The sequence below is a fragment of the Pseudoalteromonas fenneropenaei genome (genome assembly GCF_042643375.1).
In the GTDB taxonomy this organism is placed as follows: domain Bacteria; phylum Pseudomonadota; class Gammaproteobacteria; order Enterobacterales; family Alteromonadaceae; genus Pseudoalteromonas; species Pseudoalteromonas fenneropenaei.
The window spans coordinates 1-41,333 of the sequence record NZ_JBHRSD010000007.1; the positions used below are offsets into that span (position 1 = coordinate 1).

General features: G+C 46.2%; 37 protein-coding genes and 9 tRNA genes. 25 read left to right on the forward strand and 21 right to left on the reverse strand.

What is annotated here, in order from left to right:
- Window positions 1-295: 295 nt before the first annotated feature.
- Window positions 296-535 (forward strand): YdcH family protein, encoded by a 240-nt coding sequence (locus tag ACFOEE_RS03745; RefSeq protein WP_377121076.1) that lies wholly within the window; start codon window positions 296-298, stop codon window positions 533-535.
- 112 nt (window positions 536-647) lie between these two features.
- Window positions 648-2,246 carry a putative bifunctional diguanylate cyclase/phosphodiesterase gene (locus ACFOEE_RS03750; protein ID WP_377121078.1) on the forward strand — a complete coding sequence of 533 codons (1,599 nt, stop codon included), beginning with the start codon at window positions 648-650 and terminating at the stop codon, window positions 2,244-2,246.
- A gap of 23 nt (window positions 2,247-2,269) precedes the next feature.
- Here the strand turns inward: ACFOEE_RS03750 and ACFOEE_RS03755 are convergent, their stop codons facing one another.
- The 3 genes from ACFOEE_RS03755 to ACFOEE_RS03765 form a co-directional block, all read right to left on the reverse strand.
- Window positions 2,270-2,692, reverse strand: a complete 423-nt coding sequence (locus ACFOEE_RS03755) for a hypothetical protein (RefSeq protein WP_377121080.1) — start codon at window positions 2,690-2,692, stop codon at window positions 2,270-2,272.
- A gap of 107 nt (window positions 2,693-2,799) precedes the next feature.
- Window positions 2,800-3,414 carry a hypothetical protein gene (locus ACFOEE_RS03760; RefSeq protein ID WP_377121082.1) on the reverse strand — a complete coding sequence of 205 codons (615 nt, stop codon included), beginning with the start codon at window positions 3,412-3,414 and terminating at the stop codon, window positions 2,800-2,802.
- A gap of 164 nt (window positions 3,415-3,578) precedes the next feature.
- Window positions 3,579-5,393: a M2 family metallopeptidase gene (locus tag ACFOEE_RS03765; RefSeq protein WP_377121084.1), complete on the reverse strand. Its 1,815-nt coding sequence runs from the start codon at window positions 5,391-5,393 to the stop codon at window positions 3,579-3,581.
- 188 nt (window positions 5,394-5,581) lie between these two features.
- Between ACFOEE_RS03765 and ACFOEE_RS03770 the strand changes: the two genes are divergently transcribed.
- Window positions 5,582-7,849, forward strand: coding sequence for an acyl-CoA dehydrogenase (locus ACFOEE_RS03770; RefSeq protein WP_377121086.1), 2,268 nt, complete (start codon window positions 5,582-5,584; stop codon window positions 7,847-7,849).
- Between the two features lie 265 nt (window positions 7,850-8,114).
- Here ACFOEE_RS03770 and ACFOEE_RS03775 read toward each other — a convergent pair whose 3' ends face one another.
- From ACFOEE_RS03775 to ACFOEE_RS03785, 3 genes are all read right to left on the reverse strand, one after another.
- Complete coding sequence (locus tag ACFOEE_RS03775; RefSeq protein ID WP_377121088.1) at window positions 8,115-8,549, reverse strand: hypothetical protein; 435 nt, start codon at window positions 8,547-8,549, stop codon at window positions 8,115-8,117.
- Window positions 8,550-8,674: 125 nt separating this feature from the next.
- On the reverse strand, window positions 8,675-9,643 hold the full coding sequence (gene cysK, locus ACFOEE_RS03780) for a cysteine synthase A (protein WP_377121090.1): 969 nt from the start codon (window positions 9,641-9,643) through the stop codon (window positions 8,675-8,677).
- Window positions 9,644-9,783: 140 nt separating this feature from the next.
- Window positions 9,784-12,117 (reverse strand): carbohydrate binding family 9 domain-containing protein, encoded by a 2,334-nt coding sequence (locus ACFOEE_RS03785; protein ID WP_377121092.1) that lies wholly within the window; start codon window positions 12,115-12,117, stop codon window positions 9,784-9,786.
- Window positions 12,118-12,337: 220 nt separating this feature from the next.
- Here ACFOEE_RS03785 and ACFOEE_RS03790 point away from each other — a divergent pair, with 220 nt between their 5' ends.
- The 12 genes from ACFOEE_RS03790 (at window position 12,338) to ACFOEE_RS03845 (ending at window position 20,061) form a co-directional block, all read left to right on the forward strand.
- Window positions 12,338-13,492, forward strand: coding sequence for a dicarboxylate/amino acid:cation symporter (locus tag ACFOEE_RS03790; RefSeq protein WP_377121094.1), 1,155 nt, complete (start codon window positions 12,338-12,340; stop codon window positions 13,490-13,492).
- Window positions 13,493-13,705: 213 nt separating this feature from the next.
- Entirely contained in the window at window positions 13,706-14,356 is a 651-nt protein-coding gene (gene uvrY, locus ACFOEE_RS03795; RefSeq protein WP_377121096.1) for a UvrY/SirA/GacA family response regulator transcription factor, read from the forward strand.
- Between the two features lie 8 nt (window positions 14,357-14,364).
- Window positions 14,365-16,188: an excinuclease ABC subunit UvrC gene (gene uvrC / locus ACFOEE_RS03800; RefSeq protein ID WP_377121098.1), complete on the forward strand. Its 1,824-nt coding sequence runs from the start codon at window positions 14,365-14,367 to the stop codon at window positions 16,186-16,188.
- A gap of 43 nt (window positions 16,189-16,231) precedes the next feature.
- Entirely contained in the window at window positions 16,232-16,777 is a 546-nt protein-coding gene (pgsA, locus tag ACFOEE_RS03805; protein WP_377121100.1) for a CDP-diacylglycerol--glycerol-3-phosphate 3-phosphatidyltransferase, read from the forward strand.
- A 158-nt stretch (window positions 16,778-16,935) separates the two neighbouring features.
- Window positions 16,936-17,011, forward strand: a tRNA-Gly gene (locus ACFOEE_RS03810).
- 12 nt (window positions 17,012-17,023) lie between these two features.
- A tRNA-Cys gene (locus tag ACFOEE_RS03815) sits at window positions 17,024-17,097 on the forward strand.
- 34 nt (window positions 17,098-17,131) lie between these two features.
- A tRNA-Leu gene (locus ACFOEE_RS03820) sits at window positions 17,132-17,218 on the forward strand.
- 68 nt (window positions 17,219-17,286) lie between these two features.
- A tRNA-Gly gene (locus ACFOEE_RS03825) sits at window positions 17,287-17,362 on the forward strand.
- A 20-nt stretch (window positions 17,363-17,382) separates the two neighbouring features.
- Window positions 17,383-17,469 (forward strand) — tRNA-Leu (locus ACFOEE_RS03830).
- A gap of 52 nt (window positions 17,470-17,521) precedes the next feature.
- Window positions 17,522-17,597, forward strand: a tRNA-Gly gene (locus ACFOEE_RS03835).
- 17 nt (window positions 17,598-17,614) lie between these two features.
- Window positions 17,615-17,688: transfer RNA gene (locus ACFOEE_RS03840), tRNA-Cys, on the forward strand.
- 225 nt (window positions 17,689-17,913) lie between these two features.
- Entirely contained in the window at window positions 17,914-20,061 is a 2,148-nt protein-coding gene (locus ACFOEE_RS03845; RefSeq protein WP_377121102.1) for a prolyl oligopeptidase family serine peptidase, read from the forward strand.
- Between the two features lie 69 nt (window positions 20,062-20,130).
- Here ACFOEE_RS03845 and ACFOEE_RS03850 read toward each other — a convergent pair whose 3' ends face one another.
- The 7 genes from ACFOEE_RS03850 to ACFOEE_RS03880 all read right to left on the reverse strand — a co-directional run bounded on the left by ACFOEE_RS03850 (window position 20,131) and on the right by ACFOEE_RS03880 (window position 27,691).
- Complete coding sequence (locus tag ACFOEE_RS03850) at window positions 20,131-20,988, reverse strand: sugar phosphate isomerase/epimerase family protein (RefSeq protein WP_377121104.1); 858 nt, start codon at window positions 20,986-20,988, stop codon at window positions 20,131-20,133.
- Window positions 20,989-21,035: 47 nt separating this feature from the next.
- Window positions 21,036-21,782, reverse strand: coding sequence for a gluconate 2-dehydrogenase subunit 3 family protein (locus ACFOEE_RS03855; protein ID WP_377121106.1), 747 nt, complete (start codon window positions 21,780-21,782; stop codon window positions 21,036-21,038).
- Window positions 21,783-21,784: 2 nt separating this feature from the next.
- Window positions 21,785-23,464: a GMC family oxidoreductase gene (locus ACFOEE_RS03860; protein WP_377121108.1), complete on the reverse strand. Its 1,680-nt coding sequence runs from the start codon at window positions 23,462-23,464 to the stop codon at window positions 21,785-21,787.
- A gap of 2 nt (window positions 23,465-23,466) precedes the next feature.
- On the reverse strand, window positions 23,467-24,162 hold the full coding sequence (locus ACFOEE_RS03865) for a 3-keto-disaccharide hydrolase (RefSeq protein WP_377121110.1): 696 nt from the start codon (window positions 24,160-24,162) through the stop codon (window positions 23,467-23,469).
- Window positions 24,163-24,230: 68 nt separating this feature from the next.
- The gene (locus tag ACFOEE_RS03870) at window positions 24,231-25,457 is read right to left on the reverse strand and encodes an MFS transporter (protein ID WP_377121112.1); all 1,227 of its coding nucleotides are present in this window, start codon (window positions 25,455-25,457) and stop codon (window positions 24,231-24,233) included.
- Between the two features lie 12 nt (window positions 25,458-25,469).
- On the reverse strand, window positions 25,470-26,525 hold the full coding sequence (locus ACFOEE_RS03875; protein ID WP_377121114.1) for a sugar phosphate isomerase/epimerase family protein: 1,056 nt from the start codon (window positions 26,523-26,525) through the stop codon (window positions 25,470-25,472).
- The gene (locus ACFOEE_RS03880) at window positions 26,522-27,691 is read right to left on the reverse strand and encodes a Gfo/Idh/MocA family protein (protein WP_377121116.1); all 1,170 of its coding nucleotides are present in this window, start codon (window positions 27,689-27,691) and stop codon (window positions 26,522-26,524) included. The genes ACFOEE_RS03875 and ACFOEE_RS03880 overlap by 4 nt, the downstream gene beginning before the upstream one ends.
- A gap of 190 nt (window positions 27,692-27,881) precedes the next feature.
- Here ACFOEE_RS03880 and ACFOEE_RS03885 point away from each other — a divergent pair, with 190 nt between their 5' ends.
- The gene (locus ACFOEE_RS03885; protein ID WP_377121118.1) at window positions 27,882-28,625 is read left to right on the forward strand and encodes an AraC family transcriptional regulator; all 744 of its coding nucleotides are present in this window, start codon (window positions 27,882-27,884) and stop codon (window positions 28,623-28,625) included.
- On the opposite strand, the gene ACFOEE_RS03890 is transcribed toward ACFOEE_RS03885, so the two are convergent.
- The 3 genes from ACFOEE_RS03890 to ACFOEE_RS03900 are packed head-to-tail and all read right to left on the reverse strand — an operon-like array spanning window position 28,600 to window position 29,930.
- On the reverse strand, window positions 28,600-29,373 hold the full coding sequence (locus ACFOEE_RS03890; protein WP_377121120.1) for a Zn-ribbon-containing protein: 774 nt from the start codon (window positions 29,371-29,373) through the stop codon (window positions 28,600-28,602). The two genes, ACFOEE_RS03885 and ACFOEE_RS03890, sit on opposite strands and share 26 nt — an antisense overlap.
- 1 nt (window position 29,374) lies before the next feature.
- The gene (locus ACFOEE_RS03895) at window positions 29,375-29,644 is read right to left on the reverse strand and encodes a hypothetical protein (RefSeq protein WP_377121122.1); all 270 of its coding nucleotides are present in this window, start codon (window positions 29,642-29,644) and stop codon (window positions 29,375-29,377) included.
- Between the two features lie 58 nt (window positions 29,645-29,702).
- Window positions 29,703-29,930, reverse strand: coding sequence for a DUF2789 domain-containing protein (locus tag ACFOEE_RS03900; RefSeq protein ID WP_377121124.1), 228 nt, complete (start codon window positions 29,928-29,930; stop codon window positions 29,703-29,705).
- 204 nt (window positions 29,931-30,134) lie between these two features.
- Here ACFOEE_RS03900 and ACFOEE_RS03905 point away from each other — a divergent pair, with 204 nt between their 5' ends.
- A complete protein-coding gene (locus tag ACFOEE_RS03905; protein WP_377121126.1) occupies window positions 30,135-30,785 on the forward strand; it encodes a GNAT family N-acetyltransferase in 651 nt (216 codons plus the stop codon).
- Between the two features lie 924 nt (window positions 30,786-31,709).
- Here the strand turns inward: ACFOEE_RS03905 and ACFOEE_RS03910 are convergent.
- Window positions 31,710-32,012, reverse strand: a complete 303-nt coding sequence (locus tag ACFOEE_RS03910; RefSeq protein WP_377121128.1) for a DUF3301 domain-containing protein — start codon at window positions 32,010-32,012, stop codon at window positions 31,710-31,712.
- Entirely contained in the window at window positions 32,009-33,034 is a 1,026-nt protein-coding gene (locus tag ACFOEE_RS03915) for a DUF3549 family protein (protein WP_377121130.1), read from the reverse strand. The genes ACFOEE_RS03910 and ACFOEE_RS03915 overlap by 4 nt, the downstream gene beginning before the upstream one ends.
- 182 nt (window positions 33,035-33,216) lie before the next feature.
- On the opposite strand from ACFOEE_RS03915, the gene ACFOEE_RS03920 reads away from it, so the two are divergent.
- Genes ACFOEE_RS03920 through ACFOEE_RS03930 form a run of 3 tightly spaced genes read left to right on the forward strand, consistent with a single transcriptional unit; the run spans window position 33,217 to window position 34,758 of the window.
- Window positions 33,217-33,543 carry a YqcC family protein gene (locus ACFOEE_RS03920; RefSeq protein WP_377121132.1) on the forward strand — a complete coding sequence of 109 codons (327 nt, stop codon included), beginning with the start codon at window positions 33,217-33,219 and terminating at the stop codon, window positions 33,541-33,543.
- Between the two features lie 4 nt (window positions 33,544-33,547).
- On the forward strand, window positions 33,548-34,312 hold the full coding sequence (gene truC / locus ACFOEE_RS03925) for a tRNA pseudouridine(65) synthase TruC (protein ID WP_377121134.1): 765 nt from the start codon (window positions 33,548-33,550) through the stop codon (window positions 34,310-34,312).
- Between the two features lie 2 nt (window positions 34,313-34,314).
- Window positions 34,315-34,758, forward strand: coding sequence for a flavodoxin (locus tag ACFOEE_RS03930; RefSeq protein WP_377121136.1), 444 nt, complete (start codon window positions 34,315-34,317; stop codon window positions 34,756-34,758).
- 98 nt (window positions 34,759-34,856) lie between these two features.
- On the opposite strand, the gene ACFOEE_RS03935 is transcribed toward ACFOEE_RS03930, so the two are convergent.
- Together ACFOEE_RS03935 and gloB are read right to left on the reverse strand one after the other, a co-directional pair.
- Window positions 34,857-36,443, reverse strand: a complete 1,587-nt coding sequence (locus ACFOEE_RS03935; RefSeq protein WP_377121138.1) for a lytic transglycosylase — start codon at window positions 36,441-36,443, stop codon at window positions 34,857-34,859.
- 154 nt (window positions 36,444-36,597) lie between these two features.
- Complete coding sequence (gene gloB / locus ACFOEE_RS03940) at window positions 36,598-37,380, reverse strand: hydroxyacylglutathione hydrolase (RefSeq protein WP_377121149.1); 783 nt, start codon at window positions 37,378-37,380, stop codon at window positions 36,598-36,600.
- A 119-nt stretch (window positions 37,381-37,499) separates the two neighbouring features.
- On the opposite strand from gloB, the gene ACFOEE_RS03945 reads away from it, so the two are divergent.
- The gene (locus ACFOEE_RS03945; RefSeq protein ID WP_377121141.1) at window positions 37,500-38,264 is read left to right on the forward strand and encodes a class I SAM-dependent methyltransferase; all 765 of its coding nucleotides are present in this window, start codon (window positions 37,500-37,502) and stop codon (window positions 38,262-38,264) included.
- Between the two features lie 10 nt (window positions 38,265-38,274).
- Here ACFOEE_RS03945 and rnhA read toward each other — a convergent pair whose 3' ends face one another.
- Complete coding sequence (rnhA, locus tag ACFOEE_RS03950; RefSeq protein ID WP_377121143.1) at window positions 38,275-38,742, reverse strand: ribonuclease HI; 468 nt, start codon at window positions 38,740-38,742, stop codon at window positions 38,275-38,277.
- Window positions 38,743-38,811: 69 nt separating this feature from the next.
- Here rnhA and dnaQ point away from each other — a divergent pair, with 69 nt between their 5' ends.
- The 4 genes from dnaQ to ACFOEE_RS03970 all read left to right on the forward strand — a co-directional run bounded on the left by dnaQ (window position 38,812) and on the right by ACFOEE_RS03970 (window position 41,236).
- Complete coding sequence (gene dnaQ, locus ACFOEE_RS03955; RefSeq protein ID WP_377121145.1) at window positions 38,812-39,525, forward strand: DNA polymerase III subunit epsilon; 714 nt, start codon at window positions 38,812-38,814, stop codon at window positions 39,523-39,525.
- A 10-nt stretch (window positions 39,526-39,535) separates the two neighbouring features.
- Window positions 39,536-40,927 (forward strand): TIGR03503 family protein, encoded by a 1,392-nt coding sequence (locus ACFOEE_RS03960; protein WP_377121147.1) that lies wholly within the window; start codon window positions 39,536-39,538, stop codon window positions 40,925-40,927.
- A gap of 99 nt (window positions 40,928-41,026) precedes the next feature.
- A tRNA-Asp gene (locus tag ACFOEE_RS03965) sits at window positions 41,027-41,103 on the forward strand.
- Between the two features lie 56 nt (window positions 41,104-41,159).
- Window positions 41,160-41,236 (forward strand) — tRNA-Asp (locus ACFOEE_RS03970).
- The last annotated feature ends 97 nt before the right edge of the window (window positions 41,237-41,333 follow it).

Here is a 41,333-nt window from a genome sequence, read left to right on the forward strand (position 1 = left end):
AGAAAAAACGACCTAACTATCGAAAAAATAAACCCCGCTTAAAAAAGCAGGGTTTATCATCAATCTGAAACCAGCTTTGCTGGCTTTTTTCGTTTTTGGCCCATTGTAAAAGAGATCTTTATCCCTTTTGCCCTGCTTAGAACACTAATTTTACTCGCTTTAGCAGGTCTTTAAATTGCTGTGACAGATGGATTTAGCTTGCGCTAGATCAAAACTTTGGATTAGTGAAAGCGTACTATGAGTTTATCGGAACAAGTTAGCCCACGCTTTAAAAGTCCACAAAAGGAGAGTGCTGATGATTATTGAACGTCATAGCCTAGTAAAAGAACTACCTGAATTTAAAGAAAAAATCCACGAGCTCAAGATGTCTGATAAACATTTCGCGCGCTTATTTGAAGACTATCATGACATCGACAACGCGGTTATCCGTATTGAAGAAGGGATAGAGAACACGTCAGACGACTATCTTGAGTCGCTCAAAAAGCAACGTTTACAGTTAAAAGATCAGCTCTACAGTATCTTGAAAAACGCTTAAGGCTCCAACCAGCCTGCACTTGGCGAACCTGAGGTGTGCTTTGTGTGGGCTTTTACCCGCTAATTAAAAAACTCACCTATACTTCAAGAAACAACATCCAGAGGCGGCGTAGGTGACAGTTGTAGCAATCTTATTCGTTGTAGTTGGGTTAGCCATTTTGCTCACCTCAGTGCGGCCTTGTAAGACCATTTGTAGTTTAAGTGGCGAGCTCGGTTGGCGGTTACTCTTCCTATTGATTGCATTTTTCTGCACTAGTTATGCGCTATATGCCGTTTATTTAATTCATTTGATGCACACCACTATGGTGGAGCTTGGCCTTGCACTTATCCTGTTTTTAGGCAGCATCTTTGTGTTATTAGTGATAAACCTGAGTCTGCGTTCTATAAAACGCGAGATTCAACAAACTGATATAGAAAAGTATCAAGCAAATCATGATAGTTTAACCCAGTTAAAAAACCGTAGTGCCTGTTTACGAGAGATAGAAACTCGGGTCAAAGCCGCGCAGCCGTTTGCACTGCTGCTGATCGATTTAAACAATTTTAAAGAGATCAATGATGCACTCGGTCATGCCATGGGCGATAAATTATTGCGTGAACTGGCGCAACGTTTAGAGCAAGCACTATTGCCAGAAAACCTGCTGTATCGTATTGGTGGTGATGAGTTTGTGCTGATCACCACACAAAGTGATGTAAGCGGGATTTATTCGCAAAACAACGCTTTGGTGAGTGCTTTACATCATGCGATTAATATTGATGGCTACGAGCTTTACGTTCAATACAGTGCGGGTGCCAGCCAATTTATTGGCGCGCGTCACAACACAGCTGATTTGCTAAAAGAGGCGGACATTGCGATGTATCAAGCCAAACAAACTCGGCAAAGTTTGGTGATTTTCAGTGAAGAGCTCGGCGGCGATTCAAAGCGTGAATTACAAACTATTCAAGCACTGCAAAATGGTTTGGCTAAGGGCGAATTGCAATTGTATTACCAGCCTGTTTATGAGTGTGTGAAGGGCGATATTGTTGCGCTGGAAGCGTTATTACGCTGGCCCCAGCGTGACGGTACTATGTTGGCTGCGGAACAATTTATTAATTTGGCAATGCGCGCGGGGATTTTGCGCCAAATTACGCCTTGGGTCTTGGCACGGGTACATCAAGATTTGCCGAAACTGCTTGAAATTCAGCCTGAGATTAAAGTTCATGTTAATTTGAGCAGTTATGACTTACAGTCCAATAAAATTGTCCATCACCTTGCCGAACATCAGTCTCAAGAAGGCACTTTTGCCAGACATGTGGTGTTAGAAATTGCCGACAACCTACTGAGCGCGAGCCAACAATGCGAAGAATTGCTCGCTACTCTATGCGAGCTTGGATATAGCGTGAGTATTGATAACTTTGCTGCCGGTAGCGGCGGTTTGCGACATTTGCTGGGCCGTAATCTTAATGCCATTAAAATAGACCCAAGCACTTTTGCGCGAATAAGCGAGGCGCAGAAAGAACAGTTGTTGTCGTTGTGCACTATATTAGCTTCCCAAGTAGGCGTTGAACTGGTGGCAAAAGGTATTGAAAAGCAAGAACAGATCACTCAGTTGCAAAAGCTCGGCATACACCAAATGCAGGGTTTTCATATTTGCGAACCTATGCCATTAACTAGCTGCTTAAAGTGGCTCTCGTCACAACATGTGGTGAAGTCTGCGCTTAAACAATCTAAATGAGTTTATGTAGTAAGTGTATGTAGTTAGAGAGCAGCAGTTTTAGAACCTTTGTTGCGGCGCAAGACATAATACAGGCACCAACCAAGTAACAGATATCGAGGCAATGTAGGGATTAAGCCCATTTTTGAAAGGGAAGGCATTTGCAGCATAAAATAAATGTGTAGAACGAATAAGGGAATGAGCTGCAATATATAAAATAAACTATTGGGCCGCTTATTAACTAGTGAGCTAATAAACACACAAAGTAAAAATGTAGCTGCCAAAGGTAGCGCAATCGTCACTAAGTCAATTAACGTAGAGGAGAGTAGGGCCGAGTATTGGGCTAACGGTTTTACTATGTCGGCAGGGATTGCCACTGCAGCCCCAAATCCGACAATAAATATAGATGCGTAAGCTAAACCTAAGCCAAAACTAATCGCTAATAAATAATGTTTATATTGACCCATGATTGTCTCCGTGTACTTCAAATCGGACGCCGCCGAAATACTTTGCACCAAGCGACTGCTTTAATATAGCAGCGATAAAAATGCAAATTGCGTAGTACTTCGCTCCATTAATGTGCTGAGTTTGGCATATTTGGTGCTTGCGCTTCCCAACTCATCACACCAATAAAATCAGTACAATTTGCGACTGAATTAGCTGCATCTGCAAGATACACTTGCTGAGTTGCAGAGACTGGGTAAGTTAAGTAATCCGAACATTTGGCGCTTTGCCCATTTCCTACCACCACTTTACTGCCAGCTTTGAGTTCGCAACTTAACATTTTATCAAGCGGTGACCACTGATAGCAGATCTCATATTGGCTGCGGTAGTCTGCAATGGAACCCGCAGGGCGGGTAAATGCCCACCACTGGCCAAGGCGGCTCTTGGGGTTGGTGCTATTCCAAGCGCGAAATAGCGTTACATTTTGCTGAGCAAGGTAAACTTGACCTTGGCAGAGTTTACCTTGCTCACTTTGGCCAAGTGCTGAATTCAAGAGTTCGGGGTCGTCAATTGCAACAAACTGGCTTGCAAGCTCCGGTGGCAACAGCACACTTCCAATGCATTCATTCGCCGTTACAGAAGCCGCATTGGTGGCAGTGGAGGTATCGGACGGCATCACTTGACTGGCACAACCGCTAAGAGCTAATGCGGCGATAATGAGGTTCAAAGGCATAAAGCGAGACATAACAAATTCCTTGTAATGAGCGTAAGTACGGTTGTTAATTTTAGGTTAAGTGATGATAGCAGCTCTACTATGAAATAGGAATCGTGCAGGGGCAGCTTGCAGCTTAGTACTGTTCATAAAAAACGGCCCACATGGGGCCGCTCAATCGTTAACTAAAACAAACCTTACCAGCCGCAGCTACGACCTTTATTTTGCTCGTCTAAATAAGCTTGTAATGGCGCGAAGTAATCTAGCACCGCAGTCGCATCCATATCGCGTTTACCAGTGAGCTTTTCATGCGCTTCTTGCCAAGGACGGCTTGAACCCATTTCCAACACTTCGTTCAAACGTTGACCCGCTTCTTTTGAACCGTATACAGAGCAGCGGTGGATAGATTCTTTGCTGCCTGCAACTTCACATAAAGCCTTGTGGAATTCAAACTGTAAAATATGTGCAAGGAAATAACGCGTATATGGCACATTGCCCGGCACATGGTATTTTGCGCCCGGATCAAAGTCTGTTTCGTTACGTGCGATAGGCGCGTCAATACCTTGATACTTCTTACGTAATTCCCACCAAGCTTGGTTGTACTGTTCAGGTTTAATTTCGCCAGAGAACACTTTCCAGCGCCACTGATCAACTAATAGGCCAAATGGGATAAAGGCGATTTTATCCATCGCCATGCGCATCAATAGACCAATGTCTTTTGATTCGTCAGGGACCTCATCAAGCAAACCAATTTCTTTTAAATAGCCCGGGGTAACAGAGAGCGCTATGGTGTCGCCAATGGCTTCGTGGAAACCATCGTTGGCGCTCTCTTGGTAGTACATAGATTGTTTATTGTAAGCGCGTTGGTAGAAGTTGTGTCCAAGTTCGTGGTGGATCACCGCAAACTCTTCACCGGTACGTTGAATACACATTTTAATGCGTAAGTCGTCTTTATTGTCTAAGTTCCAAGCAGAGGCATGGCATTGCACATCGCGATCACGTGGTTTGATAAATAGCGAACGCTCGTAGAAAGACTGTGGCAATGGCTCAAAACCCATAGAGGTAAAGAACTTCTCAGCGCCTTGTACCATTTTAAGCTCATCGTAATTGTGCTTAGCGAGTAATTCGGTAACATCATAACCGGGATCTGCATCTACTGGCGCTACTAAGTCGTAAATATTGCCCCAAGTTTGTGCCCACATGTTACCTAACAAATGCGCTGGAATAGGTTTATCTTGCGGTACTTTATCGGTGCCGTACTTTTCGCCGAGTTTAGCGCGTACGTGGCAGTGTAGTGAATCGTACAATGGCTTGATTTGACCCCAGATACGGTCAAGCTCTTTGGCGAAATCGTCGGCTGGCATATCATATTTGCTGCGCCACATCGCACCTGTGTCCGCATAGCCCAACTCTTTTGCGCCTTCATTGGTGAGTGTGACTTGTTCTTGGTATAACTCTCGCATTGGCTTAGAAACTTGACGCCAACCTTGCCACACGTCTAATAGTTCGTTGTAATCTCGGCTGTTTGCCATAGTCGCTGACATATCGCCAAGGCTTAAGCAGCTGCCGTCGTCTTTACAGTATTTACCTTTGCCATACATACCATCAAGCTCAGCGGCAAGTGCAGATAGGCGGGCCGTTTTTGTTGCGTCTTGCGGGGCTGGTAATGTAAGAGCAAGCTTTAATATATCGAGTTTACGACGATTGTCATAACTAAGCTCAAGGCCATCATATTTAGCGGCTTCATTGGCTAAACGCACCACGGCCTCAGTAAATTTTTGACTGGTTTGAGCGGCGAGATTGGCGGTATCGTAAGTAATGAAGTTGGCATATATCCACTGCGACTGATTACCTTCTAAATTCAGTGCCGTCAGTTCTTTTTCTGCTTTGGCGATAAATAATTCAGCATCTTTTTCGGTTACTTTGGTTGATGTAGCGCCATCGCTTTTACACCCTGCTAGCGCCAGCGCGCTGGCAACCATTAAAGCACTGAGAGTCAGTTTTGTTTTCATCTTGCTCTTAATCACTTGTTGTTATTCGAACCACAATCATAACAGTCAGGCCAACAAGGAACAATTGTTCGCGTTCACTGACGTCGAACCAAAGATTTCGCTTTTCCGGTCAATCTGTTAAGAATAATCCGTTGAATTTATGGTCAATTAGACCATACTGTAGAGATTACGGAACAAGGGAAAAGAGCATGAGCTGGTTGATTTTAATTGTTGCCGCGGTGGTTATTATATTCGCCGTTAAGGATATTCGTTACAGTTTAGTGTCTAAACCCATAATGCGCTTTTTTAAACGCGCCTTGCCACCCTTATCGCAAACCGAGCAAGAAGCGATGGAAGCGGGCGATGTATGGTGGGATGCCGCATTATTTTCCGGTCGACCGGATTGGGGTAAGTTACATCGCTATCCTAAGCCTGCACTAAGCGACGAGGAACGAGCCTTTATCGACAACGAACTTGAAACCTTACTTGCCATGATTGATGAAGAGCAAGTTGCGCGCGACAAAGATTTGTCTCCTGAGGTATGGCAGTATTTAAAATCTCAGGGGTTTTTTGCCTTTATTATTCCGAAACGCTTTGGTGGTCGGCAGTTCTCGGCGCAGGCGAATTCTCATATCGTGGCGCGTATCGCTTCGAAGAGTTTATCTGCGGCGGTCACTGTGATGGTGCCGAATAGTTTAGGGCCAGCTGAGCTGTTACTTCATTACGGTACACCTGAGCAACAAGAATACTGGTTGCCTAAGCTTGCAATCGGCGAGGCTTTGCCATGTTTTGCCTTAACAGGGCCAGAAGCTGGCTCAGACGCAGGTAGTATTCCAGATACTGGGATTATTTGTCAGGCAGAGATTGATGGCAAAATGCAATTGGCGCTGAAGCTCACGTGGAGTAAGCGCTACATTACCTTAGCGCCCGTTGCAACCGTATTAGGATTAGCCTTTAAAGCCTTTGATCCAGAGCGATTGTTAGGTGGTGAAGAAGCACTTGGCATCACCTGCGCTTTGATCCCAACCGATCATCCAGGGGTCAAAATCGGCGCCCGCCATAACCCACTCAATCTTGGTTTTCTAAATGGTACCACGGAAGGGGAAGAGGTACTTATTCCGCTTGATTGGGTGATTGGTGGCCAGCAAGGAATTGGCCGTGGTTGGCGAATGTTAGTGGCGTGTTTGAGTGCCGGCAGGGGCATTTCGCTGCCAGCTCTGAGTGCTGGCACCGCTCACTTATGTACTCGCATGACAACGGCATACGGCCAAGTGCGCAAGCAGTTCAGCCAACCGATTGCGGCGTTTGAAGGGGTGCAAGCAGCGCTCGCAGAGATGATAGCAGACACTTATACCATAGAAGCGGCAAGAGCCATGACGGCCATAGCCATTGATATGAAGCTAAGCCCAGCTGTGACCACAGCGATTGCCAAATACCATATGACTGAAATGGCTAGGCGCTGCATGAATCATGCTTTAGATATTCATGCTGGTAAGGGCATACAAATGGGGTCTGAAAACTACTTGGCGCGCAACTATATGGGAATACCCATTTCAATTACGGTTGAGGGTGCCAATATTTTAACCCGCAATTTGATGATTTTTGGCCAAGGTGCAACACGCTGCCATCCATATATTCTTAAAGAAATGCAAATTGTGATGCAAAGCGACGAAGAGCTGGCGCTGAAGGAGTTTGACCATACTTTAATGGAGCATTTGCAGTTCAGCGCGCTCAATGCTTTTGCGGCTCTCGGTCATGCCCTAACTGGTTCTCGTAGCGTCAAAGTACCAGTGTCTGGAGAAACTCGGCGCTATTATCAACATTTAACGCGACTCAGTAAAATGCTGGCAATGTGTAGCGATTTAGCCATGCTAACTCTAGGTGGCGAGCTCAAACGCAAAGAAATGCTGTCAGCGCGACTGGGTGATGTACTTAGCCAGCTTTATCTGGCTTCTACAGTATTGAAGAAATTCGTCGATGATGGTCACCAGCACAGTGATTTACCTATGGTGCGTTATGCACTTGAAAATAGTTTACATCTAGGTGCAAAAGCCATCAGCGAGTTTTGTGATAACTTCCCAAGTCGAGTATTAGGTTGTGCGCTGAAGTTTTGGTTAATGCCACTTGGAAATCAATTCCGTAAGCCGAGTGATGAGTTAGCTCAGCAGGTGTGCACTGCGATGGCAAGCCCGAATGTTGCCCGTGACCGCATTACCTACTTATGTTATCTCACCGCTGATGCAGGAACTGGAGTGATGGAGCAGGCATTTCGCCGAGCACATCAATTACGTAGCGTGATTAAGCAGCTCAATAAATATCGCCGCCAACACCCTGAACTAAAAGGATTGAGTTGGCCGAAATTACTCGGTAAAGCCAAAACGCAACAAGTGATAGGTGAGCATGAATATCTGCAGCTACAGGAGTTAGAAGTGTTAAGACAGCGCGCAATCGCTGTGAATGCTTATGAGACGCTATAATACCAATGCTCAATAATACTTGATCATTTTGAGGGACCAAAGCTGTCGCTAACGGCGTTAAAAATCTCTCATTTAGAACAACTAAATAGCAAAATTTTCGCCTCGCCTACATGGATGTAGGTGCCTTGGCGCTAGCAGGACGCGAGAGCGGTGTAATCGACAAGCTTTGCTTGCCTCAAAATAGATCACTTAATTAAGAGGATTGGTATAACTCATGCGCTGTTAAAAGCAACAAGCGGACAAAGTGTCCGCTTGTTTGTCTTGCTTAACGCGAGTAAGGATCAGCGACAATTTTATCAACGTACCAAGCGCCTTTTTTTCGTGTCATACGGACGCTACGCATATCGTCGATTTTTTTACCTTGCCATTGCCCCGTGAAAATAAGATTCACGGTGGCATTATCACCATACTGTTCACGTAAACTGGCGTTGGTCATGTCTACTTCAATCGTTACTTCATCATACTGCAAATTGAGCATGTTGCGGGTAAACTGCGAGCTGGTGCCATAGGAGCGCATGATCCTTGCCATGGTTGGTGTGGCGTATTCCATAGCCGCATTCAAGTCATGTTTGTTGTAGAGTGCGTCGAAATACAGTACTGCATTATAGTTTGGTGAGTTTTTGTCGCCAGTTGCGGCATCGTCGCCACCACACCCCAGCAAAGTAAACACGGTTATCAGCAATAATAGTAGGCTTCTCATAGCAAGTACTTCAAATTTCTCAAGTAAGATTAGTGTGTAACGTTAAATTACTTATGTAAAGTGCAAGCAATGAAAAAGGGGCAAATATGCCCCTTTCGACTGAGAAAATGTACTGAATGACTAGATCACTGTACGAGTTCCTGCTCACCAAATGCATCAGCAAACAATGGGCTAGATAAGTAACGCTCTGTTGCACTTGGTAAAATAACCACGATATTTTTACCCGCGTTCTCAGGACGCTCAGCGATACGCTTGGCAGCAACAACTGCAGCACCAGAAGAAATGCCGACTAGTATGCCTTCGTCCTTCATCAGCGCATGTGCCATTGCGATAGCATCTTCATTGCTGACTTTTTCAGTACCGTCTAACAAACTTAAATCTAGGTTACCCGGAATAAAGCCCGCACCAATGCCTTGGATTTTGTGTGGACCTGGTTTGACTTCTTCACCTGCTAAAGTTTGAGAAATTACTGGAGAATCAACTGGCTCAACTGCAATTGACTTCACTGCCAGACCTTTTTCGTTTTTCAGGTAACGAGTTACGCCTGTGATAGTACCACCCGTACCAACACCTGCGACGAAGTAGTCAATTTGGCCGTCCATCGCATCAAAAATCTCAGGGCCAGTGGTTTCAAAGTGGATTTTCGGGTTAGCTGGGTTTTCGAATTGTTGCAGAATAATATACTTGTCAGGATCTGCTGCTTGAATTTCTTTCGCTTTCTCAATCGCGCCTTTCATGCCTTTGGCGCCTTCAGTTAACACTAAATTTGCACCAAGCGCTTTTAGTAACTTGCGACGCTCAAGACTCATGGTGTTTGGCATAGTTAATGTCAGTTTGTAACCTCGTGAGGCCGCTACAAATGCCAGTGCAATACCTGTGTTGCCAGAGGTTGGCTCAATAATTTCTTTGTCAGCGGTCAATAAACCTGACTTTTCAGCTTCCCAAATCATTGAAGCGCCAATTCGGCACTTAACGCTAAAGCTAGGGTTACGAGATTCAACTTTGGCAAATACGTTGCCGCTCGTCACACGATTCAATTTGACGATCGGTGTATTACCAATGGTAAGGCTGTTGTCTTGGAAAATTTTCGTCATAACGATCCCTTAGATGCGCTAAAAAGCTATTTAATACGGACACTTTACTTAGCTTAGACGAAAAAAGAAGGAAGGAATGGCTATAAGATATATCAATAAAGCTTATAGCCACTTTGTATAAAGAACTGCCTGCTTATTACTTAAAGTAACCACGCATAGCTAAACTTTGCAAATGCCGTGCGTGAGTCTTTGGTAATACGTGACAAGTTGTCATCCTCAAAACCATTGTCGCCAAAACCAGCAAAAAACACCGTCTGCGGGTTAAGCTTATAGCTGTAGAGTAATTGTGTCGTAAGCGCTTTATATTTTGCATCTACCGATTTGATGTAATTCGCTTGATTCCGTTCTATATCTGTATAAATCACAGCTAAACGCACGTAACTGTGGATATCAAACTGATAGGTAAAGCGCACGTCGGTAAGGTTGGCGGTATAAACATCAGCCCCCGCAGCTTTTAGACTTTGATACATATGGCGGAGTTTAACTTCAAAATGTTTGCCCACATTGAAGTTAATGATAGGTTTGATAAAAAGATGGTCGCCGATGCGGTTATTGGCCAAGTCGACTTTATTGCCAACACTCATATCAATAGCTGCAAATACCCCAGCGATGGGTTTAAACTCTAAATATGCCCAGACATCATTTTCGGTAAAACGGTTGGTATTGCCATCCAGTGCCAAAATCGCTTCATTCTCACGTAGTCCTGTGCGTTTTCGGCTGTCTATACCGAATTCAAGCGCGCTTTGCAGTGGGCCTTCAATCATAAAGCTGGTTTCTACTTCTTTTTCCAGTAGTTCACCCGCTTGGTTATGACTGATATCCCAATCGGCATACCATTTGGCACGATTCCACCACGTTGTCTCATCACCGTACCAACGGTATTCACCGCCAAATACAAACTTGTTAAAGTCGATTTGTTCAATAAAGCCAAGATCTGTGCGAAGCCCGCGTTCAAACGCTTTATAGTTAGTGAAGGCGCTCCAATGTTTTTCATAATGTTCATAAGAGGCAAGATAGCCAAGGCCAGAATGGTTGTCGCTATCCAGCACGCGTAACACACTTTCATTGTAATCACAGCCTTCAAAGCGCTGACAGCCTGTTGTAGGCGGCATAGCGCAATCGCCATCATCACCGCCACAAAGTTCAGTTAAAAATGCGTCGCTATATTCGCTATCCGAATGAATCAACTGAGCGGTGAAGGTGTCATTTTCCGTCGGTTTATATTTACCGTCGATACTGAACACTTGGTTATGATATTGAGCACTTTGTCGCAAAGTCGCTGTGCTACCTAGCGATAGGGTATCGTCAAAGTCATAACGATATCTCAGCGCCATATTGTCACTGTCTTCCTCTAAGCTCACCACGTCAGAGCCTAGGTTACCCGGCATTAGCACATTTAAATGACTGTCATTGGCTATAAAGCCTGCAAAAGTATGACCTTGCTTACTGCCTGTGACTTTAACACCGTAGTCAGGCGCGGCAATATTGCGAGTGTGGATGAGATTTAACTGCGATGAAAAATAGTCTTCATTCTCTAAAAAGAAACTGCGGCGCTCATCAAAAAACAAGCTAAAGCTGTTGTTCACGTTAAGCTGGCCGTTGTCAGCCTCAACTTGAGAAAAGTCAGGATTTAATGTCGCATTTAAAGTGACATCTGGGGTTATAGCCCATTTTAGGTCTAAGCCAGGCTCAGTAAATTGGTCGTCTTGCCAATCAGCAACCTGACTGCCATCAATATCACGAGTTTGTGTTTTACCTACCACTAAGCTTGGAATAAGCGCGATATTATTGCCTTGTTTAGCGCGCTCAAACCCCGTGTAAGCGGGCATTTGGCAGATCCAGCAGGTATTGGCGTGCTCAAGCTGCATACTTGATAGTCGTAGCCGCTCGTTGCGCGGGTAAAAACGCACAAATTCCATCGCCATGGTCTTTAATGCTGCACTGTCATCGAAGTTCAGCACCCGAAATGGCAGTTCAACTTCAACTGTGTAACCTTTTTCATGAATACGGCCAACGCTATCCCAAATCCCGTTCCATGCGCCACTTTCGGACTTACTCAACTCGTTTTCAATCGAATCTTGCTGCACACCGAGGGGGTTGATAAAAAATTGGTAAGCAATGCGGCCACTATTATATGTATCAATTTTAAAGCCGACTAAGTCATCGTTCCAACCTTGGTCGCGGTCGCGGTAAAAGGCGCGGATCGCGTCGGGATTAGGGTCAGCTGCTTCAAAACCAATAAACAGCGACTCACCATTTTCATAAATATATGCATACGTGCTGACTGGGCTTGGTTGGTTTTCATAGGGCCAAGAAATGTTGTTGATTTCAATACGTTTTGCCTGTTTCCAAATGGCTTCGTCAAGTTTACCGTCAATCTCGACTTTGTCTGGAAAATAGGGAATGGCATTGGTGTTGTTGGCAAACACCGGAAGCGCAACTAAGCACAGCGCGGGGAGGAGCGATTTAAACATAATGATGAAACTTGTAACTGAATTCAGGCGCTAATGTAAATGGAAATCCGTGAATGCACAATTTTGCAGCGGCTAATCGCCAAATATTGCCGTTGAGCGTCGAACAACTGTGCAGCTTTGCTGAAAAATCAGGCAAAAAATAGCGACCTGACCGTAAACGCGAGAAATTGATCAAAAAACATGATACAAGTTCGCTTTCGTTCAACGTTAGAGATAAACCATGTCGTTAGTATTGAAGTTACTCGCGGGGATTTTTGGTGGCATACTCATTGGTCTGTACTTACCTGTCTCTGTGGTAGAGATCCTGATCACGATTAAAGTGATTGTTGGTCAATTAATCTCATTTACCATTCCGCTCATCATTCTGTTTTTTATCGCCTCAGGTATAGCAGGGCTGCCACAAGGTTCTGGACATTTGCTGGGTAAAACAGTGGGATTTGCTTATGGTTCAACGATTGTCGCTGGCACATTGGCGTTTCTGCTGGTTTCGGCTGTGATCCCATTTTTGGACTTAACCTCGGCCTATCATGGCGCTGAAGCTTCTGAACTAAAAGGCTATATTAACCTTGAGATCCCACCTTTAATGGGGGTGATGACGGCGCTGGCGACGGCCTTTATCTTTGGTATTGGAATTAGTTATCAGAATTTAGGTGCACTGAAAAATGTCGTTGACCAAGGCCGCGATGTCATTGATGGCTTGCTGGCAAAAGTGATCATTCCGTTGTTACCTTTGTATATTTCGGGTGTGTTTGCTGATATGACAGTGGCAGGCACTGTGGTGGATACTTTGAGCACTTTTGGTGTGGTTTTAGTGGCTGCGGTAGTAATGCACTGGTTATGGTTAACTGTGCTTTATGTCACTACGGGTTTATTGTTAAAACGTAGCCCATTAGAGCTGGTCAAAAACATGCTGCCAGCCTACGTAACTGCGCTGGGTACTATGTCCAGTGCTGCCACGATCCCAGTTTCACTGCGCGCCAGCAAAGCGAACCAAGTTAATGAAGAAGTGGCTAATTTTACCGTGCCACTGTGCGCTACCATTCATTTGTCAGGTTCAACCATCACTATCGTAACATGCGCTATGGCGGTAATGTTGTTGTCACCTGAGCTGGCTACGCCGTCTTTTGCAGCCATGCTGCCATTTATTTTGATGTTGGGTGTGGTGATGATTGCAGCTCCAGGTGCGCCGGGCGGCGCTGTGATGTCAGCGCTTGGTTTGTTAACCACTATGCTTGGCTTTAATGAAGGTGCAGTGGCGTTAATGATCGCACTTTATTTAGCACAAGATAGTTTTGGTACAGCTTGTAACGTGACCGGCGATGGTGTCATTGCTTTGTGGGTAGATAAGTTCTCAAAACAAGCATCTGCGACTTAAATCTCATTTTTATAGTCGCTTTATAATTTAAGTACTTAGCATACAAAGACGCTTTTCTTTGTATGCTTTTTAGGCGTTTTCTCCGTCAATTTTCACCTTGTCCTAAATTAGGCCCATAACCGCACTGATTCCAGTTAGCGTTTATGAATTTCTGTGATACTCTCCGCTTAGAATAATTACAATTTCGTTATATTTTTCTATGAGGGTGTGCCTTTGATTAACGTACTCTTGGTTGACGATCATGAGTTGGTCAGAACAGGGATAAAACGCATTCTGGATGATGTACGTGGCTTTAAAGTGATTGGAGAAGCCAAAACCGGTGAAGAAGCGGTGCAATTTTGTCGCCAAAATTCGCCAGATATCGTGCTGATGGACATGAATATGCCCGGCATTGGCGGCTTGGAGGCAACCAAGAAAATCTGTCGTTATTGCCCAGATGTCAAAGTAATTGTATTGACCGTACATTGCGAAGATCCATTTCCAAGCAAAGTCATGCAAATTGGCGCGCACGGTTATCTCACCAAAGGCACTGGACCAGATGAAATGATTAACGCTATCCGTGCGGTGAACGCAGGTCAGCGTTATATTGCGCCAGACATTGCGCAGCAAATTGCGCTAGCTCAGTTCAGTGGTCGTAATGATGAAAACCCGTTTCACAGTTTGTCGGAACGTGAGCTGCAGATCATGCTGATGATCACCAAAGGGGAAAAGGCTCAAGATATTGCGGATCGTCTAAACCTTAGCTCAAAAACCGTGAACAGTTATCGTTACCGGATGTTTGAAAAACTCAACGTCAGTGGTGATGTGGAGCTGACTCACTTGGCAATTCGTCATAAAATGATAGATATCGACAGCTCGCATTAAATCTCAGCATGGCGGTATTTGACTCTAAACTCTTTTTAAAAACGCTTTCCTCAGAACCTGGTGTCTATCGCATGTATGACAATGAAGAGCAAGTCATCTATGTGGGGAAAGCGAAAAACCTCAAAAAACGCGTGAGCAGCTATTTTCGCAGTAATATTCCCGATGGCAAAACGCGCGCTTTAGTCAGCAATATTCATCACATTGAAGTGATGTTGACTAATACCGAAACTGAAGCTCTGATCTTAGAAAGTAATCTCATTAAAAAGTATCAGCCGCGTTACAACATTTTGCTGCGCGATGATAAGTCTTACCCTTACATTTATTTGAGTGCGCATCAGCACCCTAGATTGGCTTTTCATCGTGGCAGCCGTAAAGCTAAGGGTGAGTATTTTGGCCCATTTCCAAGTAGTGCCGCAGTAGCCGATAGTTTGCGCTTAATGCAAAAGATTTTCCCTGTACGGCAATGTGAAGATGCTTATTACCGCGCTCGCAGTCGCCCTTGCTTGCAATATCAGCTTAAACGCTGCAGTGCGCCTTGTGTTGGCAAAGTGTCGGATATGGACTACCAAGAACAAGTTGGCATGGTACGGCAGTTCTTAACCGGCCGTTCGCATGAAGTTATTGCTACTTTAATTAGCAAAATGGAAGCGGCCAGTATGGCGCTGCAATTTGAGCAAGCAGCAAAATATCGTGATCAAATTGCGCTACTTAGACAAATGCAGGAGCAGCAAGCTGTCAGTGGTAATTTTGCGGAGCTGGATGTAATCGGATATGCCGAACACAATGGGCTATGTGCGATTCACATGCTGACTATTCGCGACCATAAAATCCTCGGTACCAAAACCTTCTTTCCTAAAGTGCCAAAAGATTCACTTGCCGATGAAGTTATCGCTAGCTTTATTGGCCAATATTATTTATCTACTCAAGGGCAGGGACGTATCGCCAAAGATATTGTGCTGCCATTTGCGCTTGAAGAGCAAACCGCACTGGCTGAAGCGCTGTCGGCTGTGGCAACCCGTAAAGTATTGCTGCGTCATGCTGAGCGCGGAGAACGCGCACAGTATCTACAGCTTGCCAATAAAAACGCCATGAACAGTATTTTAGTTAAGCAAAGTGCGCAAGATTCGGTGAGCAAACGATACGAGGCGCTCAAAGATGCGCTTAATCTTGAAACTATCACCCGCATGGAATGTTTTGATATCAGCCATACTATGGGTGAAAACACCGTGGCTTCTTGCGTGGTGTTTGATGGTAATGGTCCGAACAATAAAGAGTATCGCCGCTTTAACGTGACAGGCATTACCGGTGGTGATGACTATGCCGCGATGAGCTTTGCCCTCAATAAACGTTACGGCAAGCTTGAAGACGTGGACAAAGTACCAGATGTAATTTTTATCGATGGCGGCAAAGGGCAGCTCGCGCGGGCGGAAGAGTTTTTTGCCACTTGGACGGTAGATAAAATGCCGTTATTAGTTGGTGTTGCCAAAGGAACTAGCCGTAAACCCGGTTTAGAAACCTTATTGATTGACGGCGGTAGACGTACCATCAATTTGGCCAGTGACTCACCTGCATTACATTTAATCCAGCATATTCGCGACGAATCGCATCGTTTTGCTATCGCAGGCCATCGCAGTAAACGGCAAAAGCAGCGGACTCAATCGTTATTGGAAGAAATCGCAGGCGTTGGGCAAAAACGTCGTCAGGCGTTATTGAAGTTTTTGGGCGGGATACAAGGCGTTAAGGCGGCGAATCTGCAGCAGTTGCAGCAAGTTCCCGGAATTAGCCCAGATCTTGCGCAGAAGATATTTAACCATTTGCATGACAAAGCTTAAGCATTCATGCGAACATAGTAAAAAAGAAATTAGCATCAGTATTATGTGGAATATCCCAAATATATTAACGACTTTCCGACTCGCGCTTATCCCGGTTTTTATCGTTGCTTTCTACCTTCCTTACTCATGGGCATTTTTTGCGGCCGCATTCACTTTTTGGTTAGCATCAGTGACGGATATTCTCGATGGTTACTTAGCACGTAAACTTAAACAGTCCACACCGTTTGGTGCATTTTTGGACCCGGTAGCTGATAAGGTTATGGTTTGTGCCGCGTTAGTAGTGGTTGCCACTTACTATCAGAATATTCTTATCACGATGGCGGCGGTGGTGATTATTAGCCGTGAAATTGTAATTTCAGCATTACGTGAATGGATGGCAGAACAAGGCAAACGCGGCAATGTTGCAGTGTCGAATATGGGCAAATGGAAAACCGCTGCGCAAATGCTGGCAATTATTGGCCTAATTTGGCAATTTGATACTTGGATGATCTACCTCAGCTACTTACTCCTTGCCATTGCGACTGTGTTAACACTCAGCTCTATGTTGCAATATCTGCTCGCAGCAAAGACAGAATTGCTTAAATCCTAACTGCTTGGCTATGGGATTTGATCATTAAACCAACCAACTAGATAAAAATTAAGCAAACAGTTCAAATCATTCATTTTTTATGTTGACGCATGAAACAGAATCTGTAGAATGCGTCCGTGTTGAGAGGGCAGTAGCCCACGACAAGAGAACAACAGAGTGCGGGTATAGCTCAGCTGGTAGAGCGCAACCTTGCCAAGGTTGAGGTCACGAGTTCGAGCCTCGTTACCCGCTCCAAGTTTTCTAGATGGCGGAATGGCAGAGTGGCCATGCAGCGGATTGCAAATCCGTCCACCTCGGTTCGACTCCGGGTTCCGCCTCCATATCTCAACAAACCACATGCGAAAGCAACCCGAAGCCCGGGTGGTGGAATAGGTAGACACAAGGGATTTAAAATCCCTCGCTGGTAACAGCGTGCCGGTTCAAGTCCGGCCCCGGGCACCATTTAGTTGAATGCAATTGCTTTGACTCAATGTTGAAATGAAGGGTAAGCCATTAGGCTTGACTGGAGTGCGAGTATAGCTCAGCTGGTAGAGCGCGACCTTGCCAAGGTCGAGGTCACGAGTTCGAACCTCGTTACTCGCTCCAAATTCGCTTTCACACCCGATGCCCGGGTGGTGGAATAGGTAGACACAAGGGATTTAAAATCCCTCGCTGGTAACAGCGTGCCGGTTCAAGTCCGGCCCCGGGCACCATTTACAAGATAGACCAGATTTTTGTGCGACATTCTGTTGTGCAAATAAAGATGCGGGTATAGCTCAGCTGGTAGAGCGCAACCTTGCCAAGGTTGAGGTCACGAGTTCGAGCCTCGTTACCCGCTCCAATCCCAAGTAAGTCTGCGGCGGAATGGCAGAGTGGCCATGCAGCGGATTGCAAATCCGTCCACCTCGGTTCGACTCCGGGTTCCGCCTCCATACCTAATGTTTCCTAAATAAACCATCCTTTTGTTACAGTTTTCCATTTCTTCATTTCTTCATTTCTATTTGCTGTTTCAATCTAAATTTTATTCATCTACTCATCCTACAGCGTGGTAGCTATTGGTCTCGGGACTTATCATTTCTGCCGCAGCCGAATTGTGTTTATAAAGCAGAATGTTACACTCGCACAATGTCAGTTTGGATTTGTATTAGGAACTTAAAATGATAAAAAGAACGCTCACATTAGCTGTTGTACTAGCGCTTGCTGGTTGTAACACCTTGCCTGAAGTGGATAAAAACATGCTTACTACAACAGACCACAACACATTGACTTATCCAAAAACTCACCAGGGCGATGTGGTAGACAGCTATTTTGGTCAACAAGTAGCGGACCCGTATCGTTGGTTGGAGGATGATAAGAGCGCCGCAACGGCAGCTTGGGTTAGTGCACAAAATCAGACGACTTTTAACTACTTAGCGCAAATTCCTTATCGTGAACAGATAAAGCAAACAGTGACTAAGCTCATCAACTACGAAAAAATTGGCACCCCGTTTAAAAAGGGCAAATACACCTATTTTTATAAAAATGACGGCTTGCAGAATCAGTATGTTTTATATCGCAAGCTAGACAATGGCGAAGCTGAGGTCTTTCTTGACCCAAACACTTTTAGTGCAGATGGGACAACTTCGCTTGCACAAGTACGCTTTAGTAAAGATGGCTCTTTGGTAGCTTATCAAATCTCCGAAGGTGGCAGCGACTGGACTAAAATCATTGTCTTAAATACTGAAACTAAGCAACAGATCGGCGATACCTTAGTCGATGTGAAATTTAGTGATGTCTCTTGGTTAGGCAACACAGGTTTTTATTATTCAAGTTACGATAAACCAACGGGTAGTGAGCTTTCGGCAAAAACTGACCAACATAAACTCTATTTTCACACTCTAAATACACCACAAAGCAGTGACAAAGTTGTTTTTGGTGCAACAGCTGAACAAAAACATCGTTATGTGTATGGCACGGTGACAGAAGATGGTAAATATCTGCTGATCACCGCAAAAGTATCGACCTCTGGCAATAAGCTCTTTATTCAAGATCTCAGTCAAGCGAATAGCCCAATCAAAACGATTTTGGATCACACAGATTCTGACACGAGTTTGCTAGAGTCGGATGGCGATACATTATATTTTGAAACCAATCTCAATGCGCCAAATAAGCGCGTGGTTAAAGTCAATGCTAAGTCGCCAGCGGTTGCGCAGTGGCAAGACTTAATTCCTGAAACACAACATGTGCTAGAAGCCAGCACTGCCGGTGGCTATCTCTTTGCAAGTTATATGGTCGATGCGGTTTCTAAAGTTCAGCAGTACGATATGCAAGGAAAATGGCTGCGTGATATCCACCTACCAGGTGTTGGCAGCGCCTACGGTTTTTCTGGCGAGGACGATGCTACAGAGACTTACTTTGCCTTTAGTAACTATAAAACCCCAACCACTTCTTATCGTTTTGATTTAAAAACTGGACTAAGCGAAGTGTATCAAAAGCCAAAGATTGCTTTTGACCCAGACAACTTTGAATCTAAGCAAGTGTTTTACAGCTCAAAAGATGGCACGAAAGTGCCGATGATCATCACCTACAAAAAAGGCCTTAAACTAGACGGCAGTAACCCAACCTTGTTATACGGGTACGGTGGTTTCAACGTCAGTTTAACGCCTAGTTTCAGCTCTACGCGCGCGGCATGGTTAGAGCTTGGTGGCGTGTATGCGGTCGCCAATATTCGCGGTGGTGGCGAGTACGGCAAAAACTGGCATAAAGCTGGGACTCAACTTCAAAAGCAAAACGTCTTTGATGATTTTATTGCGGCAGCGGAATATCTCATTGCTGAAAACTACACTTCATCACCAAAACTGGCGGTCAATGGCGGCTCAAATGGTGGTTTGCTAGTTGGTGCGGTGATGACCCAGCGCCCTGAGTTATTTAAAGTCGCTTTACCTGCGGTGGGCGTACTAGACATGCTACGTTATCATACTTTTACGGCCGGCGCAGGTTGGGCGTATGACTATGGAACGGCTGAGCAAAGCAAAGAAATGTTCGAATATTTAAAGGGTTATTCACCTGTGCATAACGTTAAAGCTGGTGTGTCTTACCCAGCCACATTAGTAACCACAGGCGATCACGATGACCGCGTAGTCCCTGCACATTCTTATAAGTTCGCAGCAGAGCTACAAGCGAAGCAAGCGGGCACGAATCCAACGCTTATTCGTATTGAAACTAATGCTGGTCACGGTGCGGGTACGCCAACTAGTAAAATTATCGAGCAAACAGCAGATGTATTTGGTTTTACATTATTCAATATGGGTATCACGAAACTTTAATCTGACGCATAGACTTTATGCACATTTGCAATCTGATAAGTGCGGCAAGTGAATAACTTGCCGCGTTTTTTATGGTTTGGCTAAGCCGCTCAAAATGGTGTCGAGGTTTTGCTTAGAGCGGGCAACGCTCTGTAACTGCGTTAAACCCGTTGGGTATTCTTCTTGCTCTAGCACTAACCATTGTGCGCCCCCCTGATTTACCACAGCTTGAATATAATGATGCCAAGGGAGATGGTTTTCACCTAAGATAGGGCTTGCTATTACGCCTTCTACCGTACGAATTTTTAAATGGGTGGTTGGTGTACGGTGTGGGTAGCGATTGATATAAGTGAGGGGATCTTGACTTGCAAAGAGCACCCAGCCCATATCCAGTTGTAGTAACACAGCACTTGGGGTGTTGCTGGCAATGTAATCCCAGTAAGTGGCATTTTGAAATGGCGCAAATTCTTTATCATGATTGTGAAAACCAAGCTGCATACCATATTTTTGCAACTGTGGCGCAAGTTCGCTGAGTTGTTTGGTTAACGCCATGACGCCGGTTGGATGCCAAGCGCGCTCATCCCAAGGCACTATCACAAATTGAATGCCTAAGGTTTTGTAAAACAACAAGGTTGCGGCAAGTTTGTCCGGCGCAAGGGTGTCAAAGCCTACGTGCGCGCCACTGGCTTTTAAACCGAGTTTATCTAGTAAGGATTTTAACCCATGTGGATTATCTTTATATGGACCAAATTCACCCGCAAATTCAACGCCCTGAAACCCCATTTTAGCCAAAGCATTAAGGGTGCCCGCAAAATCAGCTTTTAAATCATCTTTGACTGACCATAACTGAATACTCACTTCTGGCGAAGTGGGTTGACTTTGCACTGAGAAACACCAAAACAGCAGCGCAACGATGAAACTCGGTAATAACCGTAATTGCTTAAACATGTTAACCTCTTAAATTAAAAGCAGGTTTCCCTGCTTTTATGGTAACTTTAATTGCCCGGATAGGCGTATTGGCTAAGGCCAAGCTCGGCCAATACGGCATCGAGATGTGCTTGTGCCTCCGCACTGGGGCCAGGGTAGTCGCCAACAATCGGCACATTGCCCAAATAGCCTATGTCTTTACAGCCTTCAGGCGAGCAGAAGAAAGCTGACAGCACCAGTTGTTTTAAGCGATCAAATGCTTTAGCTGGGCGATGAAATGCTTCAGGCGTTTCTTTGCGGACATAGGCAATATCTTGAATAATTGCCAATCGCTCACTGGCGGTCAATGCGACAAAGGTCTTTTTAAAGCGCAGTAAGGCCTCGTCGTCTATCCAAGCTAAAATGCTCAAGATGGTGACGCGATCGCGCTGTTGGTCAGAGTAGGGCGCACTCACCCATTCATCAATCACCTCTGGCACTTTCACTTCACTTGCTGAGGGGATCTGCCCTTCGCGTGGTACTATGATGTCACTTAAGAGTGCCACCATAGTTAACTGCGCGGTAGTCATGGTCAGCGGCCAAGGTGATTCGGGCGGAATAACCATATTAGGATCGGTGCCATAGCCTTTGGCGTTAATGGGTTTTAGATCTAATTCTGGCCAATGGGCACTGCTGTCGCTAAGCACTTCAACTGCGCTGCCACACCCGGTGGTGAGTGATACTGCTGAGCCTGCGGCCAATAATCCGAGCCATTTCAGCGACTCACGACGAGTCATGCCCGAGCGATACTGATACTTATGAGTAGCTTGATGCATAGTTAAAGTACTCCTTTGGCAATTTGCTCAGCCAGCCAAGTTGAGTTGCGCATCGCCAGCGTCATAATTGTTAAAGTGCAGTTTTTATGCGGATTTGAGGCAAATACGCCGGCATCCATCACGAACAAGTTTGGGCAATCCCAAGTTTGCCCCCACTGATTGGTCACTGACTCTTTGGCATCGCTGCCCATGCGCGTGGTGCCTACTTCGTGGATGATCTCACCACCTTTCGAAATGGCTTTTTCAGCGGGTGGTAAATCGCCCACTTTTGCCCCCATGGTTTCCAAGATTTGCTTCGCCGTCTTTAAGCCATGTTCAATTTGTTTGAGTTCATGTTCGGACCATTTAAAGTGGAACTTGGCGACCGGAATGCCCCATTTGTCTTTAACTGACTCGTCAATTTCCATATAGGTATCTTTATTGGGGAGCATCTCTCCACGTAGTGCAAAGCCAACGTAAGAGCCATAGGCATCGCGAATTTGTTGTTTCAGCTCAACGCCAAGCCCTTGCGTGCTGCCAGATACACCAGAACCGGGTTGGCCAAAGCCGCTACCAATTTCAAAGTGATAACCGCGAGGGAAGTCGAGCAGACCTTTGGCTTGAGCGGCATGTCCCCACCATGGAATAAACAAATGGTTGCCAGTATGGCCATCTTCGTTATAACGCGGGCGGCCTTTTAAGGCGGGTATTTGTGCGCCAAGCCAAGCACCGGTTGAATCCATGAGGTTGCGGCCGACTTGGCCACTGGAGTTTGCTAACCCCTTTGGGTGTTTGGCATGTTTAGAATTAAGCAAAATACGCGCTGACTCACAGGCACTGGCGGCGAGGATCACCACGTCAGCAGCTATGCTGTGCTCGGAGGCTGTTTGTTTATCAATATAAGTGACACCCGTAACTTGACCGTCACCATCTACCCGGACGGTTTTTACCATCGCATTGGTAATGATTTCTAAATTGCCCGTCGCTTTGGCCATTGGTAGCAGTGAAGTGGTGGTTTGAAATGCCGCGCCAATAGAGCAACCATGACCACAAGGGGTGGCATAAAAACAGGCCATCCGGTCGTCTTTAGGACGGGTAAGTACCGCACGGTGCATTGGCACGGCAGGAATACCGAGTTTTTTCGCTGCCGCGGCCACTAATAATTCAGGTACGCGCGGTACAGGCGGGGGCTGCAATACGCCGTCTTTCGAAGGTGGCATATCGTCAAGGCCAGTATTGGTACCGCAGATCCCAACCAGCTCTTCGGTTTTATCGTACCAAGGCGCGATATCTTCATATTCAAATGGCCAGTCTGCCCCTAAACCATCACGGCTCTTGCCTTTAAAATCATGCTCACTAAAGCGCAGCGAGTAACGGCCCCAGTGGTTCGTGCGGCCACCGAGCATGCGTGCCCGCCACCAATAAAACTCTTGGCCTTTTGCTGTGGTATAAGGTTCATCGGGTACTTGCCAGCCGCCGTCAATGGTGGCGTCATAAAAGCCAAAATTTTTGTCTTTGTTACCCGCGCCCATCAGCGGGGCTTCGCTGTTGCGCTTAAACATTGGGCTTTCTTTTTTCGGGTCATAATCGCGACCCGCTTCCAGTAATAACACTTTATGGCCAAGTTGCGTGAGGGTGTACGCCGCCATGGCACCGCCTGCGCCGGAGCCGACCACAAGGACTTTATGATTAAACTCTGACATTATCATAACTCCTTGATTTTGATGTTTTTAAACCAAACTTGGTCACCGTGATCTTGCAGCCCGATATGACCTGCTTGACCTTCGCCAAAACCTTGCCAAGTGGCAAACTTGCTGCCTTTGACTAAGGTATGCCAAGTGGTGCTACCAATCACAATACTGGTGGTGCTGACGCCATTTTGCCACACTTCCAAATGTGACTGATTGAGGCGAATACGCACTTGATTCCATTCACCCGCGAGCTTATGCGCACTACTTGGCGCGGCAAATAAATCGTAAATGGAGCCGGCCAAATGTGAGTCGATTTTGTTATCTGGATGGGCCAAATTGTCAAGGATTTGAATTTCTGGTGCATGGGAATAAATGGCGTTACCCGTTTCATCCACTAACACAAAAATGCCACTGTTGCCTGCTGCGGCAATTTTCCAATCAAGCTGCAATTCAAAATTTTGATATTGCTTTTTGGTGAGAATATCGCCGCCGCCCTTGGCGACCATGGTCATAGTGCCATCTTTAGCTTGCCATTTTGGGCTGAGAGTAGCGCTTTTAAAATTGCGCCATTGTGATAAATCGTTGCCATCAAACAATAACGTCCAACCGGCTTGCTGTTCTGCGACACTGAGCTGATTATCAGCCGTGTGTGCGTTGGTCACGCTGCTGAATGCGAGAACCAAAGTGGTGAAGGTGAGTGATTTCAGCATACTGTACCCCATGAGTTTTTTCTACTTGTTGCGATTGCACTGATCGCCAAACCAAAATAAGCAGATGCTTAAATAGTTTGAGTGGCTTTATCAGCGCGCTTGTTTTTATTAATAATTAAATACAGCGCAAGGAACGCGACGATGAGGATAGTCGGGAACACCAACAATTTTTCGAGCACCGCTTGACCCGCCGCAAGTTCAGACTCGCTACTACTTAAATTGGCGGCAAGGGCGTCACTTCGTGCACTGTCTATCCAACTGCCAATAACTGGATTCCACAGACTGACGGCGAACATACCCGCGCCGCCGAGTAACGACATGCCAAGCGCGCCAGTCTTCGGTGTGTATTCCGCGGCGCAACCTAGCATGGTTGGCCAAAAATACGTCACGCCAAGGGCAAATAGCACGGCGGCAACATACACCCATGGACCTTGTGCTTGACTGAGTAAGAAGACTCCAGCTGTGGCGCACACCGCGGAGCCAAGCAGCACCCCTGTGGGATTAAATCTATGTACAATTGGGCCCGCAAAGTAGCGGCCAATGGCCATGAGACCGGTGATTAGCGCCAAGATCACCATAGGCGAAGCGCCAGACGCGCCCAAAATGCGCTCTATCCATTGCTGTGTGCCCAGCTCTGTAGTGGCGGTTAATGTCATACACACCACTAAGAACAAATACAGTGGTGAGACAAGATGACGCAAATTATGAGTGGTAGAGTGGGACGCGCGGTCAAATTCAGGGAAGTTGGCTTTTAATAACATCGCGCCATAAATGAGCGTCGGGACGAGAATGAGCGCCACTTGCCATTGCCAGTTAAATCCCGAAGCCGTCATGGCATTGGAAGCCAAAGCGCCAATTACGATGCCGCCCGGAAACCAAACATGGAAGCGATTCAGCATCGTGGTGGTGTTTTTATGGTACATTTCGGCAATGAGCGGATTGCACCCAGCTTCGACCGAGCCATTGGCAAAGCCAATTAAAAATGTCGAGACTAACAAGCCCCAAAAACCATCTGCGCTAATGGTTAACGCAAGTCCTGCAAAATGACAGGCAAACGCCAAAACCAACAGCTTTTTGGCACCAATGGCGTTGTAAATTGCGCCACCTAGCATAGTGGCTATTGGGAAGCCTAAAAAGGCCATGGCATTGACCCAGCCCAGTTCACTGTCGCTCAGGCCAAATTGCTGCCCTAATTGACCTAAAATACCGGCTCTGATCGCAAAGGTCATGGAAGTCACGACCAAAGCGATACAACAAAGTCGGAATACAAGTTGGTTGTCGTTGTTATTATTCATCTTGTTGTCCTGTTATTTGAGTCCGAGGATGCGCTGATTGCGTTCACTGTCGGCACCCGTGCCGACAAAGTCATCAAAGGCTTTTTCGGTTGGGCGAATTAAATGTCGGTTGATAAAGTCAGCCCCTTCTTTTGCGCCGTCCTCTGGGTGTTTTATACAGCATTCCCACTCTAGCACCGCCCAGCCATCGTAACCATACTGAGTTAACTTACTGAAAATGCTATTGAAGTCGACTTGTCCATCGCCGAGCGAGCGGAACCTGCCGGGTCGGTCTAACCAACCTTGATAGCCACCATAAACGCCGCTTTTGCCATTTGGGTTAAACTCAGCGTCTTTAACGTGAAACGCTTTGATACGTTCATGATAGAGATCGATAAACGCCAAATAATCCAATTGTTGCAGTACAAAGTGGCTTGGGTCGTACAAGATATTCGCGCGTGGGTGATTATGGGTGGCGGCCAAAAAGCGCTCAAACGTGACACCATCGTGTAAATCTTCCCCAGGGTGTAATTCGTAACACACATCTACACCCACTTCATCAAAGCGGTCAAGAATCGGTAACCAGCGTCTGGCAAGTTCGGCAAAGCCTTGCTCTACCAAACCTTGCGGACGCTGGGGCCAGGGATAAACGGTATGCCACAGCAGGGCACCAGAAAAACTGGCGTGACTGGTTAAGCCCAATTTTGCACTGGCACTTGCGGCTAACATCAGTTGGTTGGTAGCCCACTTCGTAATGGCACTTGCATCACCACGTAATGGCTCAGGAATAAAACTAGCAAACATATCCTGATAGGCAGGATGGAGGGCCACCATTTGTCCTTGTAAGTGCGTGGACAATTCACTGATCTGTAAGCCCGCTTCTGCGGCAATCCCGGCCATTTCATCACAATAATCCTGACTGTGCGCCGCCAGTTCGAGATCAAACAGGCGTTTTTCCCATGTTGGGATCTGCACACCACGATAACCGAGTTGACTTGCCCACTGACAAATAGCACGAAAAGTATTAAAAGGTGGCGTATCTGAGACGAACTGTGCCAAAAAGATTGCAGGTCCTTTTATTTGTTTCATTCACTATGTCCTATCTGAAAAGGATGCCATTTGCTGTCCTGTCGACTGGCAGCAACGGTGTGTTCAATAAAAGCCATACCGCGAACCGCTTCGCGGATCCCCGGCACATCAAAGCTAAGATTGTCGGCCGGTAAACCCGCTTGGAAAGCACGGATCTGCGCGGCGAAATTCTTATATAAGTTGGCAAATGCTTCGATATAACCTTCAGGATGACCCGCAGGGGTACGCATTGCCGCTTGAGTTAATGCGCTTTGCGAACCGACTCCTGCGCGTAAATAAAGAGCAGGGGCGTTGTGGGGTCTTAGCCACAAACTATTGGGTTCCATCTGCGACCAATCTAAACTGGCGTGTTCGCCATAAATGCGTAGCCGCAGATTGTTTTCTTCTCCCACCGCAATTTGGCTTGCCAACAGCACGCCTTTAGCGCCGTTATTAAAGCGCAGCAACACCGTACCGTCGTCATCCAAAGTACGGCCAGCCACTAGGCTATTGAGGTCGGCACACAGTGCTGTGATGGAGAGGCCACTGACATATTCAGCGAGATTGGCCGCATGTACGCCAATATCGCCCATGCAACAACTGCTGCCCGATTGGCTGGCATCTAAGCGCCATGCGGCTTGTTTGCCGCTATTGTCTTTTGCATCGGCCAACCAACCCTGCGAGTATTCCACCACCACTTTACGAATTGCGCCTAGCTCGCCATTGGCGATGCGATGGCGCGCTTCTTTAATCATTGGATAGCCGTTGTAGGTATGGGTGAGGCCATATAAGCAGCTATGTTTTTCAAGTAATGCCGATAAATCTTCGGCTTCTTGCAAGGTCAGTGTGGCGGGTTTGTCGGAAAACACATGAAACCCTGCTTCAATAGCACATTTTGCTACTGGAAAATGTAAGTGGTTGGGGGTAACAATCGCGACAAAATCGATTCGGTCGTGAACGGGGAGTTTGGCCTCGCTGGCAAACATCTCTATATAATTTGGATAACAACGCTCAGGCGCCAAACCGAGGTTTTCACCACTTAATTTGGCGCGTTTCGGATCGCTACTAAACGCCCCAGCGACCAGTTCAATTTCACCGTCAAGGTTAGCCGCTAGGCGATGGATCGCGCCAATAAACGCACCTTCGCCACCACCGACCATACCCATTCGAATTTTTTTCTTCGCCATTTATTTCTCCGTCCTGCGAAGTGATAACCCAACACGTTCTGCGCGCTAAGCGTGTCAAGTTAATGCCATGTTATCGATAATAGTCGTGGCAAACGGTGAAGTGATAATAAAAATTCGGTTGACAATGCAACAAAATCGGCGTTTAAAATATTTTATTCAGATCCCAAAGTGGGACGATGGAAGGGCTGCTATGGCATTGGAAATATTAGAAAAAATCGGTGTAAAACAAATTATTTCAGCATTCGATATGCTGCCAGATATTCTCTTTTGGATAAAAGATACCGAGAGTCGGATTTTATACTGTAACCAACACTTTATTGAGCACCAAGGTTACAAAACCTTAGAGCAGATCTTATTTAAAACTGATTTCGACTTTTCGCCATCGCATTTGGCGTTTCAGTACGTTAACGACGATAAACGGGTGATGGCAGGACATAGGGTGACAGACCGCTTAGAATTGAATCAAGCCACCAATGGGGAGCTGGGGTGGTTTTCCACCTCAAAAGCCAATCTGTATGACGAGCAGGGAACCTTGCTGGGCACTTATGGCATCACGCGACACTTAGAAAAAACTTCCAAAGCGCTTTCTCATGTGCGCGCCATTGAAGCGCCAGTACGTTATATTCGTGAGCACTATCATCGAAATATCAGTATTGAAGAATTGGCTGAGATGGCACATTTGTCGGTCAGTGCGTTAGAGCGGCGATTTAAAAAACACTTAGCTAAAACACCTAACCAGTTTATAAACGAAGTTCGTTTGGAAAACGCCCGAAAATTGCTGGTGGAAACGCGCATGCCCGTGTCTCTTATTGCCTATCAATGTGGGTTTGCTGAACCAAGTTATTTTAGTAAGCAGTTTCGCCGTTTGTTTGGCGAGATCCCGTCACAATTGCGGCGAGAATTGGGACTTACTGAAAGTCCCAAGACAAATTAGACACTAACTCACAACTGTCGCAGCGAAAATCAAACAACCCGAACCAAGGCTCAGGCAACAACCAATCCCCACCACAGCTTGGGCATTTACGTGCTTGTTCGGTGGCTAAGTCTTCGCCGCCGACGCGGTATAAGTAATAGTAGACAGGTTTGCCAGTGAGGAAGCGGATACGTTTGGTTAAGTCTAAGCCACGGCGTGAAAGGTCGCTGTCGAGGTTTGAGATCTCACTTAATGCAGCAAATTCGCAGCGTGTTGCACCATTAATCTGAATTTGGTCGCAAGCTTGCCAATCCTCCTGCCATTTGATCAGCGCTTTGTAATCCCCATTGGCGATTGCGGGAATGCGATACAAAGGCACAGGGAGGAAATCATCGCCGCAGTACAGCGGACTACAAGTATGCACATAAGTGGTATAAAGAATATAGCTATTAGGCGCTTTGCAAGCATCGGCGCCATTGGCATGAATATCCTGACCGATAATTTTCACTTTGGGTGCCAATAAGCCCGCTTCTTGCAGCAACTTGATGCTATGTTTCACGAATGGGCTATGATTAAGTGGATGCAAGGCATCTTGCTCGGGGCACATAACTCGGGTAATAAAATAACCCTCTTTCAGCACCGTTGGAAACTCATCGCCGATGATCTGACCGTTAAAGCGCAGTGCATTGACCACCCGATTAATCGCCGCCTCGGCGCTGTCTAAAGTAGTATCTTGATAGCAATCAAAGGTTAAATCCGCTACAAACATGCTAGTTTCCTTTGCTCAGCAAAGCTAATAATTGGTCGAGCTTAGCTTCGATACGGTCAAGCTGGGTTTGTGTTTGCGCTGCTGTCGCGGCTTGGATAGTAGGTTTGCCAAGTTTGGCAACGCCTTCAGGGTCATTCTTATAAGCAGAAACGCCAGCAATCAAGGTTGGCATTGCAACAGGGGCTTTAAGACGAGCTTTGGTCAAGGCGACGGTAGGGGTTTTCCCTTCAGCTAAAAGGGATTGAATGGCATCTAATACAACCGGATCCATGCGCTTTATTCCGAAAAAATAAAGCGCATCTTAGCAGGCTGCAACAGAATGTCACCCGTTATCTTAGCATCGCGTCGAGCTCGTCAATCACTTCACACCAAGCAGCGTCTTCACGTAGTGATTCTTCAATAAAATGGCGCTGTGCGTCATTCCAAAAACCAGCGTCTGCCAGCCGTGTACCTTGAGGTAGGGCATGACTATCAACAAAGCTGGCGATTTGTGAGTCACTATTGGGCAAGCCAAGTTGCGCAAACAAGCTATGCATATTGGGTTTAGTGGTATCCATCAAATTCCTCCTATTGTAATACCTTAGACTGCTTTTCGTGCTCACTCGCTGCCGTGATTGTGATGGCATTGAACATTTTCGGCACAGAGCTGAAAAGACGAAAAGCAGATTATTGTGGTAATCCATTGGTATAAAAATCATACAATAACTATAGTTGAAACAACGCAATTCGCGATAGTTAAGAATAACAATAAGGGAACCACTATGAATGCAGAGTTACAGCCTGAGTATTTAATTCGTTACGTTAGCCCAGAAGATACTAATGTGGCAGCAAGTTTGTTGTATCAGGCTTATCATGACGACCCCATTTTAAGAAATGTGTTAGGTGACAAAGACGAGCAAAAATTTGAGGCCAAGTTACGGGCTTTGATAAGGGAAGAGCTATCTAGTTTTGGTCAAGGTCAGCAGCCGATGATAGGGCTGTACGAAGATGACAGGCTAAGAGCCATCGCTTGTTTGATTGAAGCCGATAGTGAATTGCAAGCAGCGCGCTACTGGCATTGGCGTTTGAGATTAATGATGAGTGCGGGTTATTTGCAAACTCAAGCATTGATAGATAAAGAGCAGGCAATTCGTGATGCGTTGGCGCAAAAAGGCCATTATTTCTTTTTAGCTTTTATCGCTGTTGACCCGCATGTTCATGGTCAAGGCTTTGGTCGCACATTGATGCGCGGGCTAGAAGAGATGATAGCGGATGTCCCCGCTGCCAGCGGGATCGGGGTGTTTATTACCAACCCGGATCACCAAGCATTTTTCCACCATTTGGGTTATGAAGTATTCCAAACCTTAGCATTTAACAAGATCCGTGGCGAGCTGATGTTCAAAGCGACTGACAAATCGGAAACTGCTCTGTGAGACATCTCTTACACTGATGTGCGCATGTTCGGATAAAGCCTGTTCTTCAGGCTTTATTTTTATCACTAAATTAATATAAAACAATACGTTATTAATTGTTTCAATTAAAAGTCAAAATGCCTAATGGGCTGAGTTACTAGGATCTACGGTCAATTGTCCTATTATATCTCATGTCAGGAAGACAAAAGCAGGATGCAAACGGCAAAGTGATGTTGTTGGCATGGATGTAAAAGGAGTTTCTGGCCTCGGATAGGCCAGCAAAACAGGAAGTTTTAAAACGCAAGATGCAGTATCGCCACAATGGACAGGCGCGGAGATTTGGATAGCTTAAGGAATAGCGCTTCAGGACAGAAGCCACACGGAGCTAGGTGGGAATGGAAGCGTAAGGAAGCCTAAGTAACGCACTTAAATCGCACGCAGCGAGGGAATGGAAAGCTCAGGATGGGCTGGTCAGGAAGACTGAAGCACAGGAGTGTGCTGAGGAATGTAGGACCAAGCGAATGCCGGATGAGTTCGCATAGCACTAGGACGAGAGTTGGATAGGCAAGATGCCGGAAGGATTTTGGTCAGGACGACGCAAGGACTGATGATGGAGTTGCAGGAAGCTGAGCCATTGGATGGTACAAAGCGGATTTGTTGTGGGTATGTGGATGTATACCCGATCAGGGGATGGCGAGGAAGGCTAAGGCCTAGGAAAGGACACCTGACAGGATGAGAAGAGATTGAGGCGCAACCTAGGTTAGCGCCTTAACTTTTTCTGGTGGCCAAAAATGTCGTGACCAAAGTCTCTCAGCGTACTTAAGTGCGCAGTTCTACAAACAAATTCAGCTAAGCAAAGCAGCCGGAATGAGCTGCTAGAAGCGACTCGGAATAAGATTCACTGTTTTTGGAAGATTTAAACTTGCTGCCAGCCACGGGTTGTAATTAGCCCATGCGATAAGGTGGCACGTCAATTTTGACTAAGCGCTCATTTTCTAGCTGTAACGAACCTTGATATACCGTATTGCCATCTGAGCAAAACTCAAACATAAACTCACTTTTGATACCAGGTTTGCCACCACGGACAATACCCGGGCGCCACTTTTTACACGCAACGCTCAGTAACTGCACATTAAGTTGCTTCGCTTGGTGTTCGGCATGGCGTTTGGCCGCATCAGCTACAATGCGGCTCATCCAAAATAGTGCGATAATGCCAGAGGCAAGTAATAAGGTCCAAAGAGTGATCATGCGCTAAACAGTTTTCCTATGGCGCGCGACAAACTGTCGCTGCGGCTTGGGGCTCGAAGAATAGCTAAAACATGTGGGCGTAAAGTTGGAATTGCAACTAAGTCGGCGAAAATCCCCGCAAAAAAACCGTCAAGTGGGACTTGCGCTGTTTGTTCTAGGAAGGCAAATAATCGTTCGCTGTGCGTCAAAGTCTGCCAGCCACGACCACTGATGGTGAGCAGTACATCAGTGTCTGAGCTAAGTTCTGAGGCTAAAATAGCGTCAATAGCCGTTGCGATAAACGCCTCTGTTGGCGCCCCCGAAAGTGCTCGTAAGCAATTAATAGCTTGGCCTTGATGTTGTTGTTCAAGCGCATTTTGCAATTGTCGTAACAGCATTTCACTCAGTGTCACAGGAATGGCAACATGTTCTAGCATCGCACATAAAGGTTGCTGAACTTGCTCAGGAAGAGCGGTAAACTGTTGTTGGAGTAACGCAAGGTTGTTACCGTGGTTCAGTCGCATGGCGAAATCAGCTATGCCTTGTAGCGCTAGAGTCTGCCAATCATGAATAAGTGGCGCACTAAAATAATGCTCAACCGCTTCGTAATACTGCGAAGCTGGGCGTTTGAGTTCAACTTTCATCAAAGCGTTAAATGCCGCGAGTTTGTTGGCATTGGGAGTAAACACGTAAGGATTGTTGTCTAGTTTGCCTTGTGCTTGTTCGCCAGTGAGTTGCGTGCCAATGGCTTCAATCACCATGTTGGCAAAGTGGTCACGGCTGGCTAGTACCAGTTTACTTTGCTCATCCAAAGGTAATTTTAAGAACCACACGTAGGGGTCTTGAGTCGCGGATTTATCCCAAAACTGAATGGCTATATGGGCGTGACGTTGCAATGGATAAGGGTAGGGACGGGTGCTTTGCTCGATTTGGGCAAATTCTTGTTTGTCGATTTTCGTGATACGACGGCCAATATCGTAAACCCGCCACTGAGTGCCTGCTGCAGCGAGTAATTCACCTAAAGTCGCAATGTTATGAGTCATTCTTCACCCCTAATTTCAAACTGCTGGCATTATACTGAGTTAGCAGGCAATTGCGAATCTTCACCACTTATACCCACATTACGTGCCGCCTACTTGCAAGTACTGTGGGTATAGAATGAGATCTAAGTTACAATAGCGGCATACTTATTGTCGTACTATTTATTGCTGTACTGTTTCCGACTATGAATAACGAACTGTTCTATTTGCAAGTACAAACTCGCTTAGATGAGCTTGCTGAGGCTTTGCTGCAAGCAGGGCTTTATGCTGAGCAAGCACCTGACGCCGCCGCATTTGCCTCAACGGCACCATTTTGTTGCGATACCATGAGTTTTCCCAATTGGTTGCAATTTGTTTTGCTCCCCAAATTAGGCGAAATGGTAAAGACGCGTGCAGCGCTGCCACACAATTTAGTACTACTCCCTATGCTTGAGATGACAGTACCTGCCTCTTCCCAAACGGCGCGCTTGTATGCTGCCATCGCCGAGCTAGACAGCCTTTTTCAAGTTTAAAGCTATGATTGAACCAAATATTGAGCCAACCGAGACTTTAGAGATCCTGTATCAGGATGCGCATTTTGTAGCGATAAATAAACCTTCTGGTTTGTTGGTACATCGCTCATTTTTAGACAAACGCGAAACCCGTTTTGCCATGCAAATGCTGCGCGATCAGCTTGGTCAACATGTGTTTCCAGTGCATAGGTTAGACCGACCAACCTCGGGAGTGCTGTTGTTTGCCCTCAGCAGCGAAGATGCACGCGCCATGAACCAGCTTTTTATTGAAGGCACGATCGAGAAACGTTACCTTGCCTTGGCGCGCGGTTTTGCCCCAGAGCAAATCACGGTTGATAGGCCGTTAAAAGAAGAGCTGGATAAAATCGCTGATAAATTCGCCGACCAAGATAAACCCGCGCAAGAAGCTATTACCCATTTCCGATGTTTGCGTACCGCGACTTTGCCTATTCCGATTGGCAAGTATCCGACGGTGCGCTACAGTTTAGTGGAATGTTTGCCAGAAACTGGGCGAAAACATCAAATTCGCCGTCACTTGAAGCATCTTTCTCATCCGATTATTGGCGATGTGAACCACGGTGATAATCAGCATAACCACTTCTTTTATGAGCATTTTGCTCTACAACGTTTAATGTTATTTGCAACTAGACTGAGTTTTGTTCATCCTTATAGCAACGAAAAAATCGACATTCGAGCACCATTAGGTGACGAGATGATGAGAGTGTGCCAGCAACTGGGTTGGCCGAGCGATGAAAGGGAGTACCAATAACCGTGGCAAACATAGCAATCTTTGTTGGCAGTATGTACGGCAATGCCGAGAATTTAGCTGATACTGTGGCTAAGCAGCTAATCAACCAGGGCCATGGTGTCAATGTCCACATGGACGGCACCATTGAGCAGGTAAAGCAGGCTGAGACCTTGTTGTTTATTTCCTCCACCACTGGGCAGGGGGATCTACCGGATAACATTTACCCCCTGTTTTTGCAATTGCAAAGCCAGTTTCCGATGCTAACCGGTAAAAAAGCCGGTGTGATCGCGCTTGGTGACAGCAGTTATGGTGATACGTTTTGTGGCGCAGGTCGACAAATTGACGGCTTGCTTCAGGAGTTGGCTGCAACTCAAGTCATGCCAAGACTCGATGTGGATGCGTGTGAATACTTTGAACCTTGGGAAGCGGTAGAGGCTTGGTTGCAAGATTGGCAAGCACAGCTTTAAGCGTTTGGAGACATTGCGATTTAGAGCGAATGTACGCGAGTTGCAAACAGTAAAAAGGCGTGATCTTCACGCCCTTTTATGTTTTTTGCTGCAGAGTACTAAGAGTTTTTCACGTCAACCTTAAGTTTTAGCTGCTGACCAGGCTGCAAGTACTTTTGCCCTTCAAGATTGTTCCATTTTACAATATCGTCAACCTCAAGGTTAAACTTGCTGGCGATACGCGCTAATGAATCGCCACGGCGTACTTTGTAAGTAATGGTGCGATTAACCGCTTGTGCAGCATTGGCTGCAGCAATCACATCATTACTGCCGGGCTTAGTTTTATACACAGTGAGTTTTTGCCCAAGGCGCAGCACGGCATCGTCTTTAAGTTTGTTCCAGCTCGCCAAATCTTTGATGGTAACATCGTATTCACGGCTGATATCCCACAAAGTATCGCCACTTTTCACGATGTGAGTTTGCTTTTCTTGAGTACTTTGATTTGCTGCAACACGCACCGCATTAGGTAAATGCTCAGCTTGTAAACTGCCTTCTGTGAGCGGTACTAGCAATTGCTGGCCAACCCGTATGGTATTGTTGTCCATATGGTTTAATGTACGAATTGCATTTGGTGTGGTGGAGAACTTTTTGGCGATAACAGACAAGCTATCGCCTTTGGCAACTTGATAATATTGCCAGCGTAAGCGGTCTTTTATGGCTGTACTGGCAAGCTTAGTTTGGAACTCTGCGACTTTATCAATCGGTAGTAATAGCACATGAGGACCTTCAGGGGCGGTTGCCCAACGATTGAAGCCTGGGTTCAAGCGATACAATTCGGTCAACGTTATGCCCGCCATATCCGCCGCCAGTGCTAAGTCAATTTGACTGCCGATATCAACAGTATCAACAACTTGGGCATTAATAATCGGTCGCCATTTAACTGCAAACTCATCCTGACGTTTTAATAAGTCAGACAAAGCCAATAATTTTGGTACATATGCGGTGGTTTCTCGGGGTAAATCGAGCGACCAAAAATCAGTCGGTAAATGCTTTTTACGATTCTTTTTAATCGCGTTGAGTAAGCGACCTTCGCCTGAGTTGTAAGCAGCAATGGCATTTAACCAATCACCATCAAGGGTGTTATGTAGGTAAGTTAGGTAATCTAATGCGGCGCGCGTCGACTGCACTATGTCACGGCGGCCATCAAACCACCAGTTTTGCTTAAGTGCAAAACGCTCACCGGTTTGTGGCATAAATTGCCAAATGCCAGAGGCGCTCGCATGCGAGAAGCCGTAAGGATCGAAAGCACTTTCAACAATAGGCAGCAGTGCAATCTCAATCGGCATTTCACGTTTTTCAACTTCTTCAACGATAAAATGCAAGTAAGGCTCTGCGCGTTTGGCAATGCGGTCTAAGTACGCTTGATTATTTTGATAATAATTGCGCTCAGCAACCACAGGGCGGTTTTGCGGCACAGGAATAGTAAGCTGGTAGCGAATACGTTCCCAGACATCATCAAAAACGGGAGCAGCTTCATCTTCTGCTTCAACAACCTGATTGGCGCCAAATAAAGCATTGCTAACTTCGCTAGGCGAAGCATGCTGGGCTGTGCGGTGTGACGCAGCGGTATTTTGATGGCTCCCCGTCAATGACTGACACCCAGATAAGAGTGCGGCAATGACGAAAACGAGCGGGTATGTTTTCATATTTGACCCTAACTTTGGCAAAAACTCGACAAGTCTAACCGTAAGGCGGGGTTTTTTGAAGTATAAATAAGTCGCAAGGACAATTTGCCACACATTTAACAGCCAAGTGATAACTGTAACTGATTGTTAAAAATAGGGATTAAAGTTTGTTTTGCTAGAAATTATCCTTCCAGCGTCTTAATGCCGCGAAACGTTGCCATGGTGCATTATCTTTGCCGAGGTATTGTGCAGGGCACAATGCCAAAATAGCGCTTTCTTCAGCTCGCAAAAACGGATTAACCAGACGCTGCATCGCTAATGTGGTTGGCAAGGATACTTGATGGTGCGCTCGCAACTGCTTGACGCGCTCTATTTCAGCTTGCAGCGTTTGATTATGCGGCTCTACGGCGCTCGCAAAGGCTAGATTCGCTAGGGTGTATTCATGGGTACAGTAAATGTGTGTGTCGCTGGGCAGCGTATTAAGGCGCTGTAAACTGTGCCACATTTGCTCGGCTGAGCCTTCAAACAGCCGGCCGCAGCCGCCGTGGAACAAAGTGTCGCCAGTAAAGGCAAAGCCGTCACCAATATAGCAGAGGTGATCTAGGGTGTGACCCGGTGTAGCCATGACTGCCACTGGCACATCAAACAGTTGGATATAGTCCCCATCGCAGAGGCCAATGCTAATATTCTGAAATTTTCCGTCAGCAGGACCATAAACTTCACACTCCGGAAAAGCGGCGCGTAATTGGGCGACACCATCAGTGTGATCCCAATGGTGATGGGTCAGCAAAATAGCCTTTAACGTCAGCTCGCGCTTTGCTAATGCCGCGATGACCACGTTGGCATCACCGGGGTCAACGACATAAGCCGTGTTTTGCTGGGCTGTCGTGACCAGCCATATATAGTTATCATTATAAGCAGGAAGCGGAGTTATCTGCAGAGTCACATCTTGCGCCATCAAGTTTTGCTCGTTAAAGTGTGGTAGCACACAGTATAACCCCGTGGCGTTTTAAAATGCACGGAGTTAACGCCGTCCACTTGTCGTCCGACGGTCACAGGTAAAAGCGAGTCACCACAATGAAACCAGCCCTGAGTTTTTTACAAGGCCCCAAACCACTCGATTGGCAAGATTTTCCACATGGCGACTATTTGCGTTGTGATATTGAGCGGAAAATGTCGACCTGGTTGCCGCGCATGTTTGGTTACCATATGTTAAAACTAGGCAGTCTAAGCGGGCAAATAGATACCTCAAAAAGCCCGATTAAACACCAAGTTTGCGTTGCCCCTTTTGGTCAGCATGTCGGGGTGTTTGCCGAAATTGATGAATTGCCGTTTTATGAAAACAGTGTTGATGCGTGTATTTTGAACCAATGCCTTGAGTATCATTCCGATCCACACCATATCTTGCGCGAAGCACACCGCACCTTAATCCCCGGTGGTTATATCCTGATCACGGGTTTTAATCCATTTAGCCTAGCTGGGCTTGCGCATATTTTGCCATTTAGCAGTCAAAAGCTGCCTTGGTCAGGGCGATTTTTTACGCCAGCTCGGGTGAAAGATTGGCTAGATTTATTGGGGTTTGAAATTGTTGGTGACGAGCGTTTTATTTACTCTTCATTGGCGCGAGGCAGTCGCTTATCACGTTTTGCACCTTGGCGACGTTTTTGCCGCCATTATTTAAAGCCGATGGGCAGTGTGTATATGCTAGTTGCGCGCAAACGCGTATTGCCATTGACGCCAATTAAACCTAAATGGCATGCCAGAGCACGCCCGAGCTTTGCGCCAGTGAAAAGTGCAGGCCTGAGGCAGACGCAGCAACAGCCGCGTTTGCCGCGTCAATAAGCGCAATTGCTTAATCTGGTTGATAGCCGGTATCGGGGAGCAAATTGCTACTGGTAGCGGCTTCACGCGCTAAGGTATCCACCAATTCATTATACTCGTGGCCGCTATGACCCTTAACCCAATGCCATTTTACTTGATGTTTATTGCAGATAGCGTCGAGACGTTGCCATAAATCTACATTCTTGACTGGTTGCTTCGCGGCGGTACGCCAGTTACGTTGCTTCCAGTTTGCTACCCAAGACTCAATACCTTGTTTAACATATTGGCTATCGGTCACTAGTTTAACCTGACACGGCCGCGTCAGTGACTCTAACCCGACTATAGCGGCCATTAACTCCATGCGATTGTTGGTGGTGAGTTGATAGCCTTGGCTCAGTTTTTTCTCATGTTGTCCATAGCGCATGTAAACCCCATATCCCCCAGGACCCGGGTTTCCCAAACAGGAACCATCAGTATAAATCTCTACGGTTTTTTGCACGCATTTCCCGCTTTTTATGTAGAATGACAAAATAAATGTATACCTTATCAAAGTTACGCGGTTCGCAACATGCTTAAAAGACAAATCGTACTCGATACTGAAACCACAGGTATTGATCCCAAAGCTGGCCACAGGATCATCGAAATTGGTTGTGTGGAACTGATTAATCGCCGTCTTACCGGCAATAATTTCCATGTTTACATTAATCCGCAGCGTGACATTGAAGAAGAAGCGATAGATGTGCACGGTATTACTAATGAGTTCCTGCGCGGCAAGCCAGTATTTGCTGATGTCGCAGCAGAGTTTTTAGAATTTATTCAAGGTGCAGAGCTCATCATTCATAACGCGCCGTTCGACGTCGGATTTATGGATCATGAGTTTGCAGCCTTGAATCGCGGCTATCCAAAGACCCATGATATCTGTCAGGTGCTAGATACCTTATTGATGGCGCGAAAAATGCATCCTGGTCAGAAGAACAGCTTGGATGCGCTTTGCCGTCGTTACGATATAGATAACTCAAAGCGGACATTACACGGCGCATTGCTGGATTCTGAGATCTTGTCTGATGTCTATTTGGCGATGACAGGTGGCCAAACCAAGCTGAATCTCAATAACGGTGCTGAAGTTGCAGAGCAGGCAAACCAAGGTGGGATCCGTCGCTTGGATGGAGCTCGTGCGCCACTGCGCGTAGTATACGCCACTGCAGATGAACTGTTAGCACATGAAGAACGCCTACAGCTGGTGGCAAAAGCCAGTGGCGAAACATTATGGGCAAAACAATAAGAGGAACGGCATGAAGTTAGCGGCAGGTATTAGCCTATTTTTGGCGCTAGTTTGCAGTTTTTGTACGCAAGCAGTCACACAAAGTGAACAAGACACTAAAAAGTATGGCTTAACCATGCTCAAGCGCGATGGCGTGATGAACGAAGTGCCGCTGCTAAATAACCGTTTTCGTATTGACTATGAGGTCGAGAAAGTCACATTTTTATTTTTCCGTCGTCCCGGCTCACCGGCAGTAGTGTTAGTCCAACCGGATGGCAGCAAGCTCTATCCTAATCACGCCATGAATAACGAAAACTTGGAATGGTATGACGAAGTCAGCTATGACCTTATTATCATCAAGAAGCCCACACCGGGGCCTTGGCAGGTACTTGGGCAAATCCAGCCTGACAGTCGGATCTTAGTGCTTGGCGATATCACACTGGATGTCGATCCATTGCCGCCGCTTATCTTTCGAGGTGAAACAATTAAAGTAACGGCACGGGTATTGAATGATGGCGAGCCGATTTTGTCTGGCTACTTTCGTGAAGTGGTGACCTTATATGTGGAATTTATTAGTACCAATAATGATCAGTATGCCAACTTTGGTGCCGGCACGCAAAGCGTGACCGAATTTCGTGACGATGGACAAGGATTTGATGAGCGGCCGATGGATGGCGTATTTACTGGCGAATTTAAGTTGTCGTTTCCGGCCGGCGAGTGGCGCCCAGAGTTTTCTATCCAAACCCCAATCTTGAAACGTCGTGTAGTGAAAAGTCCACTGGTGGTTGCAGAGCCGCCGTTTGACTTTAATCTGGATATGTCAGAACACGATTCACCAGATGACCATGTACTGCAAATTCGCATTAATCCAGAAGTTGCTAAGCCTGAAACGGTTATCCTGCAGGGAAAAATCTTTTATCCCAATGGTGAAGAGCAACTCTTTACCTTGCCCAAGGAAACGCGTTTGTATCGGACTTTACCAATTAAAAACTATGATTGGGGGCGTTATAGTGTAGACATTTCTGCGTTTGGAGAAAATGCCAATGGGCGCGAGTTTATGGCAACATTGCCAATGTATAAGTTTGAAATAGAAAGACCGATTGAAAAAGTCCCTGAATTGGCAAAACCAATCGTCAAGGAACAAAAGTTACCCGAACCAGAACCTGAACCGAGTTTATCGACAGCTGCTTTTGTTGCCATTATTGCACTGGGCAATGTGTTGATCTTACTGATAGGTTGGTTAGCTGTACGGGTATTTGTGCAAGGAAAAGCCATTTTACCTCATTTTAGTTTGCCGCGTTTCGGTAAGAAAAAACCGTTAGATTTAGACGAGTTAGAAAATGAGCAAGAAAAAGTGGGGGGAAATGGTGGAAAAAAAGACAAATCAGGTGAAATTTTGAACCTTTCGATGTCAGATGACTAAAATGACCGTATTTTTTCAAAAAAACTGTTGACTCGGATAGGGGCGATTCGTATTATTCACGCCGCTGTCAGGGCACACAGTCCAGCAGCACAGAAATGTGGAGCGGTAGTTCAGTTGGTTAGAATACCGGCCTGTCACGCCGGGGGTCGCGGGTTCGAGTCCCGTCCGCTCCGCCACTTTCAGACAGCACAGTCTTAAACGCAGTGAACAAACACTTAAAAATGCCCAAAGTGGAGCGGTAGTTCAGTTGGTTAGAATACCGGCCTGTCACGCCGGGGGTCGCGGGTTCGAGTCCCGTCCGCTCCGCCACTTTAGACAGCACAGTCTCAAACGCAGTGAATCAACACTTAAAAAATACCCAAAGTGGAGCGGTAGTTCAGTTGGTTAGAATACCGGCCTGTCACGC

Bases quoted from the DNA above. Each gene is read 5' to 3' on its own strand.
- dnaQ (WP_377121145.1), top strand. From the start codon at position 38,812: ATGCTTAAAAGACAAATCGTACTCGATACTGAAACCACAGGTATTGAT.
- ACFOEE_RS03745 (WP_377121076.1), top strand. From the start codon at position 296: ATGATTATTGAACGTCATAGCCTAGTAAAAGAACTACCTGAATTTAAA.
- truC (WP_377121134.1), top strand. From the start codon at position 33,548: ATGATTGAACCAAATATTGAGCCAACCGAGACTTTAGAGATCCTGTAT.
- ACFOEE_RS03905 (WP_377121126.1), top strand. From the start codon at position 30,135: ATGAATGCAGAGTTACAGCCTGAGTATTTAATTCGTTACGTTAGCCCA.
- ACFOEE_RS03850 (WP_377121104.1), bottom strand. From the start codon at position 20,988: ATGTTTAAGCAATTACGGTTATTACCGAGTTTCATCGTTGCGCTGCTG.
- ACFOEE_RS03885 (WP_377121118.1), top strand. From the start codon at position 27,882: ATGGCATTGGAAATATTAGAAAAAATCGGTGTAAAACAAATTATTTCA.
- ACFOEE_RS03755 (WP_377121080.1), bottom strand. From the start codon at position 2,692: ATGGGTCAATATAAACATTATTTATTAGCGATTAGTTTTGGCTTAGGT.
- ACFOEE_RS03860 (WP_377121108.1), bottom strand. From the start codon at position 23,464: ATGTCAGAGTTTAATCATAAAGTCCTTGTGGTCGGCTCCGGCGCAGGC.
- ACFOEE_RS03790 (WP_377121094.1), top strand. From the start codon at position 12,338: ATGTCGTTAGTATTGAAGTTACTCGCGGGGATTTTTGGTGGCATACTC.
- ACFOEE_RS03880 (WP_377121116.1), bottom strand. From the start codon at position 27,691: ATGGCGAAGAAAAAAATTCGAATGGGTATGGTCGGTGGTGGCGAAGGT.
- pgsA (WP_377121100.1), top strand. From the start codon at position 16,232: ATGTGGAATATCCCAAATATATTAACGACTTTCCGACTCGCGCTTATC.
- ACFOEE_RS03760 (WP_377121082.1), bottom strand. From the start codon at position 3,414: ATGTCTCGCTTTATGCCTTTGAACCTCATTATCGCCGCATTAGCTCTT.
- ACFOEE_RS03870 (WP_377121112.1), bottom strand. From the start codon at position 25,457: ATGAATAATAACAACGACAACCAACTTGTATTCCGACTTTGTTGTATC.
- ACFOEE_RS03845 (WP_377121102.1), top strand. From the start codon at position 17,914: ATGATAAAAAGAACGCTCACATTAGCTGTTGTACTAGCGCTTGCTGGT.
- ACFOEE_RS03770 (WP_377121086.1), top strand. From the start codon at position 5,582: ATGAGCTGGTTGATTTTAATTGTTGCCGCGGTGGTTATTATATTCGCC.
- ACFOEE_RS03765 (WP_377121084.1), bottom strand. From the start codon at position 5,393: ATGAAAACAAAACTGACTCTCAGTGCTTTAATGGTTGCCAGCGCGCTG.
- ACFOEE_RS03935 (WP_377121138.1), bottom strand. From the start codon at position 36,443: ATGAAAACATACCCGCTCGTTTTCGTCATTGCCGCACTCTTATCTGGG.
- ACFOEE_RS03775 (WP_377121088.1), bottom strand. From the start codon at position 8,549: ATGAGAAGCCTACTATTATTGCTGATAACCGTGTTTACTTTGCTGGGG.
- ACFOEE_RS03910 (WP_377121128.1), bottom strand. From the start codon at position 32,012: ATGATCACTCTTTGGACCTTATTACTTGCCTCTGGCATTATCGCACTA.
- ACFOEE_RS03945 (WP_377121141.1), top strand. From the start codon at position 37,500: ATGAAACCAGCCCTGAGTTTTTTACAAGGCCCCAAACCACTCGATTGG.
- uvrC (WP_377121098.1), top strand. From the start codon at position 14,365: ATGGCGGTATTTGACTCTAAACTCTTTTTAAAAACGCTTTCCTCAGAA.
- cysK (WP_377121090.1), bottom strand. From the start codon at position 9,643: ATGACGAAAATTTTCCAAGACAACAGCCTTACCATTGGTAATACACCG.
- ACFOEE_RS03895 (WP_377121122.1), bottom strand. From the start codon at position 29,644: ATGGATCCGGTTGTATTAGATGCCATTCAATCCCTTTTAGCTGAAGGG.
- ACFOEE_RS03920 (WP_377121132.1), top strand. From the start codon at position 33,217: ATGAATAACGAACTGTTCTATTTGCAAGTACAAACTCGCTTAGATGAG.
- ACFOEE_RS03855 (WP_377121106.1), bottom strand. From the start codon at position 21,782: ATGCATCAAGCTACTCATAAGTATCAGTATCGCTCGGGCATGACTCGT.
- ACFOEE_RS03785 (WP_377121092.1), bottom strand. From the start codon at position 12,117: ATGTTTAAATCGCTCCTCCCCGCGCTGTGCTTAGTTGCGCTTCCGGTG.
- ACFOEE_RS03875 (WP_377121114.1), bottom strand. From the start codon at position 26,525: ATGAAACAAATAAAAGGACCTGCAATCTTTTTGGCACAGTTCGTCTCA.
- ACFOEE_RS03900 (WP_377121124.1), bottom strand. From the start codon at position 29,930: ATGGATACCACTAAACCCAATATGCATAGCTTGTTTGCGCAACTTGGC.
- ACFOEE_RS03960 (WP_377121147.1), top strand. From the start codon at position 39,536: ATGAAGTTAGCGGCAGGTATTAGCCTATTTTTGGCGCTAGTTTGCAGT.
- ACFOEE_RS03865 (WP_377121110.1), bottom strand. From the start codon at position 24,162: ATGCTGAAATCACTCACCTTCACCACTTTGGTTCTCGCATTCAGCAGC.
- gloB (WP_377121149.1), bottom strand. From the start codon at position 37,380: ATGGCGCAAGATGTGACTCTGCAGATAACTCCGCTTCCTGCTTATAAT.
- ACFOEE_RS03915 (WP_377121130.1), bottom strand. From the start codon at position 33,034: ATGACTCATAACATTGCGACTTTAGGTGAATTACTCGCTGCAGCAGGC.
- ACFOEE_RS03890 (WP_377121120.1), bottom strand. From the start codon at position 29,373: ATGTTTGTAGCGGATTTAACCTTTGATTGCTATCAAGATACTACTTTA.